Source organism: Stenotrophomonas sp. CASM106 (genome assembly GCF_049384825.1).
In the GTDB taxonomy this organism is placed as follows: Bacteria; Pseudomonadota; Gammaproteobacteria; order Xanthomonadales; family Xanthomonadaceae; genus Stenotrophomonas; species Stenotrophomonas muris.
In genome coordinates this window covers 57672-114508 of sequence record NZ_JBMRFS010000003.1, presented here as the reverse complement: position 1 = coordinate 114508, position 56837 = coordinate 57672, and the positions used below count along the sequence as shown (strand labels likewise).

The window sequence follows — 56837 nt, the reverse complement described above, 5'->3', positions numbered from 1 at the left end:
TGGAACAGCACCATGCGCCCGTCCTGCATCAAGGCGTAGCCATGGCCGAACACCGGGTTCTGCAGCACGCGCTGGATGGTGTTGTAGACGAACAGCGCCGAGCGCCCGCCTTCGCGCTCGTAGAAGATGTACAGCACGTCCTCGCCGTTGGGCGAACGGATGCTGCGCTTGAACTGCATGCCGGCCATCGAGGCGTCGAACGCCTTGTGCTCGCCGCCCTGCAGGTAATAGCCACCCGGGAAGATCACGCCGTGGTCTTCGGGCAGCTGCACGCAGGCCTGCACGATCGCATCGTTGCGCACGATGCCGCCGGTCAGCGTGTTGTAGATCAGCCCGCGCCACTCCGTCTCGCGGTACGGCAGCACCTTCAGCAGCACCAGCGAGCCGACCCGGGCAAATTCGAACTGGGCGTCGTCCAGCGACTGCGTGCTGTCCTCCACCGGTTCGCTGTAGATGCCCTGCCCGGTCTCGGTGTTGTTCTCGACCTTGATCGTGAGGTCGCCGCCGGTGGTCTCCACGAACAGGGTATCGAGGATGTTCAGGTGCGAATGGCGGCCATTGACCGCCAGGTCGCGGGTCGCCCGGGTCCATTCGAAGTCGAACGGCGGCGGCAGTGCGATATCGCGCTCACCGCGCGCATCCAGATAGGTCAGTTCGCCATCGCGCGACAGCGCCCAGCGGAACACGCGCACGTCGCTGCTGCGCTCACCGATCTGGAACGACGCCAGCAGCTTGTCCCCCACCACGATCAGCTGCAGCAGGCGCGCGTGCTTGTAGTAGGCGTACAGTTCGTTGAAGTCGTGCACGAAGCCGGGCTGGTCGAGGAAGCTGCCCTTCAGCTCCAGCGCCGCCACGTCGTAGCCGTCGCTGCCCTGCACCAGCCGGTACAGGCCGAACACGTCCTCGATGCGGGTCTGGGTCTTCAGCCCGATGAACACGTTGTAGCCGAACAGCAGGCGGTCCGGCCCGACCTGCACGATGTCACGGCCGACGCAGTTGTTTTCGCTGCGGATGCGGAAGCGCCCGACTACCTCCAGGCGGCTGTCGCCGAACTCGGCCAGGCGCTGGCGGTTGAGCGTTTCGGCCAGGCCCTGCAGGCGCTGGCCCTGCTCGGCCAGGCGGCGGCGCAGGACTTCATAGGCACCGCCCTGGGCAACGGCCTGGTCGACGGTAGTGCCGCCGGCCTCCGGTGCAGTGGATTCGGTGGACGGATGGGTATCAGACATCAGCAGGCTTCCGGCTCACGGGCGGACGGCCGCGGTTGCGGCCGGCGCGGGCGGGCGATGGCCGCAGCAGCCATCGCCCGATGCATCAACGGGCGCTGTCGACCACGGTGGCCGACACGGTCGGCACCGCTTCGGCATCCTCGGCGATCTGGCGCGGCGCCGGTTCGGCCACGGCCACGCCCAGGTAGCGCTGCATCAGCTCCTGCACGATCGGGCTCTTGCCGGCAAAGCCTTCGATCGACTTGCCCAGCGACACCGCCTTGACCAGGTTCTCGAACATGCCGCCGTCGCCACCGACCAGATCGATATCGGCGTTGCGCAGCGCGCTGGCGATGACGTTGGCGTTCTCGCGCGAGACTTCCTTGCCGGCTTCGATCGAGGCCAGCGCCTGCTTCAGGCTGTTGTCCAGCATCATGCGGAACTCTTCGTGGCCACGTGCCTGGTCGCTCAGCGAAGCGATCGCTTCGAACTTGCGCACCAGGCCTTCGGCTTCGGCCAGCAGCTTCTTCTGCACCACGCCGGCTTCGGCGTTGCCCAGCGATTCGGTGGCGGTGGCACGGGCCAGGCCCATCTTCTCCTCACCCTGCGCCTGCGCCTGCAGGGTCTCGGCCAGCACGCGGGCTTCGTTGCTGCCCTGCTTCAGGCTGGCTTCGGCCTTGGCTTCGATCACGCGGGCCTCGGCGATGCCGACCTTCTCGATGGCCAGTGCCGAAGCTTCACGCACCTGCGCTTCGGCCAGGCCCGGTGCGGCCTGCTCGGCGCGCAGCGCGTCGGCCAGCAGGCGCTTGGCTTCGGCCTGCTTGCCGGCTGCTTCGTGTTCGGCCTGGGCCAGCGTGGTCAGTTCCACTGCGCGGTGCTTGGAAGCGGTCTCGCGTGCCTGCGCTTCCTTTACCTCGCGCACCAGCGATTCCTGTGCCTTGGCCTCGGCTTCCAGGATCAGCACCTGCTTCTGGCGGTCGGCCTCGGAGACCTCGCGCACTTCCTTGATGCGCTCTTCCTCCTGCGCCACGGTCTTGTCGATGGAGATGCGTTCGCGGGTGATGTTGGCCACGTCCATCTTGCCCTGCTCGACCACCTTGTCGCGCTCCACGCCCTGCAGCTGCACTTCGCGGTCGGTGGTGACCTGCTCAAGCTGGCGTGCGCGCTCCACGCGCTCGGCCTCGATGGCCACGGCGCGCTGGCGGTTCTGCTCGGCCACTTCCACTTCGCGCAGGCGGTTCTGGTCGCGGATCTCGATCAGCTGCTGTGCTTCGATGCGGGCGTTCTCGGACAGCTGGCGCTGCTCTTCCTGCACCTTGGCGGTCTCGGCCTCCTCGCGCGCGCGGATGGTCTCGATCTCGCGCTTCTGGCGTGCTTCGGCTTCGGCCTGCTGGCGTTCCAGCGCCAGCAGCGCTTCACGCGCTTCCACGTTCTTCTTGGTGATGGCGAGCTTCTCGTTCTGCTCCAGCTCGTTGGTCACCACGTTCTGCGCGGCGGTCAGCTCGGTGATCTTGCGGATGCCCTGCGCGTCAAGGATGTTGAACTGGTCCAGCAGCGCCTTCGGGGTCTGCTCCAGGTAATCGATCGCCACGTCTTCCAGCACATAGCCGTTGAGGTCGTTGCCGATCACCGCGATGATCTCGTCGCGGAACTCCTGGCGCTTCTCGAACAGTTCGGTGAAGTCGAACTTCTTGCCGACCGTCTTCAACGCTTCGGAGAACTTGGCGTTGAACAGCTCATCGACGGCATGCTTGTCCGACGCACGGTCGGCACCGATGGCCTTGGCCACGCGCAGCACGTCGGCCTGGGTCTCGTTCACCCGCAGGTAGAAGGCCACAGCGATGTCGGCACGCATGTTGTCGCGGCAGATCAGGCCTTCCTTGCCACGGCGGTCGATCTGCAGGGTGATCAGGCTGATCCGCATCAGCTCGGCGCGGTACAGCACCGGGATGATCAGCGCACCGGTGAAGTGCACCTTGGGCGTGGAGCTCATGTCGTTGACGATCAGGGCCACGCCCTGGTCGACCTTGCGGTAGAAGGCCTTGAACAGCCCGGCCACGCCCAGCAGCAGGACGAGCAGGCCGCCGGCGACGGCCAGGAACGGTAAGAGGGATGCCAACGTCATTGATGAGTCTCCTTGTTGCCCGGAAGCAGGTTGTCCTGGAAATCGAGGGCGATCGCATCGGCGCGGACCACCCGGTAATAGTGTTGTTCGGCCATGTGCTCGACCAGCACGATGCGCTCGCCACGCTGCAGTTCGATGTCGCTGCGGATCTGCAGCACCAGCCCGGCGCCGCCATCATCGACCGTGGCATGACCGCTGCGTGCGTCCACTTTCGGCGATGCGACCACGCCGGCCCGGCCGAGCAGCGATGCCTGCGGCACCGGCCGCAGGCGCAGCAGGAAGCGCCGGACCGGGCGCAGGATCAGCGCGATGAGCGGTACCGCTGGCAGCGGTGCCAGCACCGCCACGAGCGTACCCAGGCCCCAGCGCAGCAGGTCCGGCAGCGGCAGCAGTACGAACAGATGGATGAAATAGGTGATGAGCCAGCCGAACAGGCTCAGCAGGGTGACCACCACCATGATCGGGACGCCACCCAGGCCCCAGCGCGCCAGCATGGCCGACAGGCCACTGAGGTCGGTCCCCGCCTCGAGCGCGCCATCGGCGCCGAGATTGCCAAAACCGTCATCGACCAGGCCGAACGCCGCAACCGCCCAATACATCACCGACACCAACAGCAGAATGCTGTACGGCAGCGTCGGGTAACCGAGTACGACGGTGAGAAACTCCTGCATCGCTTGCCTTCCTGGGCTGTGGGCGGCGGCCGCCCGTTCGGGGCGCGCCGCGCGCGTCCCGTCGATCCCCGCGCCAGCCCTCATGGCAGGCGCGCTTGGGACCATCCTATGTGAAGAATGCGTGCAGGCTCAAATCCAGGTCCAAATCACGGCAAATAATGACGCCAATCACTCGAGAACCGTGCAATCGGCGCGGCGCACTTCCTCGACGAAGGTGCGCATCTTGTAGCCGTCCTTGATGCCCGGCTCCAGTTCGATGCCACTGGAGACATCCACGCCCCACGGCAGGGTACCCAGCACCGCGTCGTAGACGTTTTCCGGGTTCAGGCCGCCGGCCAGCAGGAACGGGCGATGCAGGCCGGTCGGGATCCGGCCCCAGTCAAAGGCCACGCCGGTGCCGCCACCGCCGCCCGGCGCGTGGCTGTCGAACAGGAAGCCGGCGGCGCTGGGATAGCGCAGCTGCAGGGTGCGGGCGTTGATCTCTTCACGGCCGCCCATGGCGATCGCCTTCAGGTACGGCATGTTGAAGCTGCGGCAGAAGCTCTCGTCTTCCTCGCCGTGGAACTGCAGCAGGGTCGGTCGTACCGTGCGCAGCACCTCGCGCACTTCTTCCTTGCTGTTGTTGCGGAACAGCGCCACCACGTCGACCATGGGCGCGATCGCCTGGCGCATCGCGCGTGCCTCGGCCGGAGCGACCCGGCGGCTGCTTTCACGGGCGAAGATGAAACCCACCGCGTCCACGCCCAGCTCACCGGCCAGGCGGACGTCGCCGGCCCGGGTCATGCCACAGAACTTGATGCGCGTGCGGTAGTAGGAGCGGCTCATAGCGTGACCTCGGCGGGCAGATGCCAGTTGTCGGGGTACAGGGGCCCAAGGAACACCAGGCCCTGCGGCGGTGCGGTGGGACCGGCTACGGTGCGATCGCGCCCGGCCAGCAGTTCGGCGATCCATTCCACCGGCTTCTCGCCACTGCCCACCAGGATCAGCGATCCGACGATATTGCGGACCATGTGATGAAGGAATGCATTGCCCTGCACGGCGACCTCGATCACCTCGCCCTGGCGGCTGACCTGCAGCGACTGCAGTTCACGCCGTGCATGCAGCGCCTGGCACTGCACCGAGCGGAACGCGCTGAAGTCGTTCTCGCCGAGCAGGGCCTGGCCGGCGGCATGCATCAGGCCCGCGTCCAGCGCACGGCGCTCCCAGCTGAGGGTCTGCCGCTGCAGCGCCGGCCGCACTTCGCGGTTGAGCAGGCGGTAACGGTAACGGCGTGCCCGCGCCGAGAAGCGGGCGTGGAAATCATCGGCCACGGGCACGCACCAGCGCACCGCGATCGAGCGCGGCAGGCGGGTGGTGGTGCCCAGCATCCAGGCGCGCGGATCGCGCACCACGTCGGTGTCGAAATGCACGACCTGGCACTGGCCGTGCACGCCGGCATCGGTGCGACCGGCACAGACCACCTGCAGCGGCGCATCGGCCACCGACGACAGGGCCTGCTCAAGGCTGGCCTGCACGCTGGGACCACCCTCGCCCAGGTTCTGCCAGCCCCTGAAATCGCTGCCGTCGTACTCGACGCCAAGCGCGTAACGCATGTGCTACCTCGATGTTGCGGGAGGGGCGGCGCTCAGGCCGGATCGCGTTCGGACCAGACCGCCAGTTCGTTGCCACCGGGCTCGACGAACTGGAAGCGGCTGCCACCGGGGAAAGAAAACACCGGCCGTACGATCTCACCGCCAGCGTCGCGCACCGCCGCCTCGATGGGCGCCAGCTGGTCGGCATACAGCACCAGCAGCGGCGCGCCGCTGTCACTGGCCCGTTGCGGCTGGCCGCGGAAGAAGCCGCCCTGCAGGCGGCCATCGTCGAAGGCGGTGTAGTCGCTGCCATAGTCGACGAACGACCACCCGAACACCTTTTCGAAGAAGGCGCGGCTGTCGGCCGGGTCACTGGAGGCGAATTCAACGTAGTCGATACGGCGCTCGCGGCTCATGGCACGGTCCTTGTCGGCGGGTTCGGTCACGGCAGGCGGGCCAGCAGTTCGCGAGCCTGGGCCTGGCAGTGCAGGTCGCCGCCCTCGGCCACTTCCAGCAGCAACGTCCGTGCGGTCTGCGCATCGCCCAGGTCGAGGTAGGCGATGGCCAGTTCCAGGCGTTCCTGCCCGGCGCGCGGCGCCCAGCCGGCATCGCTGGCCGGCGCGGCAGTACCGTCTTCATGCGCGGCCGCGGCCAGCGCGTCGTGCGGCGCCGCGCTCGAATCCCCGCCGTCATGATGCTCGGCCGGCAGGTCGAACACGCCGCGGAACTGCGGCTGCTGTTCGGCGTGCAGCGCGTAGTCCGGCACTGCGATCTCGTCAGGGACCGCCTGCGCGGGCGGCTCATCCTGCACGGGGGTGTCCTGCATGGCCACCGGCTCGTCCCAGCGCGGCAGGTCGGTCACGGCCCCGGGCAGCTCCACCACTTCGTCATCGCGCAGCGTCTGCGCCTGCCAGTCAGTCTGGGCGGCGACGTCGGCGACCGCTTCGGCAGCCACGTCATCCTGCACCTCGGCTTCGGTCGCCCAGGCAGGCATCGCCGGTTCCTGGCGGCCACTGTCGGACACCGCCGTCGACCACGAAGACTGCTCGGCCAGCGTATCCAGCGCCGCGCCGGCCGGTACCGCAGCGGCCAGGCCGGCGGCGTCGCCTTCCTCGCGCAGCGGCGGCAGTGGCGACGGCTTGCGACGACGCAGCAGCCAGGCCGCGCCGGCCGCCAGCAACAGCACCGGAAGACCCAGCCAGTACCACGGCGTTGCCGCATCGCGGGCATCCGGTGCCTGCGCCAGGCGCTGCTGCGCCGCGGCCAGGTCGTTGTCCTTCATCGCGATCAGCGACTGCTGCTGTTCCTTGAGTTTTTCCAGGTCGGCCACCCGCTGCTTCAGCTCGCCGATCTCGGCATCGCGGGTCGCGATGTCCTCGCGTGCCTGGCGCAGTTGTTCGTTGCCCAGCATGTCACCCTCGCTGCCGGCTGCAGTGCCGGTGGTTGTGCCCGCGTGCGCGGCGTCGGAGGCCAGCGCCGGAGCGATTTCAAGTCGTGCCCCAGTGGCCGCAGCCGGGGAAGAGGCGTTCGTGGTTCCCGCCGTGGCGACCGGGGCGACAGTACCCGCCGGTTGCGGCACGGTGCGCGCCTGACGCCACTGTGCGGCATGCTCGCGCACCAGCGCGGCGGCCTCGGCGGCATCGACCGCCGCCAGTGCATCGCTGCCGGGCATGCGCAGCACGGCGCCCTGCTTGAGCAGGTTGACGTTGCCACGGATGAAGGCCTCCGGGTTGGCCCGCAGCAGCGCAATCATTGCGCGGTCGCGGCTGACCTGGTTGCCGCGGGCCACCACGCTGGCGATCTGCGACAAGGTCTGCCCACGCTGGACGGTAACGCTGCCATCGGCTGCCGGTGCGGCAGCGGGTGCAGCCACTGCACGCGGGCGAGCCGGTGCGGGTGCCGGCGTGGTGGCGGTGGACGGCGCAGGCGCGCTCACGCTCTCCGCGGCGGCGGGCGCCGGGGCGGCCTCACGGGCGATGGTGTTGGAGAGCGTACCTGCGGGTGCAATGATTTCCGGCTCGGCCACGGCCAGTGCGCTGGACGGTGCATCGACCAGCGCCGAGTACTCGCGCACCAGGCGGCCCTGGCCCCAGTCCGCCTCGATCAGGAAGCTCAGCGACGGGGTCTCGACCGGCGTCTGCGAGGTCACACGCACCACTGCCCTGCCCTGCGCATTGCGGGTCAGTTCGAACTGCAGTTCGCCCACCAGCCCGGTCGGCCGCTGCAGGCCGACGCGCTCGAAGGTGACCGGTGAGGCCAACGCGACACGCAGGTTCTCCAGCTCGGACGGATCGGCCGAGACCACCGGGATTTCGGCCAGCAGGGGCTGGCCCGGCTTGGACAGGACACGGATGTCGCCCAAGCCCAGGGCAAGCGCCGAACTGCTGGCCAGGGCCAGCAGCGCGGTGGAAAGATAGAGGAGGGGGCGCTTTGCGCCCCTGGCCCGTTTATTCATGGCGACACTATAAAGCGTGCGGACCGCGGTCCGCACCCACCGATGGGGACCTTCGGTAGTGCCGGCCGCTGGCCGGCAGACACGCACGTGCCATCACGGCAATGCCGGCCAGCGGCCGGCACTACCGGTGAGGCAACCGCTGTGATCAGCGCTGCTCGGCGGCGACCAGCTCGGCCAGCTGCACGGCATTCAGGGCGGCGCCCTTGCGCACGTTGTCCGATACGATCCACAGGTTCAGGCCGCGCGGGTGCGACAGGTCCTCACGGATGCGGCCGACGTACACCGCGTCGGTGCCCGAGGCGTGGGTGACCGGGGTCGGGTAGCCACCGGCCTCGTGACGGTCCACCACTTCGATGCCCGGCGACTGCTCCAGCAGCGCACGTGCTTCGGCCACGGTGACCTTGTCGCGGGTTTCGATCGCCACCGACTCGGAATGGCCGTAGAACACCGGCACGCGCACTGCAGTCGGGTTCACCAGGATGCTGTCGTCGCCGAGGATCTTGCGGGTCTCCCAGATCAGCTTCATTTCTTCCTTGGTGAAGCCGTTGTCCTGGAAGTCGTCGATGTGCGGGATCAGGTTGAAGGCGATCTGCACCGGGAAGCGCTGCGGATCGATCTCCTGGAAGCTCAGCAGCTGGCCGGTCTGCTTGCCCAGCTCCTCGGTGGCCGAACGACCACCGCCGGACACCGACTGGTAGGTGGAGACGTTGATGCGCTCGATGCCGTACTTGCGGTGCAGCGGCGCCAGCGCCACCAGCATCTGCATGGTCGAGCAGTTCGGATTGGCGATGATGCCGCGCGGACGGTTGGCGACCTGTTCCGGGTTGACTTCGGACACCACCAGCGGCACGTCATCGTCGTAACGGAAGGCCGAGGAGTTGTCGATCACCACCGCACCTGCGGCGGCGAACTTCGGTGCGTATTCCTTGGACACACTGCCACCGGCCGAGAACAGCGCGATCTCGACGCCGGCCGGATCGAAGGTGGCCAGGTCCTGGACCGTGACCTTCTGGCCGTTGAACTCGATCTCGCCACCGGCCGAACGCTCGGAGGCCAGGACGCTCAGGGTACCGACCGGGAAATCACGCTCGGCCAGGATCGACAACATGGTCTCGCCGACGGCGCCGGTGGCACCGACGACGGCGACGTGGAAACTGCGCTGTGCATTGCTCATGGGGGAACTCTCACGAAAACGGGAATGGGGAAAAACACGCACGACAGCTGGGTTCGGGGAACCTCCTCAAGCGGGGCGCGCGGAGGTTCCCTATCGTTTCCCGGTTTTTTTGCCCAGCGTCACGCGCGCGGCCATCGCCGCGTCAGCGTTGATCGCGCTCGGCATCCGCGACGGGCCGCCGTCCAGGCCGAGCCCGGCAAGCAGATTATCCACCGCCAGCTGTACCATCGCCGTGCGCGTGGCCAGCGAGGCGCTGCCGATATGCGGAGTGAGCACGACGTTGCGCAGCGCCAGCAGTTCCGGGCGTACCGTTGGCTCGCCTTCGTACACATCCAGACCCGCCGCAGCCAGGCGACCGTTGGCCAGCGCATCGGCCAGCGCGATCTCATCGACCAGGCCACCGCGGGCGATATTCACCAGCGTCGCCGACGGCTTCATCTTCGCCAGTGCGGCGGCATCGATCAGATGATGCGAGGCCGGCGTGTACGGCAGCACCAGCAGCAGGTGGTCGGACTGTGCCAGCAGCGTATCCAGGTCCACATAGGTCGCGCCCACTTCCACCTCGGTCGCCGCCGGCAGCTGCGACCGGTTGTGGTACAGCACCTTCATGCCGAAACCGTGCGCGCCGCGACGGGCGATGCCCTGGCCGATGCGGCCCATGCCAAGGATGCCCAGCGTGCTGCCGTGGATATCGGCACCGAGCATGGTCTGGAACGACCACTGCTGCCACTGCCCTTCGCGCAGCCAGCGCTCGGACTCGGTGATGCGGCGCGCGGTGGCCATCAGCAGGGCGAAACCGAGATCGGCGGTGGTTTCGGTCAGTACGTCCGGTGTGTTGCTGGCCAGGATGCCGGCCGCGCTGAGCGCGTCGACGTCCAGGTTGTTGTAGCCCACCCCGACATTGGCGATCACCTGCAGCTGCGCGGCGCCGGCCACCTGGGCCGCGCCGATGCGCTCGTTGAGCGTGATGATCGCGCCGTCGGCGCTGGCCAGTTGTCCGGCGATCTGGTCCGGCGCCCAGGCGGTGACGGTGTCGGTGCAGCGCAGCTGCACGCGATCGCGCAGCGGCGCGATGGCCGCGTCGATCAGCGGCTGGCTCACCCACACGGTCGGCCGCGTGTCAGCCATCGATCTGCCCGGGAATGCGCGGGGTGATCGTGCCGACATCGCCGCACTGCGCGCGGTGGCGCAGCGCCTGGTCCATCAGCACCATCGCTACCATCGCCTCGGCGATCGGGGTGGCGCGGATGCCGACGCAGGGGTCGTGGCGGCCGGTGGTGACCACCTCGACCACGTTGCCGGACGTATCCAGCGACGGGCCCGGCAGGCGCAGGCTGGAGGTCGGCTTCAACGCGATCGAGGCGACCACCGGCTGGCCGGTGGAAATGCCACCGAGGATGCCACCCGCGTGATTGCTGGCGAAGCCCTGCGGGGTCAGCAGGTCGCGGTGTTCGGTGCCCTTCTGCGCGGCGCTGGCGAAACCGTCGCCGATCTCCACGCCCTTCACCGCGTTGATGCTCATCAGCGCGGCAGCCAGTTCACCGTCGAGTTTGCCGTAGATCGGCTCACCCCAGCCCGGCGGCACATTGTCGGCGACCACGTCCACGCGCGCGCCGACCGAATCTCCGGACTTGCGCAGCGCGTCCATGTACGCCTCCAGTTCGGGCACCTGTGCAGCGTGCGGCCAGAAGAACGGGTTGTCTTCCACCGCCGACCAGTCGAAACCGGCCGGGGTGATGTCGCCCAGCTGCGACAGGTAGCCACGCACGGTGACGCCGAAGCGCTCGGCCAGCCACTTCTTGGCGACCACGCCAGCGGCCACGCGCATGGTGGTCTCGCGTGCCGAGGAACGGCCGCCACCGCGCGGGTCGCGGATGCCGTACTTGTGCCAGTAGCTGTAGTCGGCATGGCCCGGCCGGAACTGCTGGCCGATGTTGGCGTAATCCTTGCTGCGCTGGTCGGTGTTGCGGATCAGCAGCGCGATCGGGGTGCCGGTGGTCAGGCCCTCGTACACGCCGGACAGGATCTCGACCTCGTCGGCCTCGCGCCGCGCCGAAGTATGCCGGCTCTTGCCGGTGGCGCGGCGCTGCAGGTCGTGGGCGAATTCGGCCGCGTCCAGCGCCAGCCCCGGCGGGCAGCCATCGATCACGCAGCCGATGGCCGGCCCGTGCGACTCGCCGAACGTGGTGACGGTGAACAGCTTGCCGAACGAATTGGAGCTCACGGGCGCTGCGCCGCCAGTTCGGTGATGCGTGCGCTGTGGGCGATCAGCTCGCGGCATTCAACCGCGAAGATACCCATCTGGCCGACCTTGAATTCGATCCAGGCGAAATCGACTTCCGGCAGCAGCTTGACCAGATGCTGCTCGGACTCGCCCACTTCACAGATCAGCAGGCCGTCCTCGCTCAGGTGCAGCGGGGCATCGCGCAGGATCTTCAGCACCAGGTCCAGGCCGTCGTCGCCGGCACGCAGGCCCATCTCCGGCTCGTAGGAGTATTCCTGCGGCAGGGCATCGGTCTCGTCGTTGGTGACGTATGGCGGATTGGTGACGATCAGGTCGTAGTGGCGGCCGGACAGGCCGTTGAACAGGTCCGACTTGATCAGGGTGACGTTGTGCGCCTGCAGGCGCTCCTTGTTTTCTTCGGCCAGCGACAGTGCATCGTCGCTCAGGTCGACGCCGTCCACCTGCCAGTTCGGGTAGTAGTGGCCCATGGCGATGGCGATGCAGCCCGAACCGGTGCACAGATCCAGTGCACGGTACACGTCGCGGCCGGCCAGCCACGGCTCGAAGCCGCATTCGATCAGTTCGGCGATCGGCGAGCGCGGTACCAGGGCGCGCTTGTCGCTCTTGAAGCTCAATCCTGCAAACCAGGCCTCACCGGTCAGGTAGGCGGCCGGGATGCGTTCATCGATGCGGCGCTGGAACAGCTCCAGCACGCGCAGCTTTTCGGCCTGCAGCAGGCGCGCCTGGCCGTAGGCCGGGCCGAGGTCGTGCGGCAGGTGCAGGCTGTGCAGCACCAGCTGGGTGGCCTCGTCCAGCGCGTTGTCGTAGCTGTGCCCGAAGGTCAGCCCGGCTTCGTTGAAACGGCTGGTGCCGTAGCGGATCAGATCGATGATCGTGTGGAGTTCGGCGGCCGTTTCAGCGGTCATGGCGGTACTGCGGGCAAAGTGGCCCCCGATTATAGGGGCTGGCGCCCGTGGCGGCATCCGTTGCGGCGGAAACGATTCGGGCCACAGCCGGTATGATGGGGCCCACTTCGCGCGGGAGCCCCCATGTTCAATCGCAACGCCGGCATCATCCTGCTGATCGCCCTGGCGGCGGGTCTCGGCCTGCTGGCCGCCCAGCAGGTGTTCGCGCCGAAGCCGCCGGCCAATGCCCCGGCCACCGAAGCGATCACGCTGTACCCACAGCCGCGCGAACTGCCCGACTTCAACCTGGCCCAGTCCGACGGCACCCGCCTGATCCCGGGCGAACTGAAGGGCCACTGGACCCTGGTGTTCCTGGGCTTCACCTTCTGCCCGGACGTCTGCCCGACCACGCTGGCCGCGCTGGCCGGCGCGCAGAACCAGTGGGAAGCCCTGCCCGACAGCCTGCGCCCACGCGTGCTGTTCATCTCGGTCGACCCCGACCGCGACAGCGCCACCCGCCTGGGCGAGTACGTGCACGGCTTCCACAAGGACACCCTGGCCGCCACCGCTGACGTTCCCTCGCTGGAGCGCTTCGCCACCTCATTGGGCTTCGTGTTCCAGAAGGTGCCGGGCAAGCATTTCGACGAGAACCCCGAGGATTACACCGTCGAGCATTCGGCCAGCCTGGCCGTGCTCGACCCGCAGGGCCGCCTCGCCGGCCTGGTACGCCCCCCGTTCAACGCGCCGGCGATCGCCCGCGACCTGCAGAAGCTGACCGAGAAAACCGCCCCATGAGCCTCACCACCGCCCTGACGTATGCCCTGCCCCACCGCCTGCTGTCCTCGATGGCGCGTTCGCTGGCGTACTCGGACGATCCGCGCGTGTCGCGCTGGCTGATCGACACGGTCACCCGCAAGTTCAACGTCAACCTGGACGAAGCGGCCAACCCGGACCCGCGCAGCTATTCGACCTTCAACCAGTTCTTCACCCGTGCGCTGAAGCCGGGCGCACGCGTGGCCGATGCCGATCCGCGCAGCCTGGTGATGCCGGCCGACGGCCGCATCAGCCAGCTCGGCAGGATCGAGGCCGGCCGCATTTTCCAGGCCAAGGGCCAGTCATTCACCGCTGCCGAACTGCTGGGCAGTGACGAGGACGCCAAGCCATACAACGATGGCCTCTACGCCACGGTGTACCTGTCGCCGCGCGATTACCACCGCGTGCACATGCCCTGGACCGGCACCCTGCGTGAGACCGTGCACGTGCCGGGGCGCCTGTTCAGCGTTGGTCCGGCGGCAGTGAACGGCGTACCGCGCCTGTTCGCCCGCAACGAGCGCCTGGTCTGCCACTTCGACACCAGCTTCGGCCCGATGGTCAGCGTGATGGTCGGTGCACTGCTGGTGTCCGGCGTGGAAACCGTGTGGAGCGGCGAGGAGATTCCGCACTACGGCGACCGCATCACCCGCAAGGACTACCGCGGCCAGGGCATCAAGCTGGAGCGTTTCGCCGAGATGGCACGCTTCAACTATGGCTCGACCGTGATCGTGCTGCTGCCGCCGGGCGTGGCCGAATTCGCCCCGCAGCTGGGCGCCGAAAGCCCGGTACAGCTGGGCCAGGCCCTGGCGAAGCTGCGCTGATAAAAAGGGGACGGAGGGGATTAAGTCGTTTATGCATAAACGACTTAATCCCCTCCGTCCCCTTTTTCCACAACGGGATGCCGGCCAGCGGCCGGCACTACCGGTACGCGCGTTACTGCAGGGCCGGGGCCGGGCCGACGTCCATGCCGTCGTAGTCTTCCACGCCCTTCTCCGCGGCCAGCGCTGCGAATTCCTGGTTGCGACGGTCCAGCGAGGCTTCGTCGTGGATCTCCACGCGCTCCACATGCAGCACGTGGAACGGCGCGTCACCCTCTTCCGGATCTTGTTCGAACAGTTCCACGAAGGTGTAGCCCTGCGCCTGCAGGTGCTCTGCCAGTGCCTGCAACGGCTCAGCAGTGGAGTGCACGAAGAAGTACCCCCACAGCAACGGGCCGTTGATGTCCCAGTCGGTGTTTTCGCGGAGGTTGGCGAACAGGTTGCGGGTGTCTTCGAGATCCATGCGGGTTCCAGGGGTCGGGGGAATTACTTGTCGCAGCCCTGCAGCTTCAGCGTCTGGCCGTGGCGCAGGCTGTAGGCCGGGGCCTTCAGGCCGTTGGCGCGGGCCAGGGTCGGCACGTCGCACTGGAACTTCGCCGCGATGGCGCCCAGGGTCTCGCCCTTGCCCACCTTGTGGCTGCGCACCGGCTTCGGGCGCGGGGCCGGCGCCGGGCGAGGCGTCGCCACCGCCGCCACCGGCGTGGTCGGCACACTGGTGGAGGCCGCAGCGTCGGCCACCGGCACCACGCCGCCCACGGCGACGCTGCCGGTGTAGCTGGCCACGGTCGGGCGCTTGATCGCCGCGTTCAGATCGGCGGTGATCAGGGTGCGGGCCAGGTCGGCACGCGGGCCACTGACGCAGTTGCGCTGGTACAGCCCGGCGATGCGGGTGGTGGCGTTGATCAGGGTGCCGGCCGGAATCCAGCCATCGGCTTCATAGCGCGGGTTGAGGTTGCGCAGCGCGCGCATGTAGCCATCACGGGTGCCGTGGCTGCCCAGGCAGATGGTCAGTTCATAGATGGTGGTGGACTTGGCCAGGCGCAGCGTGGCCGGCTGCGCGCTGATCTTCGGGAACTCCACGCCATACTGCTGCGGGTGCAGGAAGATCCAGGCCGCGGCAATCACCATCGGCACATAGTCCTTGGTCTCGCCCGGGAACTGGTTGTAGACACTGTCGGTCCAGAAGCTCTGGCCGGCGCTCTGCTTGAACACGCGTGCGGCACGGCCTTCGCCACCGTTGTAGGCGGCCACCGACATTTCCACGTTGTTGTTCAGTTCGCGCAGGCGTTCGTTGAGGTAGCTGGCGCTGGCCTCGGCGGCGCTGCGCGCATCGAAGCGCGTGTCGAAGCCGGTGCCATCCGGGCCGAGGCCGAAGCGACGGCCAGTGGCCGGCATGAACTGCATCAGGCCGGCGGCGCCGGCACGCGAGGAGGCGTGCACGCGGCCGTTGGATTCCTTGGCCATGATGCCGAACAGCAGCGCCTCGGGCAGGCCACGCTTCTCCCACTCCGGCCACATCACCGCGCGCAGGTTCTGGTAGTTCTCGTAGCTGGTCAGCAGCGCCGGACGCATGTCGGTCAGCCAGCGACGGATGCCGGCCTGCACCGCCGGGTTGTACTCGACCATGCTGTCGAAGGCGTGCCGCTTGTCGTTCAGCAGCGCGGCAGCGCGCGCGGCCTCGGGCACGTCCGCGGTCAGCGGGCCGATGTGATCCGGGTCGGCTTCCAGGCGGTCACCCCCCTCGTCGGCCACGTCATCGCTGGCAGCGGCATCGGCGTCGTGCTTGAGCAGGCGCTTGTAGCTGGCCAGCAGGGTGCCCATCTGGCAGCCCTTCTGCTTCACGCAGTCGTTGAGGACATCTTCCATGTCCTCCAGCGCGGCGTCGGCCTCGTTGCTGCCCTTGGGGTCGGCATTGGCGACCAGCAGCAGGGCGTCGCTGTAGCGCTTTTCGGCGGCGGTCATGCGCTGCTGCAGCGCATCCACCTTCACCTTGTCCCGGGCCGAAACCCGCTGCGCATGGGCGTCGGGCGCCAGGGAAACCAGGCCGGCCAGGGCCAGCAGCGGCCAACCGCGGGAAATCAGGACAGGAACGGGCATTGATGGCACTGTGTGCGAAACAGGCAGGCAGAGTAGCGGCGCCGCCAAGGTCCGGGCAAGCCGACCTTCGGACCGTCACTGCCGGCGGTTAACATTGGGCTATTCATCACAAGGGCTGGACCATGGATCCGATTCTGCTCGGCAAAGGCATTACCGACGATATTGCCGTCACCCTGCTGCCGAAACTCGGCAACCGCCACGGCCTGGTGGCCGGCGCCACCGGTACCGGCAAGACCGTGACCCTGATGACGCTGGCCGAGGGCTTCTCGCGACTGGGCGTGCCGGTGTTCCTGGCCGATGTGAAGGGCGATGTCTCCGGCCTGGCCGTGCCCGGCAGCGGTGCCGAGAACCTGCTCCAGCGTGCCGCCGAGATCGGCGTGGCCGACTATGCGCCGGCCGCCAGCCCCACCCTCTTCTGGGACCTGTACGGCAAGCTGGGCCACCCGGTGCGCACCACCGTCAGCGAAATGGGCCCGACCCTGCTGGCGCGCATCCTCGAGTTGAACGACACCCAGTCCGGCGTGCTCGACATCGTGTTCAAGCTGGCCGACGACCGCGGCCTGCTGCTGCTGGACATGGACGACCTGCGCGCCCTGCTCGGCCTCGTCGCCGAGGAGCGCAAGGACATCTCCACCGAGTACGGCCTGGTCAGCGCGCAGTCGATCGCCGCGATCCAGCGTTCGGTGCTGCGCCTGGCGCAGGACGGTGGCGAGCACTTCTTCGGCGAACCTGCGCTGGAGCTGGCCGACATCATGCGGGTCAACCACGACGGCCGCGGCATGATCGGCATCCTCGCCGCCGACCAGCTGGTACTCAAGCCCAAGCTGTACTCCACCTTCCTGCTGTGGCTGCTGTCGGAGCTGTTCGAGCAGCTGCCGGAAGTGGGCGACCTGGACAAGCCGAAGCTGGTCTTCATCTTCGACGAGGCACACCTGCTGTTCGACGATGCGCCGCCATCGCTGGTGCAGCGCATCGAGCAGGTGGTGCGCCTGATCCGCTCCAAGGGTGTGGGCGTGTATTTCTGCTCGCAGTTCCCCGACGACGTGCCAGGCAACATCCTCGGCCAGCTCGGCAACCGCGTGCAGCACGCACTGCGCGCGTTCACCCCGCGCGACCAGAAGGCGGTGAAGACCGCGGCCGAAACCTTCGTGCCGAACCCGAAGCTGGACGTGGCCAAGGTACTGAGCCAGCTCGGCACTGGTGAGGCCCTGGTCTCCACGCTGCAGGACAAGGGCATCCCGATGCCGGTGCAGCAGACCATGATCGCGCCGCCACGCTGCCGGATGGGGCCGATCACCGAAGCCGAGCGCGCCCAGGTGCGTGCCGGCAGCCCGGTCGGCAGTCGCTACGACACCGCGATCAACCGCGAATCGGCCGCCGAACTGCTGGCCCAGCGTGCACAGAAGACTGTCGAACAGGCGCAGGCGCCGGCCGCGCGCAGCCGCGAACAGGACGAAGCGCAGGAAGGCGGTTTCGGCCAGGCGATCAAGGATGCGATCTTCGGCACCAAGCGCCGCCAGGGCATGATCGAGACGATGGCCAAGCAGACCACGCGCACCGTCGGCACCAAGCTGGGCAACCAGATCGTGCGCGGCATCCTGGGTGGCATCTTCGGCGGAAAGCGTTGATCTGCCACGGCCGGGGTCAGAGCCCTTTCCGCTGGAAAGGGATCTGACCCCAGGGTCGACCCCCCGCCAGGGAGGGCTCCGACCCCGCTCCCCATTCGTCATCCGGAAAAGAAGTCGTATTGCATGTCGCGTTGGCGTCCCCCCGCAGAAAAAAGCACGGCCCTGATCACCGCCTCCGGGCATGCCCGGCTGAAGGCCGAACTGGATGAGCTGTGGCGTGTGCGCCGCCCGGAGGTGGTGAAGGCACTGGCCGCGGCCGCCGCGGAAGGTGACCGCTCCGAGAACGCCGAATACACCTATCGCAAGAAGCAGCTGGGCGAGATCGATCGTCGCGTGCGCTACCTGACCAAGCGGCTGGAATCACTGCGCGTGGTCGACACCACGCCGACCGACCCGCTGGCGGTGTTCTTCGGCGCATGGGTGGAACTGGAGAATGTGGACAGTGGCGAGACCAGCCGCTATCGCATTGTCGGGCCGGATGAGACCGATGCCGGGCTGGGCTGGATCAGCATCGATTCGCCGTTGGCGCGGGCGCTGCTGAAGAAGCGACTGGATGATGAATTCTCGGTGGAGCTGCCCGGCGGGCAATTTACCTTTACGGTGATCGGGGTGGAGTACGCGCCGTTGTAGAGTCGAGTCATGCCCGACCTCGCTGCCGTTGTAGAGCCGAGCCCATGCTCGGCTGATGGGCAAACGCAGCCGAGCATGGGCTCGGCTCTACAACGGCGGCGGGTATGTGCGCCCTGCACGCAACGGGCGGAAATACTCGGCATTGCGATAGAAGGCGGAATCCTGCACGCCATGCCAGCCAGGAACACCGGCCAACGGCAGGGGCCGCAGCTGCAGCGGATCGGTCACTGCCCTGCCTTCGGCAATGGCCGCAGTCACCGCGTCGACGCAGGCAGCATCGGCATCACCCTGCACCACCACGCACTTGCCCACCAGCAATCGCCCCGGCAGCAGTGCCTGTTCCATCAACGCGTGCCCGAATACCGTGGCAATGGCGATGTCACCGCTCTGCCAGCGCGTTGGCTCGAACAACGCAGGCCAGTCATGCCCATCCCACGCGCGCAGCAACGTGACATCACCCACACGCACGATCACGCCGGTTTCGTCGAACTGGGTCAAGGCGGCCTGCGCGCGGTTGCGCTGGCCGGGTGGCATGGCTTCGATATGCCGGCACTGCTGCACGTTGAGTGCCCGCTTGAGCTTTGGGTGGGAGGCCCACACCAGCGCGTTGAACAGGTCGTGCCAGTTGTCGGCACGGGTGGCGATGCGCCCCTGCGCGATGCGGGCCTCGTAGTGCAGGCCATCGGCCAGCAACGCGGCATCCTGTTCGACCAGCTGCCAACCCGGCAGGGACAGGCGTGCGTCAAGCGCCGCGATGGACGGCCAGTGGGGGCCATCCAGCAGATCACGGAAATCCTGCAGCCCGGCAAACAGCGGCTGCGCGAACACCTGCGGATCGATCGCCGCACGTGGCGGCGGTACGAAGCGCCGGACGCCGCCCCCGTCACTGGCGGCGGTCGTCGCTGCGGTCACAGCATCTTGAGGTCGAATGCCGGGCGGGTAGCGGCGGGCAGCGCGTCACCGTACAGGTCGTGCTCGTCGCTCTCGGTGATTTCCACGTCGACGAATTCGCCCACGCGCAGCGGCACCTGGTCGGCGTTCTGGATGTGCACCAGTCCGTCGATCTCCGGCGCATCGGCCCTGGAACGGGCCACGGCGATATCGCCTTCGATGGCGTCGACCAGGCACTGCTGCACGGTGCCGATCTTGGCCTCCAGTCGTGCGGCGGAGATCTGCGCCTGCTTCTCCATGAAGCGGGCCAGACGCTCCTGCTTCACTTCCTCCGGCACAGCATCGGGCAGATCGTTGGCGGTGGCCCCCTCGACCGGCGAATAGGCGAACGCACCCACGCGATCCAGCTGCGCTTCGTCGAGGAACGACAGCAGTTCTTCGAACTCGGACTCGGTCTCGCCCGGGAAGCCGACGATGAAGGTCGAACGCACGGTGATGTCCGGCGCGATACGGCGCCAGTTCTGCACGCGCTCCAGGGTCTTCTCGACCGCACCGGGGCGCTTCATCAGGCGCAGGATGCGCGGACTCGCATGCTGGAACGGGATGTCCAGGTACGGCAGAATGCGGTTCTCGGCCATCAGCGGCACCACTTCGTCCACGTGCGGATACGGGTAGACGTAGTGCATGCGCACCCACGCATCCAGCTCGGACAGGCCTTCGCACAGCGCCTTCAGGCGGGTCTGGTAGGCCTTGTCGCGCCACATCTTTTCGGCGTACTTCACGTCCACGCCGTAGGCCGAGGTGTCCTGCGAAACCACCAGCAGCTCACGCACGCCACCACGCACCAGGCGCTCGGCTTCGCGCAGCACCTCATCCACCGGGCGCGAGACCAGCTTGCCGCGCATCGACGGAATGATGCAGAAGCTGCACTTGTGGTTGCAGCCTTCGGAAATCTTCAGGTAGGCGTAATGGCGCGGGGTCAGCTTGATGCCGTAGTCGGGCACCAGATCCACGAACGGATCGTGCTTGGGCGGCAGTGCTTCATGCACCGCTTCCATCACGCTCTGGTAATCCTGCGGGCCGGACACCGCCAGCACGTTGGGGTACGCCTCGCGGATCTGCTCAGGGCGCTTGCCCAGGCAGCCGGTGACGATGACCTTGCCGTTCTGGTTCATCGCCTCGCCAATGGCATCCAGCGACTCGGTCACCGCCGAATCGATGAAGCCACAGGTGTTGACCACCACCACGTCGGCCGAATCGTAGGACGGGACGATGTCGTAGCCTTCCGAGCGGAGCTGGGTGAGGATGCGCTCGGAATCGACGAGGGCCTTCGGGCAGCCAAGGCTGACGAAGCCGACTTTGGGGTTCAGCTGGGACATGGAATCGCGGGACTCTGGGGGCCTGGGCCCCTGCCGGCATGGCAGGGGTTCCTGGGGGCCGGGGCCTGAAAGGGCGCCAGTATACCGGGGTTGGCAGCCGCCCTCTGAACGCCCAGCCGCCCGATCGCGCACAGCCGCTGACACCGCGCTAACCCGCGCAGCAACGACAATGCAGCCCTGTCCCCTGCAACGAGAGTAGATGACGATGGCCGAGTGGATCACCCTGGATACGCATCACGGCCCGGTACGGGCCTGGCAGGCCCTGCCGGACGGCACCGCGCGCGGCGGCCTGGTGGTGGTGCAGGAAATCTTCGGCGCCAACCCGCACATCCGCAGCGTGGCCGAGCGCTTCGCAGCCGAAGGCTATGCGGTGCTGGCGCCCTCGTTCTTCGACCTGGTCGACGGCCCCGACGCCGACCCGGATGCGCTGCCCTACGACGCCGAGGGCGTGAAGCAGGGCCTGGAACGGGTCGGCGCGCTGGGCATGGAACGGGCGCTGGAGGTCGTGCGCGCGGCGGCCACCCGGCTGGCGCCCTACGGCAAGGTCGGCACCGTCGGCTACTGCTGGGGCGGCACGGTGGCGATGCTGTCCGCACTGCGCCTGGGGCTGCCGTCGGTCAGCTACTACGGTGCGCGCAACGTGCAGTTCCTCGACGAGGCGCCCAAGGCCCCGGTGATCTTCCACTTCGGCGCCCAGGACCGCAGCATCCCGCCGGAAGCGGTCCAGGCCCACCGCGAGAAGCTGCCGCAGATGGCCACCTACGTCTATCCGGCCGATCACGCCTTCAACCGGGAGGTCGGACATGCGTATGATCCAGACAGCGCCGCCCTGGCGCTGCAACGCACCCTGGACTTCTTCTCGGAGCATCTTGGATGAGCGAATTCGAACTCGATTCACGCCTGGCCACCGATAGCGTGCTGGTGGCGGAAGGACCGTTGTCGCAAGTGCGGCTGATGAACGACGAACGATTCCCCTGGCTGGTGCTGGTACCGCGCCTGGCCGGGGTGACCGAGTGGATCGAGCTGGACGGCGAGCAGCAGGACAAGCTGCGCACCGAGCTCAACCGCGCCTGCAAGGCCCTGAAGGGCGCAGACGGGGTGGAGAAGATCAACATCGGGGCGCTGGGCAACATCGTGCGCCAGCTGCACTTCCATGTCATCGGCCGCCATGACGGTGATCCGGCCTGGCCGGGCCCGGTCTGGGGCAGTGGCCCGGCGCACCGCTACGAGCCGGCGGCGCTGGACCAGCATGTCGCCTACTGGAAGGAACGGCTAGGATATCCGGCCCAGTCCTGAGCCTTCGCCGACCCGATGCGATTCAACCTCGTTGCCGCCGTCCTGCTGATCCTGATCGGCCTGTTCATGCTCGCCAGCAATCTCGGCTGGACGCACCTGAACCTGTCCAAGCTGCTGTTGACCTGGTGGCCGGTGGCCCTGGTTGGTGTCGGCATCGCGATGCTGTTCGGTCGCGGCAAATAAGGAAGGCGGCGCATTGCGCCGCCTTCCCTCATGTAGAGCCGAGCCATGCTCGGCTTCAATGCAGGGCAGCCGAGCATGGCTCGGCTCTACAAATCGCCTGCAATCGTCAGGTCCGCGGCAGGGTCACGCCGGTCTGGCCCTGGTACTTGCCGCCACGGTCGCGGTAGGACGTCTCGCAGACGTCATCGGCGGCCGCCTGGAAGAACAGCATCTGTGCCACGCCTTCGTTGGCGTAGATGCGCGCCGGCAGCGGCGTGGTGTTGCTGAATTCCAGGGTGACGTGGCCTTCCCATTCCGGCTCCAGCGGCGTCACGTTGACGATGATGCCGCAGCGCGCGTAGGTGCTCTTGCCCAGGCACACCACCAGGGTATCGCGCGGGATGCGGAAGTACTCGACGGTACGCGCCAGCGCGAAGCTGTTCGGCGGGATGATGCATTCGTCGGCGGTGATGTCGACGAAGCTGCCCGAGTCGAAGTGCTTGGGATCGACGATCGTCGAGTTGATGTTGGTGAACACCTTGAACTCGCGCGAGCAGCGCACGTCGTAGCCATAGCTGGACGTGCCATAGCTGACGATGCGCTGGCCGTTGGCCTGCTTCACCTGCCCGGCCTCGAACGGCTCGATCATGCCGTGCTGCTCGGACATGCGGCGGATCCAACGGTCACTCTTGATGCTCATGCTTTGTCCTGGGGGTACGAGGGGGCGCGAGGATTCTAGCAGGGGCCCGGCCTCGGCCGGCGGCCCCTGCCCCGGCCCTTACAGCAGCGACGACAGGATCGGGATCGAAGCCCGCGGGCGCCTGCCCACTTCCTCGATCAGGCGCTGTGCGGCATGGCGGTAGGCCTGGGCCGGCGCCGAATCCGGCTGGGCGACGGTGATCGGGGTGCCTGCATCGCCCTGTTCACGGATGCCGATCTGCAGGGGCAGAGAGCCCAGCAGCGGCACGCCGTACTGCGCGGCCATGCGCTCGCCGCCGCCCTCGCCGAACAGGTGCTCGATGTGCCCGCAACTGCTGCAGGTGTGCACCGCCATGTTCTCGACGATGCCCAGCACCGGCACCTCGACCTTCTCGAACATCTTCAGCGCTTTCTTTGCGTCCAGCGTGGCGATGTCCTGCGGCGTGGTGACGATCACCGCACCGGCCAGCGGAATCTTCTGGGTCAGGGTCAGCTGGATGTCACCGGTGCCCGGCGGCAGGTCGATCAGCAGGAAATCCAGGTCGTCCCACAGGGTGTCGTTGAACAGCTGGGTCATCGCCGAGGTGGCCATCGGGCCCCGCCAGATCATCGGCGTGTCCTCTTCGATCAGGTAGCCGATCGACATGGTGTCCACGCCAAAGGCACGCAACGGCTCGATGCTCTTGTTGTCCGGGCTTTCCGGGCGACCGGACAGGCCCAGCATGGCCGGCACGCTCGGCCCGTAGATGTCCGCATCGAGCACGCCCACGCGCGCGCCGACCTGCTGCAGCGCCACGGCCAGGTTCACCGAGGTGGTGGACTTGCCGACGCCGCCCTTGCCCGAACCGACCGCGATCACGTTGCGGATGCGGGCATGCGGCGTAAGTCCCTTCTGGACCTGGCTGACATGGGGACGGCGGGGAGAACTGTTCACAACGGGCACCGGCGGGGTCAGGGGGATAACCCGACATCATACAAGCTGGATGCAAGCTGACTGAAATTCAGGAATGCGACAGATTCGTGCACAGATTGTTAAGTTCATGTTACGTTCGATGAGCACTGTTTTGAGCTGCGGAGCCGGATATTCCAGCCCGCGCGATGGCGCATGCGCAGTGCCGTTTTTGTTTTTGCTCTCCAATGGAATTACATGAAACACGTCAGCAATACCGCACGTCGCAACACGCTCGCCGTCGCCCTGATGTCCGCTCTGATGGCCGCCGCCCCGGCAATGGCCCAGGACAAGGCGACCAACCTGGACAAGATCACCGTCACCGGTTCGCTGATCCCGCAGACCCAGGTCGAAACCCAGACCCCGGTGATGTCCATCACCGCCGAAGACATCCAGACCCGCGGCTTCAGCAGCGTTGCTGAAGTTCTGCAGCAGTCGTCGCTGACCACCGGCGGCCTGCAGGGTGGACAGACCTCGGGTGCGTTCACCCAGGGCGCCGAAGCCGCCGGCATGTTCGGCCTGAACCCGGGCTACACCAAGTACCTGATCAACGGCCGCCCGATGCTCTCGTATCCGGCGCTGTACAACGGCAGCGAGTCGTTCAACAACATCAGCGGCATTCCGATCGACATCGTCGAGCGCATCGAGGTCCTGCCGGGCGGCCAGTCGTCGCTGTACGGCTCGGACGCGATCGCCGGCGTGGTCAACATCATCCTGAAGGAACGCATGGACGGCGGCACGATGTCGATCCGTGGTGGCACCTACACCGAAGGTGGTGGCAGCAACATCCGCTTCAGCGCCGCCAAGGGCTTCAATGCATTCGACGACCGCTTCCACGCGCTGGTCAACGTGCAGATCGAAAACGGCAGCCCGATCTGGGGCTACCAGCGTGACATCACCAAGCAGAACAACCCGGTCGGTTACACCGCACAGCTGCCGTCGAACGACTTTGCCGTCATCGGCAACGCCGACAACAAGCTGTACATGATGGACCCGACCCGCTGCGCCAACGTCGCAGGCCTGTACGACGGCACCACCACCGTCGGCAAGCGTGCATCGGGCGAATCGTGCGGCTCGGTGTACAGCGCCGGCTACAAGACCCTGAAGAACGGCAAGAACAGCGGCCAGTTCTACTCGTCGATGACCTTCGACGTGAACGACAACTTCCAGCTGTTCGCCGATGTGCTGTACAGCAAGGAGAAGACCGAGTTCACCTCCGGCTCCAGCGCCCTGTGGTGGGGCACCAAGTCGGTGATGGGCGGCTTCTACGACCAGGGCCTGGGCAAGGTCGTGAACCTGCAGCGCGCCTTCGCACCGGAAGAAATCGGCCCGGGCCACTACAACAACATCCTGAACTCCGATGAGAGCCGTTCCTACCAGGTCACCCTGGGCGGCAAGGGCATGGTCGGCGACTGGGACTACAGCGCCAGCTTCACCCGCGGCGAATACCGCCTGGACCAGAACCGCTTCGCGCGCTGGAAGGACAAGATCGAAGGCTTCTTCGGCGACACTGTGCTGGGCCCGCGCCTGGGTACCACCGCTGATGGCTTCGGCATCTACAACCCGGACTACGCCGCGTTCTACTCGCCGATCACCCCGGACCAGTTCGCCAGCTTCACCGGCTATGGCACCCACCGCAGCAAGACCTGGCAGAACCTGGGTCGCGTGCAGGTGACCAACGGGTCGCTGTTCTCCCTGCCGGGCGGCGACGCCGGCCTGGCCGTGGTGCTGGAAGGTGGCAGCGAAGGTTGGGATTACTCGCCCGACCAGGCCTTCGTCGATGGCAACGCCTGGGGCGCCACCGCCGTGGCCGGTGCCGGCCACCGCAGCAACTACGCGGTGACCAGCGAACTGCGCATGCCGGTGTTCGAGTCGCTGACCATCAGCGCCTCGGGCCGCTACGACGCCTTCAAGATCGCCGACAAGACCGTTGACAAGGCCACCTACAGCATCGGCCTGGAATACCGCCCGGTTGAGAGCCTGCTGCTGCGCGGCAAGTACGGCACCGCATTCCGTGCGCCGACCCTGTCCGATGCCTTCCAGGGCATGAGCGGCTCGTTCGCCTCCGGCCAGAACGACTACTACCGCTGCAGCCAGATGGGCTACGCGCTGCGTGACGAAGCCTGCTCGTTCTACAAGACCACCTCGGTGTACAGCGAAAAGTCCGGCAACCCGGACCTGAAGCCGATCACCGCCGACGTGTGGAGCGCGGGCGTGGTGTGGGCCCCGGTGAGCAACTTCTCGCTGTCGGTCGACTACTACAACTGGAAGATCAAGAACGAGGTCAAGACCCTGAGCACCGACCAGCTGCTGCTGGCCGAGTACCAGTGCCGCAACGGCCTGCCGAACAACACCTCGGCCAGCTGCCAGAACGTGACCGACTGGGTGTCCCGCGACGCCGGTGGCAACCTGGCCCGCGTGTACACCCCGAAGCTCAACGTGGCCAGCCAGAACCTGGAAGCGGTGACCGTCGGCGCCAAGTACCAGCAGGACCTGGGCCGCTTCGGTTCGCTGATGTTCTCGGGCAACTACACCAACATGCTGAAGCGTGAAGTGGTGCCGCTGCCGGGCGCACAGAAGCTGGATCTGCTGAGCGATCCGTACAACATGTGGTACTACGACAACTTCGCCAAGGTGCGCGGCGATGTGTCGGTGGGCTGGGCCATCTCCAAGTTCACCACCACCCTGTACGCCAACTACGTCGGCAGCACCCCGAACTACCTGGCCTACACCGGCCGCAGCTATGACTACGTCCACTCCTCCGGCGCCAAGGCCGGCAAGTGGGGCTCGTACACCACCTACAACATGAGCCTGAACTACCAGGCGCAGGACGATCTGACCCTGTCGCTGATGGTCAACAACGTGTTCAACAAGCTGCCGGAAGGCCAGCGCTACAACTACCCGGGCAACGAATCGACCCCGTTCAACGACGGCTTCTACAGCGTCTACGGCCGTCAGATCTCGGCCCAGGTCAAGTACGACTTCTGATCCCGTCGTATTCCGGACTGCGTGTCTGGACCAGGCCCCGCTTCGGCGGGGCCTTTTTTTGTTTCACGATGACTCCAGCCCGGTACTTCGCTGGACTGCGCCCAAACCCGCTACAGCAGGTTTATCAAGGACTTAGGCGCGTCCATCATATGCCGGTGCTTTCCGAAACTTGACCCGGCTTCCGGTCGCGTGGCTCCCATGTGGCTCTTGGAAACCGCGGTTTCCGAGGAGTCATCATGGCAAGAATCAAACTCACCAAGTCCGCCGTCGATGCCGCCAAGCCCCAGGCGCAGGCCTTCGAACTCCGGGACACCGTGGTGCCCGGCTTCCTGTGCAAGATCACCCCGGCAGGCCGCAAGGTGTTCATGCTCCAGTACCGCACGAACGCCGGCGAGCGCCGCAAGCCCGCCCTGGGCCAGTACGGGGAACTAACCGTCGAGCAGGCCCGCGTCATGGCGCAGGAGTGGCTGGCCGAGGTTCGCCGGGGCGGCGACCCTAGCGCGGCCAAGAATGCCGCCCGCAAGGCACCGACCATGAAGGAGTATTGCACCACCTTCATGGAGGACTACTCCAAGCAGCGCAACAAGCCCAGCACGCAGCGCGGCTATCAGGGGGTCATCGACCGCTGCATCATCCCGATCTTGGGCCGGATGAAGGTGCAGGACGTCAAGCGCCCGGACGTGGCCGCGCTGATGAAGAAACTGGCTTACAAGCCGGCCGAGGCGAACCGCGCCTTTGGCGTGCTGCGCAAGATGTTTAACCTGGCCGAAGTGTGGGGGCTGCGCCCGGACGGCACCAATCCGTGCCGTCACGTCCCGATGTTTCCGCCCGGCAAGGAAACCCGGCTCATCGTGGACGATGAGCTGGTGCGGATCTTCCGCCACCTGGAACACTTGGAGGCGGAAGGGTTGGAGAACTACGTCATCCCGCTGGCGATCCGCCTGCAATTCGAGTTCGCCGCCCGCCGCTCCGAAATCTGCCCGCTCGAATGGGGCTGGGTTGACCTGGAGAAGCGCCGCGTCGTCTGGCGCGACAGCAAGACCGGCGGTATCTCCAAGCCCATGAGCGAGGAAGCCTATCGGCTGCTTTCGACGGCGCCGCGCCGGGAGGGCTGCCCCTACGTCCTGCCGTCGCCCAACGACCCGGCCCGGCATTTGACGCATGGAGAACACTACGGCGGTTGGAAGCGCGTGCTCAAGGCTGCCGGCGTGCCGCACGTCGGCACGCACGGCATCCGCCATCGAGCGACGACCGACATTGCCAACTCAGGCGTGCCAACCAAAGTGGGCATGAAGCTCACAGGTCACAAGACCGTGGCGATGTTTATGCACTACGTACATACCGAGGACAAGCCGGTGCGAGATGCCGCCGAACTGGTGGCGAATCGGCGGCTGGCGATTACCGGGGCGTCCCGTTCTATGGAGGTGACAGCATGACAAGGAAGACGCCCGCAGCAGTAGGGAATCCGCCGCCTTACCGGGGCTGGCTATGCTGGCATCCAGGGCGGCATCGTGGAACTGCTGGATGCCGCGCGCCAAGCAGCGGCGGGCAGTGTCAATGCGCTGATGACGACCAGCTATTGGGAGATTGGCCGCCGGATCGTGGAAGCCGAGCAGAAAGGCAGGCGGCGGGCCGGTTACGGCGAGCAGTTGATGGCGCGGTTGTCCGCCGGTCTGACGGCGCGCTTTGGGCGCGGGTTCAGCCCGGTCAACCTGGAAAATATGCGGCGCTTCTTTGCCGCTTACCCCCTTGAGGCAATTTCCGAGACGCTGTCTCGGAAATTTGACCTCTCCGAACTGGCCCTGGTCTTCACGTTGCTGTGGTCGGCCTATGTCCGGCTGCTGGCGGTCAAGGATGACCATACCCGTCGGTTTTACGAGGCCGAGGCGCTGCGCGGTGCGCCAGCTCGAATGGCAGATCGGCAGCCACTTCTATGAGCGCACCGCCAAAGCCTGACGATGCAATCAAGAGCTCGTATGAGTTGGAGTCACTGAACCTCAAGGACGAATACTCGGAATCTGATCTTCAACAGCAGTCGACCAGCGGATGGTGGATTTCTCCCGGAGCTTGGCAAAGGCTGCACCTTTGCCGACGACAGCGTCGATTGCGTATCGGCCAGACATGGTGCCGGGTGGGTCTCTACCGGCACCACTCGATCAAACCCTTCTTTACCCAGAAGTGACAGGAACATGCCCGATGCTGGTGGATGGAGGGGGACATGGTTGGTCGCCCCCAGAAGTCTGTTTCGACAGACCACCGGGGTCGTCGATCCGGGTTAAGGGAAAGTGATATCTGCACGCCACAACCGCCGGGGCAGCTCATGCAAGCCCACTTCTTGACGCCAGTGTCGATGACCAGCCACAGCTCTCCCGGCGGCACGGCATTATTGCCCGGATGCTGCGCGACCGGGTAAACGAGCAGGTTGTACTGCAGCCACCCGAGCCGGCGCAGCGCTCGCGCGATAAGTCGCTTCATGGTCATCCGATAACGCCAAGAAATGGGTTGACATCGCCGCGTCCCCAGCTCGCCTGGCTGGCACAAACCGGGCAAGACGCCAAGGGTCGGCAGGTCATGGTGCGATCCTCTACGCGGTCAAAGCGGCGAATCCTGTTGTGCGACATGCCCGCAGGACCGCGAAAACCGGTCAGTCCCTGAATGAGTTCATCGACGGCCGCGCAGGCGATGGCCGTGGTGAACGTGACCACCGCAGGCGCCGGGTCGCCGCCGCCGTCCACATAGGCTTCCGCCTTACGCCGCTCGAACTCGGCCGGGTCGCTGCGCCGGAGTCCTTCGGCCGCAGCGCGGCGCGGATCGGCTACTCCCAGACACATGAGACAAGGTTTGCCGGGCCCAATCGTCGACACGCGCCCCGTCATGTCGAAGTCCGCGCCGCTGCGTGCCGCGCGCATGCGCAGGCCCACATCGATCAGCGGGATGCCGTAGTAGTGCGCCAGGCGGTTGAGCGTCAGCCGCCCCTGATGGTCGTCGGTACAGCCGAAAAGCACGTCGCAGGAGCGCAGCAGATCGCGCAGATCAGGATGGCCGACCCACTCCTCTTTGGTGACGACCTGGGTGCCGAGACCCGCGGCGCGAATCTCGCGCGCGAGGATGTCCACCTTGGCCAAGCCGGCGTCCACATCTGCGGTGCGCGAGCCATGCACGCGGTTGAGATTGGTGACATCAATGGTGTCTTTGTCCATCAGCCCCAGAAAGCCGACGCCCAGCCGCGCCAATAGCATCGCGACAGCACTGCCCGTGCCGCCGCCCCCTACGACACCCACCCGCAGCCCGCGCACGACTGGATTGAACCCTTGGCCGAAGAGCGCGGCCTGCCGCGCCAGGAATTGATCTTCGTCAGCCGCAGCCACCTTGCGCGCGATCTTGATCTGGCTTCCTACCAGCGAGATCGAGGATGCCATGACCGTCTTGCCGGGGGCAGTCCAGAGCCTGCCCGCGATGGCGTCATCGCGGCCGAACACCATGCTGGCTAGGCCGGAAACGCCCTTGTTGAACGTCGTCCGGGCCAGCTCCGACTCGTTTCGGTCATCCTGGTCGGAGAAGAACGCTGCCGCGTTCGGATGCGTGTGTACCAGGCCCGCAACCAAGCCCCGTTCTTTCGCGATGCCGAGAATGCGCATGAAGCCTCGGGTGGACCATGTGACATGGACAGGCGATGCGGAGACCATTTCATCGGCCGCGACGGGGATGACTTCGTGCGAGATCAATCTGGTGCGAGGCACTCCCGACCAGGGGTCTGCCGAGATGTCAGCCTTGCCGAACAGCACGTAGGCGGACGCCTCGGCACCGTTTTCCCTTTGCAGCAGCAAGCGCAGGGCCGCCTCGTGCGGCTCCAGCAGGACGATGTCCAGAGCGGCCGGCGACATCACTTCGCCTCCGCCAAGGCGTGCTCGATGCGCTTGAGCATAGTGTGCAGGCCGTCGATGCCCGGGCGCCACGCTGTGTTGTGGCGCGACCAGCGCTGCCAGCTGCGGCCCTGGAACGCGTGGGCCTGGTCAGCGCAGGTCGGGTAGCGCCCAACGCTTTGCAGCGTCAGCCACGGGTCGCAATAGAACATGTCCGGCGCAACATCGGGATAGCCCGGCGGCAGGAGAACGAGCACATCGGCCGTGGCGTGGTTGAGCTTTCCGGAGGGCAGCGGCAACTGCTTGAAGATGACGCCCGTGTGCGCACCGTCGCTCACCATCTCGAAAGCCACGCCATGGCTGCTCAGATAGCGCTGGTCCGCTTCGGGCAGCGTGAGCAGCCCCTCAGTGGTGTCACGGATTAGCGTGATGAAGCGCTCGATGCCCGGCTTACCCAGATCGATCAGGTCGCCGTCGCGGATCAGAATGTCCTGGCCCCCGCCACGCACTTCGAGATAGACGTCGTAGGTCTCTGGCGGGACACCGGCCAGCGCCTTGAGCACGCGGCCGCTGATGCTGGGCTTGCCCCACTCCAGTTGCCGGTCATCGATCGTGAACTTGAACGCGCGATCAGTCTGGAAGATGACGAAACGTTCCGCACCGCGGCCGCGCAGATCGTAGGTTTCGTCCAGACGCAGGTCCTCGAACTCGCCAGAGGTCAAAATCGCATAAACGCTGTACTCATCGGCCGGGCGCGATCCGGCGGCCTGAAGGATCTGGCGCCCGGTCGGCACCGGATCGGAGAGATCGACGTGACGTTCGTGGAGCTGGTCGTCCAGGACGACGATCCGGTAGAGCGCCGCTGGCCGCAGGCTGCGGCCTTCGCGGATCGCCGCAGCAACATCTTCGACATCGAAGCGGTCATCACCGCTGGTGGTTTGGGTTTGCATTTGATTGCCTCATAGGGAGCCTTCATCTGCGGGATTGCAGGTTTTCTAGCCCCTTACTTGGTCAATCGCAGCCCAGCGTCAGACCGGAAAGGTCGATCAAAGTTTTTCTTGTACCCACCCCCCTCCGGGCAACTCGCCGCAGAGGAAGAAGTGCGGGCAGCGCGGACAGCTACGAGCCTCGGGCTTGGAGGGGAACTGCCCGGCCTGCATTGCCTGAAGGAAGGTCTGCAGCTTCTCGCGCCTGGATTCCAGCTTGCGCGACGTGATTTCCATCGGCTGGATGGTTTCGCTGGTGAGGTAGGTCACCTCGACCTGCGCATGTGGTCCATAAGCCTGGGCGGCGGCGAGTTGGAGAATTGTGTACTCAATATCATCGAAGGCGTTCGAGCGCTGCTTGCCCGTCATGACGCGCCGCAGCGTGACCCGGCCACCGGCTCCGTGAGCTACACCATCCGGGGTTACGAGGATCTCGCCCTCGGCCCAACCCAGCGAGATCGGTGGCGCCGGCGCGGCCACGGCACGATTCCGGCTCTCGATGAGGAAATCGACGAGCCGCTTGCCGATGCGGCGGTAGTCCTCCGCATATCCATGCTCTGTCGCACCCTTGGAGCACCAGGCCTCCTCGAAGCGTGCCGCCAGCTCGTCGACCGTGGGACTTGTCGTCTCGTGCTCCCGTTTCAACCAATCGAACACGTCGCTCACGACGTTGTGCATCTTCATGAATGCGGTTTCAGTTCGCCGACCTCCAAGCCTCAGCACGTGCGTGTACAAGAAGCGGCGCGGGCACCGCTCGAAGAGGTTGACCTGGATGTCGGTCCATTGGGGACGCCCTTGCCATGTGATGGCGAGCGGCGTGCCCGTCGATGTCGAGCCGGCTTGCAACGGCACCGGTACCGGACGAACAAGGAGTCGGTCGATCGGGGCGATAAACTTGGAGGCGCTACGCGTACGACCATCTGCCTGCCTGGCGTAGGCATACAGCTGCAGCCTATCGCGCGCTCGCGAAAGCGCTACGAAGAACAAGCACTCTTCTTCCTCGTCGTGGCCGGCCTTCACCGCCTCGATGCCGGTCAGTCCCTCCGAACCATGGATCAGACCGTCCGGCGGAAGACAACGCGGCGGCACGTTGTTGCGCGGTAGGCCGGACGTTACCATGCCAGGTAAATGAACGACATCGAACTCCAGCCCCTTGCTTCCGTGGATGGTCATCAGGCGCACTGCTTCGATGTTCTCGGCACTGCGGGGCAACTGGCTCAATCCACGATCCTCAGAGAGCAGAACTAACCGCCTGACGCGATCAAGCAGGCGAACCACTGGCATGCCTTGGCCTCTTGGCTGCCGGCGACAGAAGTTCAAGAACTGCCAGACAGCCAGACATTGCATGCGACTCTGCGGATCACCAGCCAAATAAAGCGTCTTCGCGAGTCCGAGACCATCGATCGTCCATCCAGCAAGTAAGAGCCAGGGGTCGGTCGATGCGTTCACACCTGCAAAGAGCGCGGACAGGCGAGAGAGCGCTTCTCGACTGCCGTCTGCCAGGCCATCCACTCCGGCGTGTATTGCCAACCAATCCAGCGAAGCTGGATTCGTCGTCCGCAGCCGCTCAATGACCCGCATGACATCCTTCAAGGGCATTTGGTGCCGAGCCATGGTTGCCACGCGCACCATCGCGGCCGCCCGCGGGTCGGTCACCAGCGAGAGCAACGCCAGCAGATCCTTGATTTCCGGCCTCTCAAACAGGCTACCCAAGTGCAGCGCGGGAATGCCCCTGGCCTCAAGGCCTTCGGCAATGGCGTTCAGGCGCGCGTTGGATGCGCACAGCACCGCTTGGTCACCATAGGCAATACCCTGCTCGTGCAGGGCCGTGATAGACGCTGCAATCGCGGAGACTTCATCGCCAGGCGATCCGGCAACGCGAAGCTCAACCCCTGCTCCTGTAGAGCCACGTTCGGCCTGCAGGTTCAGCGGCAACGCACCGGCGGATGCTTGCATGCCGCGCGCGAACTCGGTGAACACATTGACGATCCGCTCGTCGGAGCGATAGTTAATGCCAAGCTGCGCGGCCTGCGCGCCGGGGAAATCAATCGCAAAGCGTGCGATGTTTGTCGCGGAGGCGCCGCGGAAGCGGTAGATGGACTGGCGTGCATCGCCGACAACCCACAGGTTGCGGCCGCCGTCGACGATGGCCTTCAGGAGCCGGACCGAGGCGCGGTTGACATCTTGGTATTCATCTACCAGCACATGCTCATGGCGAGCACGTAGTGCGTCCCTGACCTCGGCGCTACCCTCGACAAGACGCACCGGCAGCGCTATCAGGTCACCGAAGTCCAGTAGATGGCGCGCGGTCAGCAGCCGTTCGTACGCCTCGAAGAGCATGGCGACCTCCTGGCACTTCTGCGCGCGGACCGCGGCGTCCTGGTCGGCCCCCGCCTGGATCGCCATAGACTGCGCGAGGGCGCGATAACCCGCAGCATCGATGACCTCATCCTTGGCGCGTGAGATCGCGCTCAGCATGTCGCTCAAATCCAGAGCTGGGTCCCAGAGATTGCGATAGTGCTTCAGGTCGAGCCGCGGAAACTCGTCCTCCAGGAGTTCAATGGCCTCCGTCCGGTCGATCAGACGCGGGGCTGCGGGCAGTCCGAGTCGGTCATGGAAACGGCGAACGATGTCCAGGCCGAATGCGTGGAATGTGCCAATCCACATCGCTGCCGCCGCAACAGGGTTTCTCGCAGCAATCCTCTCGCACAGTTCATTGGCCGCCTTGTTGGAGAAAGTGAGTACCAGGATCGTGGTGGGATCGACGCCATCCGCAAGCAACACTTCGATGCGGCGAACAAGCGTCCGCGTCTTGCCGGTGCCCGGCCCTGCCTGCAGCTGGAATGCCAAGCCCCTATGTGCGGCCGCCTGAGCCTGCGTGTGGTCTGGGGTGAGCGGACCTGCCGCCGCGCGGACGCCCGCGGGGTGCGGCTCCCCGACGGGTGGCAGCAGCAGTGCATCCAGGAGCTGCTGCTGCACCACAGCGAGCGGTGCGCCGAAGCGCGTCGCGATCGCGTCGGATCCCAGCCCGTCGTAGATATGCAAGTCGCGCAACACGGAGCGCGGCAGCAGGAACTCGCGCGCGAAGAGGTCCATCTTCACTTCACGTCGCTCGCGCGCCCCGTAGTCAAGGACACGATCGACGCCCACCGGCGCGTCCTCCAGCGATCGGTCGGGCTCGACATACACCGTCACCAGGTCGAGTGTGCCACCTTCCAGCACGACATGGCCGAGTTCGTGTGCAATCAAAAACGCACGCTCGAAGTCCGATCCACGATCCTCGTAGAGGATGCCTCCAGCCTGACAGTCGAACGTGGCTTTGCCTCCCTTAAGCTGTGGGTCTCCTTCTCGCAGCGCGTACACATCCAAGCCGCGATTTGAGGCTTCCTGAAGCGCAAACACTAAAGGCCGGGTCGGATCTCCGCCGGCCGCGACGTTCGCACGGTGCAGGCGTTCTGCTTCCAGTCGCGCGGCCTCGGTGGCGTCCATCGTTCAGTCCGACAATGCCTTTAGCGTCGCCTGCTGTTCCGGCGTGAGTTGTGAAGTCGCGACAGCTTGGTCGAACGTGATCTGCTCGCCCACACTCGGCTTCACATTTGACCGAAAAGCGTGTCCGGAAACCATGCCCGGTGGCCCCTGCAGGTATGTGTTCACAGCTTGAACGGTGACACCCAGTTCTGACGCAAGCTTCTCGACGAATCGGGCAGGAATGGTGGCAGTACGAATGGCCCGATCGCGCACCCGCATGAGGAAGAGATTACTGACGTCCAGGCTGCGTGCGAGCGACTTGAAGCTGCTCGTATTGAGCTTGGTGAACGGATTCGCAACCTCCGCATCGGGCTGCTGGACAGCCCGCTCGAATCGCTGCCAGGCCTTATCAATCGCGCTGTCCGGCACTTCGGTCGCCGGAACATCGCTTTCTGGCGCCTCATAAATCAGATCGATCGAACAGTCGATCAGCGCGGTCGCATGCTGCGGGTACTCCCTAATGTAGCGTTCAAGCGTTTCCCGGCCATGGTTGGGCTCCATGGAGAACGCCATCAGCACAGATTCCTCGTCTGCAGCGAAAGGCTTTGACGTACTCATGCGTCCTCCTGCAGAACAGACCTGAGGGTCTTGTAGGCACGGTCGCGGCGATTGCGCACGGTTCTCTCATCGCACTGGAGCATCTTCGCGATAGTCATGATGTTCGGGTCCTTCGAGTCGATCTGGAAGCCTTGCCGTAGCAAGCCAACGACCCGTCTCTGATCGTCTGGTAATGCGTCAATCGCAGCGTCCAACTCCAACCGGAAAGCCGGGTCGTCAATTTTTTGAGGGTCGCCTCCGAGGAAGTCGGCCGCTGCTGCCTCGACCTCCGGTGAAATGTCCTGACCCTCATCGTCATCCGTGGACAGCGGCACTGTAAGGACCGAGGCCGGACCAATCTGCCTCAGCACGGTCTTGCGGAACCGGGCGAATGCTAGGTCGAACCGCACTTCAAAGAAATCCAGCATAGCGAAGCGGCCGCTGCAGTCCTTGGCGATTCGCTCAGCGAATCGGCTCATGACCTCTTCTCGGATGTCTTGTGCCCCGGCCATACGAGAGTCCGGGATCGATGCAAACAGAGACTGCCCGACGCGCTTCATGAGCAGTCCGAAAAGCTGCTTGAACTCGTCCTTTGCGCCCGTCGCATGGGCGCGCCGCAGGAAATATGTCAGTGCTTCCGACGGCACATAGCCGTCGCTCTTCCTCGACGCGACGGTGAAGGCCTGCAGGCGTGTCGCGGCATCGATCGACTCCAGCCTCTGCAAACAGGCGTCGATCTCCGGTGGTCGCGCGAACGGCTCCCCGTTTTTGTCCTTGCTTCTCAAGGGTTTCGGCATCGATCTTCTCCTTGCCCGTCAGCCCGCTCTATACATGCGCTCTCTTTTCCACCGTCACCGAACACGAATCGGCAAGGACACCTGCGGCTGGATCGGCACGAGGGTTTTGGCATAGGCACGCAAGATGTCGTTGTAGAGATCAGCATGCTTCGGGGCCTCGACCGAGAGGATCAGTGCATAGCGGATCTTCTCGGCACCAGTGGTGGCCCGGCCGCCGCCGTCGCGGGCGTTGTAGTGGATGTCGAAAACGGGGTTCTTGAGGCTGGAGCCACGGAAGGTCTTGGCCCCGTGCAGCACAGTTTCCCATTTGCCCTGATCCGAACGCCGCTCCTGCTCGGTGGCGAACTTCTTCAAGTCGAAGAAGCCCTTGGTATCCGCGTTGCTCTTGCCGTCCTTGATCTTCTCGTCGTTGGGCCGGAAGACCACTTCGAGGCCGGCCTTGGTGTAGGCCGCGGCATCCTGCGGATCGGTGGGTGAGGCATAGCAGAACGTCGCCTTCAGACGCACATTGCCGAGCAGTCCTTCCTTGGGCAGCGGCAGGCTGGCACGCAAGTACTTACTGGGCTTGAGCTCGCCCTGGTAGACCACGCGGGCCACACCATCCGGGCAGGTGATAATGTCGAGGGTGTCCTCAGGAATCTTGCCCCAACCCACTTCGACCGGATCATGCTCGCCAGGATCGGCCGCGTGAACAAGAAGGGCCTTGATGGCGAGTGGCGTCAGATCTCCGCCCAGGATCGCGCGTACGCCGACCGCGCTACGCAGCAGGTACGGAGCCGCGAAGCTGGTACCCAACTGCGGCGTCAGAACCGGCTTCACGTTCGGCGCCAACACATGAAAGTATTTGGCTGCTGGGTTGCCACCGAACGCCATCAGGTCTGGCTTGATAACGCCAGGGCTGCGGCCCGGCCCGATCGCGCTGTAGGGCGCGCGTGCCCAACCAGCATCGGTGTCGTCGGCCGCGCCGACCGCGAGCGCATTCACGCAATCGGATGGAACCTGCACGCGGTTGTAGCCGAGCTCGCGGTCCCGGTCTCCGTTATTGCCAACGGCCACCGTCATGAGCGTGTCGCCGTCGCTGAGCAACTCGTCGATAACGGACGTCCAAGCGTGGACTTCCCGGTCCTCCACTTCGAGATCGGGGCCCAGGCTCAGGTTGATGAACTCGTAGGACCTCGACAGCAGAACCTGCTCGATGAGACCGAGTGTGCGATACAACTCCAATGGATCTTCGCCGCCCGCTTCCTGGTCCAGCACGCGCAGATGGTCCACCGGGGCGAACGGCCTGCCGGCCGTACCGTTGGGCTGGATCGGACCGAACAGCACGGCCGAGGTCACGCCCAAGCCATGCTCCGGACCGTCCGGATCATCGTCGGCGTCTTCGTCGAGCTTGCGGTACGAGCGCAGCCAGGGGCCGATCGGATGGTGCTTGGGCAGGCCACCGTCCAGGATGGCGACGCGAGGTTCGGATGAAAGGGCCTGTTCGGTGGGGAGGCTGCATCCCACTGAGGGCCCACCGCTGCGTTGCAAGGGACGGATACCACGCAGCTTTGGCACGGGACGGATCACCCGCACGAAGGCGAAGCTGGCCAACCGCTCAATGTCGCGCGGCTTGCCCTCGACCGGCACGAACCACAGATTGCCGGCGATGAAATCGACTTCACTATGGACCTTCACGCCTTCCCGCTGCGCGAACTTCACGAAAGCCTTCTGGATTAGGCCCGGGTCTTCATCCGGTAGCAGATGTAGGCCTACTTCGAAAAAGCGATCCTTCGGGCCGCCGAGGCCCACGATTCGCTCTGCTGGCGCAAAGGCGGCAAACTGCTCGATGTGGGCAAGATCTTCGCCCTCGTCGGATTCCGCCTCAATGGTTTCCGTCCATCGGGAGAGGTTGCGGAAAGCCTGGCGCTTGCCGGCGACAAACAGTTCGGTCGTTGTGGTTTCATGCGGCTGCCCCTTGCGGGTCCAGGCCTGCGGCTTGACCTTGACGGTACGGCTCCCGATGGACTCCAGTCCCGTACTACGCAGCAGTCCTGTCGGAAAATACGAGCGCGCGATGAAGCTGGGATTCATCATCAGCCGGGCTACCGCGAAGTCGCCCGGGCAAGCGTCAGCAGATAGCTCGTCCAGCGCCTTGCTTGCACTGCGGAACTGAGGAACCATTCGCTCCCGCGCCTGCGCGAACGTGTAGACCTCGGCCTTGCCTGGCATGCGCTTCGGGCCGACGATGTCATGGGTCAGTAGCTCGCCACGACCGATCAGGAAATTGGTTTGGCTCATGCGTCAGCCTTTCTCCGTTGTGCGGCCTTTCGTACCGCAGACGTCTCATTGGTGTACTTTCGGATCGTGTCCCGGCTCACCCCGGTGATGTCGGAAACAGTGTGCTGGGACAGGCGGGTCTGCTTGGCCAGCATCACTGCCAGGTCGATGCGGCCCTGCCTATCGAGCGCCAAAGCACGCGCCTTCATGAAGTCTTCGACCAGATCAGCGTCGGTGGTCGTGCCCAGCGCCACGGCACGCCGGAAGCGCTGCACGTCGCGCTCGATGTCGCTGAACGAATGGCCGGCGAATGCAAACACCAGGATGTCGATCCAACGGGCAAAAAGGGCGTAGTCCGGCCCAAGGAATCGCTTGATGGCTTCCTTGACCGCCTGTTCATCGGGCGTCTTGAACTGGACCACCAGGTCGAAGCGTCGCCACAGCGCCGGATCGATCAGTTCCGGGTGGTTGGTGGCCGCCAGCAATACACTGCTGGCAGGCCATTCGTCGACTTCTTGCAGGATCACCGTGACCAGGCGCTTGAGTTCGCCTACGTCGCTGTCATCGCTGCGTCGCTTGGCGATAGCGTCGATTTCGTCCAGCAGCAGCACGCAAGGCTCGCGTTTGGCGAAATCGATGGCCGCCCGCAGGTTGGTGCCGCTCTTGCCCAGCAGGCTGCTCATCACGGCTGTCAGGTCGAGCACGTACAGCGGCACCTTCAATTGCGCGGCCAGCCAGCGGGCCGTGAGTGTCTTGCCGACCCCGGGCGGCCCCACAAAAATGGCCGAGCGGGTCGGCGTCAGCCCCATGGCCTGAAGTCGATCGCTCTGCCGGCGCTCGGCGATGAGTTGCCCCAGTGAATCCTCGACATCGCTGGACAGCAGCGGCGCATCTCTCGTCGGTTCGTCCTTGAACACCTTCAGGAGAGAAAGACGGGATTCGTCGTCAACCGGCAAGGCGTGGGCCGTTGGCGGCTGAGGCGACAGCTTGCGCATGGGAGAGACACTGCGTACTGGCTTCGACTTCAGGAACAGTTCGAGCTGCTCGGCCAAGTCGGGCGCCGTCCCTCGGTACTTGCGGACCAGCCGCGCCGTGAACAGGCGCACATCCTCACTCTGCTCGGCCAAAGCCAGGCGGACCATCTGGGCTAAATCTGACTGCTCTTCTCTCATTTCGCCCGCAACCTTGATAACTCATTGATTTATATTGAAAAATAAAAATTCTTCAATGGACTAAAGTAATTATCTCATAAAGCGAGGTCAAGTAGTAAGAGAGGCTGCGGCAGTGGCGGTCACAGCGCGGTCGTCGACTGGCAGGTTTGCCGTCTAGCGTGATCTGCAATTCCACGCTGAGAAGCGCCTGATCGCCTATGCGCGCGAGGCGCGCATGGTCGGGCGGGGTGTCGTATGACCGGCCATCAGGGCTTGAGCAAGTCCGGCGGGCAGTCGGCGAACGCCGGCTGGGCCTTGCTCATCGGAATGGTGATGGCTTCATCGCCGGTGAGGATGGCCATCATCATGGCGATCATGGTCCTCAGGCCGTTCGAGTTGCGCAGCACCTCCAGGCCAGATGCACGGGGAAGTCATCGGCATTGCGTCTCAGGGGATGGATGCCGCCGTGCATAAACGAGTTCATGGTGTTCCAGGAGATGCCCTTGAAGTGGACCTGCGTCTGATGGGCTGCTGCCGGCGCATCCTGTCCGACGCGCTTGCCGATCTGATCGATCATGCCCTTTGCGCTGGGCAAATTCTTGGCGGCCTGTTCGGCTTCCCGTGTGAGCAGGGCCGACAGTTTCTCGATCGCTGTCTCGGGGCTGCATAGATGAGCCACATCGCGCGGGTCAGCGCTTTGAACTGCAGCCGCATCAGGCTGACGGCTGATGTCGGCATGCCTAGCGCCATCAATAGCATGCAAGGCTGTTGCGTGTTCGTTGACGACTAGGCACATGCCCAGAGCTGTCGCGCCGCGTGGAGAGCCGTCGAACTCGGGGTCGTCAAGCAGTTCGTTGAACCGTTCGTGCAAGGCCTCCGAGCGCTGGAGCATGTGTTCCAGGGGATCGTTGGAATCGGCGTGTTCTGTCTCGGGCATGGCGTCATCGTAAAGGCCACTTTGCGTTCGGGCGTCCCCGGCCATCTGAGCGATGGCCGGTCGCGCTGTCGTGCGCGTAGCGCATCGAGCCTCGCTGCGCGAGTCTCGCCCCTGTCGGGCTTCCATCGTTCCCTCGCTCCGCTCGGCTGACGCCTCCGGCCCGGCTTCCAGCTTCGGGCCTGCGCGCTTTGCTTGCCGTGCGGTCGGCACATAGGGATGGCCGTTGCCTTGTCCAGCCGTCTCCCCTGACTTCATCACCTTGTCCGCGACTGTAACCCGCGCCCGTGTGCCGTCAAGGCGCGCAGGGCCGTGTCCTCGGCTGCGCCTGCGGGCCGCATCAACCCTGCGCTTGTTTCCTTGACGGCCCCCGTCCGCGCGCTCCTGACCGTCGCGGGCGATGAACTCAGGAAAGACGGTGGCAACAGGGCCAACCGGGTTCCTCGTGCCGACCGCACCAAACAGCCGAATGGCTGGGCTCCGAATCTAGGAATCCGGTGTGCGGTTTGAACAGCAAACCTTTTTCGTCAGGAGAAATGCCATGCAACTCGCATCCCGATTCGCTTCCCGTTCCCCGTCGCTGCGCAGCGATTACCCGCTGTCCGACGATCAAATCCGCAGGGTCGCGCCGTCCATCTTCGCGGACGCCCCGCACGAAAGTCGTTCCGAACGGTACGCCTATATCCCGACCGCCGCCGTGCTGGCGGAGCTTCGCAAAGAAGGGTTCCAGCCCTTCATGGCGTGCCAGACCCGCGTGCGCGACGAAGGCAAGCGCGAACACACCAAACACATGCTTCGCCTGCGCCATGCAAGCCAGATCAACGGCGCGGAAGCCAATGAAATCGTGCTGCTCAATTCCCACGACGGCACGAGTTCTTACCAAATGCTCGCGGGCATGTTTCGGTTCGTGTGCAGCAATGGCCTTGTCTGCGGCGACACCGTGGCCGATGTGCGCGTTCCCCACAAAGGCGACGTGGCCGGTTCCGTCATCGAAGGCGCTTACGAAGTCTTGCGCGGCTTCGACCGCGTGCAGGAATCCCGCGATGCCATGCGCGCCATCACCTTGAACGATGGTGAATCCGAAGTGTTTGCCCGCGCCGCGCTGGCCCTCAAGTACGACGACCCCGACAAGCCCGCGCCCATCACGGAATCGCAAATCCTGATGCCGCGCCGCTTTGATGACCGCCGCCCGGACTTGTGGAGCGTGTTCAACCGCACGCAAGAGAACCTGACCCAAGGCGGCCTGCGCGGGCGCAGCGCCAACGGACGCCGCCAGCAAACCCGCCCGGTGCACGGCATCGACCAAAACATCCGCCTCAACCGTGCGCTTTGGCTGCTGGCCGATGGCATGCGCCAGTTGAAAGCCTGAATTCCCATGCGGCAGGGGCACGCAGCAGCCCTTGCCGCTTCTCTCGCTGCTGCATCCCTAACCGCAAGGAGTCATCACCATGAACGCCGTTACCCAAATCGAACGAGCCATCGAAACCGCCGCGCCGCTGGAAGTGGCCGACCCGACCAAGAACCTGATTCTGGTTCCGCTCTCGCAGTTGCTGCCGCGCCGATCCAAGCGCAACGCACGCAAGACCCCGCGCCTGTCCATTCCCGAACTGGCCGCGAGCATCGCCCGCATCGGTCTGCTGCAAAACCTCGTCGTCATCCTGTCCGCCGATGGAGAGCAATACGAAGTGGTGGCGGGCGACCGCCGCCTGACCGCGTTGAAGCTGCTGGCGAAGAAGAAGCGCATCGCCGCCGACTTTGAGGTGCCTTGCCTGCTGGTGCCCGACGCTTCGGCCCGTACCGTCAGCCTCGCGGAAAACCTGCTGCGTGAGCAGATGCACCCGGCCGACCAGTTCGAGGCGTTCGCCGCGCTGGTCAAGGAAGGCCGGCCCATCGAGGACATTGCCGCCGACTTCGGCGTGTCCCCGCTGGTGGTGCAGCGCCGCTTGAAGCTGGCCAACGTCTCGCCGCGCCTGCTGGCCGACTACCGGGCCGCAGCCGTCACGCTGGAACAGTTGATGGCCCTGACCATCACCGACGACCACGCCGCGCAGGAAGCCGCGTTCTACGATGCGCCCGAATGGCAGCGTGGTGCGTCCGCGCTGCGCGAACGCCTGACCGAGCGCGAAATCGACGCCACGCATCCGCTGGTGCGCTTCGCCGGGCTGGACGCCTACACGGCGGCGGGCGGCGGCATCCGCCGCGACCTGTTCGCGGAAGGCGATGCCGGAACCTATCTGACCGACGCCGCGCTGCTGGAAACGCTGGTGCGCGACAAGCTGGATGCGCTGGCCGGGGACGTGCGCACCGAGGGTTGGGCGTGGGTCGAAGCCGTGCCGCACATGAGCTATGCAGAGCGGCAGGCGTTCCAGAACGCACCGCGCCAGCGCCGCGAACCGAGCGCCCGCGAAGCCCGCCGCATCGCATCGCTGCAAACCCGCCTCGACAAGATCGACGCCGAACTGGAAGAAGCCTACGACGCCGAGGACGAGGACAAGACCGAAGCGCTGGAACCGCGCCGCGAACAGGTCGCCGGGGAACTGCAAGCCGTGGAGGAAGCCTTGCAGGGCTACGCCCCGGACGTGCGCGCCGTGGCCGGTGCAATCGTCACCCTCGACCGCAGCGGCGAAGCCTTGATTCATCGCGGGCTGCTGCGCGAAGCCGAAGCCAAGGCGCTGCGCACGCTGGAACGCTTGCGGCAGGGTTTCGGTAGCGCGGAAGGCGAAGCCGGGAACGACGACGAAGGCGAGGACGCCGAGCAACTCAAGGCCGCGAGCCTGTCCGACCGGCTGGCGCAGCGTTTGAGCGCGCATCGCACCGCCGCGCTGCAAATCGAAGTGGCCCGGCATCCGCAAGTCGCGCTGGCCGCGCTGGCGCATGGCATGGTGCAAACCGTCTTGCAGGGCAGCCACTACGGCCACGACTTGCCGCTGGGCGTCAGCCTGAAAGTGCAAGACCGGCTGGAAGGCATGGCCCCCGACTGGCCCGAGTCGCCCGCCGCCGTGGCCCTGCGCGAGTTGCAGCAGGTCGAAGGTGAAGCGCTGCCGCAGGACAGCGCCGAACTGTTCGCCGCGCTGCTGGCGATGGAGCAAAGCGAGCTGGTGCGGCTGCTGGCGGTATGCGTGGCGGCGACCGTGGACGTGGTGACGCCTCGCGCCACGGCGCACCAGCCGGGCGCGGAACTGGCGCAGGCCGTGGGGCTGGACATTGCCGCATGGTGGCAGCCCACCGCTGACGGGTATTTCCAGCATGTGCCGAAGGCCGCGATTCTGGAAGCCGTGGGCGAGTTCGCACCGTCGCACGCTGCCCGACTGGCGAAGTTGAAGAAGGCCGACATTGCCAGCGAAGCCGAACGGCTGGCCGATAGTACGGGCTGGATGCCCGCCGTGTTCAAGAGCGGACACGACACGGAGCCGCAGGACGGCGCGGAGGACTTGGAAGATGCTGCCGACGTAGTGGAAGCCCACGCGCTCGCCGCCTGATATAGCAGCATAACCCCGGCGCACAGCGCCGGGGTTTCAACGATGCCATCGGATAACGCTGAAAGCCAACGTAGGGTTAGCCAAGTCCTGGCAACGCCGGCGGCACCGCATGAATCCAGCATCCAGGGCTTTCACTATCAAAGAAGTCCACATGGACAGGCCCTAAATCATCCTGAATGACTTGGTAGGCATAGTTGCAATAGACCTGATTGCCACCAAAAACGGAGACCGCCACCCGTTGGATGCCGGTTCCGCGCATCCGTCGCAATAAATGCCGATCGTGCTCCCCGAGTCCCCAGCCGAATAACGTCAATGTGAACCGCTGTGACGTAAGTACCTCCCGGTACACCGTAGAAAGGTAATAACTATTCTGAATAGAGGAAACTTTCTGCAGCATCGTCCCTTCGCTGACAAACAGCGGCACAACGCGCTCACTGCGCCACTCCGCAAGGATGGCCTCCAGCAAACCTTCCCCAGCGTTGTGAATCTTGAACTCCTGCTCCACTGCAGTTCGGCACAGAGCCAGACTTCCATGCGGATAAAACACCAAGGTGTTAGTCCGTTCCCTATAGGGGGCTCGAAATCTCTGCCAAGCATCATCGAACATGCCATTCCCCAGGAAGCAATCCTTGAATAGATGTCCGTCCTGAATGTCGAGTCCATAGGTCATCGTCCAATAGACCAGCAAGTCATAGTTCAAGGAAATTACCGTATCGAACCCTCTGAGGAACTGGTACATGCTTGGCAAATGACCACTCACTAGATCATATGCAGGATGCACGTCGCGAACGGCTTGAATCAAACACTCTCTGACATTCAGGTAGGCTTGATGCGTGCGATTGTCTGGTATCTGTAGTGACCTATTGACGTTTGACGCTTGCCAGACCAGTCGAAGGATCAACTCGAAATCGGATGTTCGGAAAAAGCCAAAGAGTTGCTGTACATCAGCTCCGAGTAAGCCTGCTCGCTGGGCATGATCCAGCAACGAGCCATAGCCAAAACTCGGTGAAACAGCAATGCTCGCCCCATTGCCCAGCAGAATCGTACCTCGATGGTAATTGGGTGCAACGTGCTCCCACGGCACAACGGGATATGGCATATATGGTTCTCCCTGTTCCTTTGATGACTCGTTGTCGAATAATAGCTGTGACGAGTCATTCTCCGTTGTCACTCTACCTGGGTGTTAAGGCTGTATGGACGTGTCGGCACGATGTGCCGCCGGATCTTCGGGCTGCGCCCCGTGCTACTTTTGCCGTCACGGCTATTCGGCTTCAATCCCTCACGCCTTCGAGCCGACGCTTTCTTCCGGGGGGGGGCGGCGCACGGCCCAACCCCGCCACGCGTAGCTTGGCACCTCTCGAACACTGCCGAACTGGCACTGCCGGTTTAGCCAGGTTAGCGCCCCGGCGTACTGTGCGGGGCTTGTGGGGCTACGCCCCGGCTTGCTGCGGCAGGTTGTGCCAAAGCGTGCCGTCCTCGACGCTGGCGGTTCGCGCCTTTACGTCACGAAGGACGGTTCACCGACACGCCACCCGGCCTCGCTATGGAGCATCCACGCCACGCCTCAAGCCCGTCGCCGCAATCTGCGGCAAGGAGCGTTCTCGCTTGTCGTTGGGAACCAGCTTGGCCTTGCCAGTGCCAGGGTGCAAGCCGGTGAAGCCGTCACGCGGGGATGCCGAGTCGGCCACGTCTCCATTCGGGAGCGGGCGGCCTGTGCGTCCTTGGCTTGTCGCGAATCCTGGCGAGGGAACGGCTACGCCTTGGGCTTAATGGCCGCAACCTTCCAGCGAAAACAATTTCCCCTGCGCTGCGCGCATTTCTCGCGGGACAAATTCTTTTCGCTTCCAGGCTCTCCACGGTGTTGCGACCGCTGCGCGGTGCGGCTAGCCCATCCCCCGCCGGCCGGATCACAACAAGGACGCACTGGCGCGACCTTGTTCACCCCGAAAGGAGAAAAATCATGGCTAACATCGGCACCTTCACCGCAGAGAAAGACGGCTTCACCGGCACGCTTCGCACCCTGACGCTCAACGTCAAGGTCAAGCTGGTTCCCAACGACAAGGGCGACAGCGAGAACGCCCCCGACTTCCACCTTCAGGCGGCCGGCCACGAGATCGGCGCGGCGTGGAAGAAGACCAGTGAGGCCGGGCGGGATTACCTGTCCGTGAGCATCGACGACCCTTCGTTCCCGGCGACGGTCTATGCCCGCCTGATCGAGAACGAGGACGGCACGCACGACCTGATTTGGTCGCGCAGCAAGCCCAAGGCAGCCTGACAGCCGCCCACCGCGCCCCGCCCATTGCGGCGGGGTGCCTTTCGCTGACAGCCTACGTCTCGGACACTGACGCGAGCTGGCTTTCCGTCGCGGCCATCAGCACGGCGGTACTGCAACTAAGCGCGCTGGCGATCTTGAAGATGATTGCCAGCGTGGGCATGTGCTCGCCACGCTCGACCTTGCCCATATGGGAACGCTCGATACCAGCCAGGTTGGCCAGCGATTCCTGCGCAATCCCGCGTTCCATCCGCAGCGCACGCACCGCCGCGCCGAAGGCTTGCGCCAACTCGGCATCGAAGGTGGTGGCACCGGCCGGTCGGCCAGGTTGTACGGATCGCTTCTGCATAGACAGAAGCGTCCAGTCGCGGGACAATTAAAACCACGTTATCTTTAACTCATGAAAGTAATTTAGTCCGCTTCCGTGCTTTTACTGAAATCCGCAACTGCGGATTTCACCAGACCCGGGGAGCCGCATCCGTGTCTTTCCTGACCTGCGTAATTCCGCTCCTGCGTTTCCGTGCATGTACGGATTCGATGGCTTGCGCCTTCGTGCTTTCCCGCCAAAGCACGCATCCGCTTCGGTGGTTCCGCGCTTCGGTGGAAAATCGTATCCGTGCATCCTCGAATGCGTGGGGATTCGGGCCATGACCCAGCCGCTCGTCACCGGTGAACAGCAAGCGCAACTGCTTGCCGTCGGCGCGGCACGCGCCGCTGGCCGAAGCATCGACCCGATGCCGGCGGTGCGACTGTTCACCCCTGACGCGCACGCCACCTGGCTGCTGGCCGCGCTCGACCCGGCCGATGGCGATACGGCATGGGGGCTGATCGACCTGGGAATAGGCATGCCCGGCCTGGGCCATGTGAAGCTGTCCGATCTGGCGTCCATCGTCGGGCCGCGCAAGCAGCCGGTGATGCGCGATCGCTACTTCCAGCCCGTGCGGCTGCTGTCGGAGTACCTGCGACTGGCCGAGGAAAACGGCTCGATCACCGACTGAGCAGTCCCAGCCAACGACGGCGCATTCTGACTATTTCAGTCTTACCCAAGACCTGCGCGGTCTGAATCCGCACTCTTGCACCGAAGCGGTGCGCTTCTGTTGCAAACAGTCATGATCTTTGGCGCGGGCTGCTGCACGGTGCTCCATGCTGCGCACCATTTTTGTGGCGGCGCAGCCGTCGCATTCAGATGATTTCCGCAATGCCTTGGAGCGAATCAGTCTTGACACCAGCAGTTACAGCCTACCCCGATTTTGATGACGACTTGATGGCGACTCGATAGCTCTCGCACGGCGGAATCCGTGGCGACGTTCCTGCTGAATGACAGGAGGCCGCGTCATGGCTGACCCGAGCGCCGAACACTGGTATCCGACCGCCGCGTATCTCTACACGCTGCATCTCGACGGCCCCGCGCTGGCGTGGGAATACCTGCGCCGTCACCCCGACTACCGCCGCGACTGGCTGCGCCGGCGCCGCCGGCCAGAGGCCGCCGCGCGCTGGGGATTGCGCCTGCTGGAAGATCCCGCCCTGGATGCGCGCGACGCGCATCCGGCCTGGTTCCCCGATCACGATGCGGTGGTGCAGCTCTACCCGGATGCCGACCCGCCGCCCGACGCGGTGGCCTTCGCGTTCTGGCGCCTCCCCGGCCAGAAGCACCTGATCCACGATGGCAGGCGCCTGGTGCTGCTGACACGCTGGCCGGGCTGCTGCCTGCGGCTGGTGATCGCTCCCGGCCTGGAGGATGGCATGGCCTACGCCTATGCCATCCGCGCCTGTGCCGCATCCTGCGGACGCTATCAGGCGCTGGCGGCCGAACTGGACAAGCTGGCCGCCGCTGGCGATGCAGCGCCAGCGGGAACGGCGCGGTCGCGGCCGGCACCCGCTGCGTTGCTGGAGTTGAACACGCTCCAGGCGCTCGACGGCACCCTCGCGGGCGCGTCTCTGCGCGACGTGGCCGAAGGGCTGTTCGGCGTCGATGCCGTCGCCGACGACTGGTACGCCGACAGCGCCTTGCGCGCCCGCGTTCGCCGGCTGGTACGGCGGGGCGATGCACTGATGCGCGGCGGCTATCGTCGCCTTGCACAACTTCCGCCGCTCAGGGAGGGACGTTCTGTATCCCCTGCAAAACGTCCCTGAGCAGGAAGCCTTGCTTTCTTGAAAGTGCCTCTATCCGGCCGCGTGGTGTGGCCGGGCTTGATGGAGGTACATCCCATGCGACCCGCTCCCTTGCGGCCTGCCGCCGCTGCTGTCGCTGCGCCCGTGCAGCCCCAACGCTACCTGACCAACGACGAAGCCGCCGAATACCTGCGCCTGTCGCCGCGCACGCTGGAGAAACAGCGCGTGATCGGCGGCGGGCCAAAGTTTCGCAAGTTCGGCCGCCGCGTCATGTACGCGGTGGCCGACCTCGATGCCTGGGCCGACCAGCGCAGCTACGAGGCCACGTCTGACCCGGAATACGCCGAGCGCCATGCAGGCGACTATCGCGATGGCCGCTGATCGTCGGCTCGCCGGTGGCCATCGTCATGTCCAGCCCATCGCTGCCATCGGGGCAGCGATCGCAGCAGCGGGAACAGCTCGACCTGTTCCGCGCGCTGCCGGGCGACGGCATGGCGCCGCGCGACAGCCAGGACTTGATGGCCTTTCCGTTCTTCTCGCTGGCGAAGTCGCGGCGCACGGCGCCGATCGACTTCCGCAGCGGGAACATCACCATCCGCGTGGAAGGCACGGCCGAGCATGGCATCGCCACGATATGGGACGCCGACGTTTTGATTTGGGCGGCCTCGCAGATCGTGGAAGCGCGCGACGCAGGCATTCGCCCGTCGCGCTTGATACACGCCACCCCATACGAAATCCTGCGCTTCATCGGGCGCGGCACGTCCCTCAACGACTACCAGCGCCTGAAAGCCGCGCTCGACCGGCTGCAATCGACCAGCGTGGCGACTTCAATCCGCGAAACCACCGGGCGACGCCTGCACCGCTTTTCGTGGGTGAACGAATGGCGCGAGCTGGCCGACGCCAGCGGCATGCCGCTGGGCATCGAGCTGATCCTGCCGGACTGGTTCTATGCCGGCGTGCTCGATGCCGCCCTGGTGCTGACCATCGACCCGGCCTATTTCCGCTTGAAGGGCGGCATCGAACGCTGGCTGTACCGCCTGGTGCGCAAGCACGGCGGGCGGCAGGAACACGGCTGGCAATTCGACTTCCGGCACCTGCACCGCAAGTCCGGCAGCGCGGCGCGCTTCTCGGACTTCGCCTACGACCTGCGCGTGCTGGTCGCGCGTCAGTCGCTGCCCGGCTACGTCCTGGGCATCGAGCCGATGCCGGGCGAAAGGCTGGAACTGCTGACCTTCCGGCCCGTGCCGTCCACGGCACGGGGATAACTGCGGGAAAAGGTGTGGACGGCCTCGTGCTATCAGGAGTACGGGGTATCGTGCTATCGGGAGTACGCCTATCGTGCTATCAGGAGTACGAAAACGCCGCAAAGCCAGTAACGGCGCGGGTTTGCGTCCCCTCTAACTTACCTAACGAGGTTGTAAAAAAACTAACTTTAGAGGCGCCGGCGCTGTGGGCTTCTGTATCGCGTGCCGCGAAGGGGCGGTCTGAATTCCGTGCAGCTACCGACGCGCTCGATGATTCCAGAAGAGCCCCGAGGGGCACGCAAACGGCCTGTTATGGCCCCTCATGCCCGCCATCCACTGCCTGCCAGCTTCTCGATGTTGTGCACCATGCAGTACAGATGCCATTGCGTGTTGACCTTGTGGCGTCCACGCAGGTTGAAGCGCGCCAGCCGCTTGTTGTGCCGCAGGTTGCCGAACACTGGCTCCACGGTGCCAATGCGTCTTCCATAGCGCCTGCGACCTTCCGGCGAATCGATGGCCGTGCGCATACGCGTGATCGCATCGTCGCGCTCGACTACGTTCTTCGGCTCCACCCAGTCAGGGCTGCGTGCGCTGAACAAGTAGACCTTGCGTGCGGGCGTCCGGTCCGGATGACGCAAGCACTTGGCCCGCAATTCGCACGGCCCGCAGTCATCCGCGCTCGCCTTGTAGTCCTGGCGGTGCAGCCCCTTGTCCACCAGGTAGGTGCTGCCGTTGCTCACCAGCGTCTTGCCCGCGGGGCAGAGGCAGGTGCCGTCATCGCGGAAGTCGAAATCATGCGGACGGAAGCGTTCCTTGCCGCTGGGTTTGCGCGTCTTCAGTGTCTTGTCGTAGAGCACGTCGTGCTTGGGCTTGAACCGAGCCTGGTTGGCAAGCCGTTCATCGCGCTTACGCATCTGCTTGTCAGCGATCAACGCAGGGATGCCGCGTGCTTCCAACTGCTCGACATTGTCCTTGGTGTGGTAGCCCGAATCGGCCAGCACCAGCGTATGGTCCTGGCGATAGGCTACGGCCTGCTCGACCATCGGCAGCAGCATGCCGTGCTCGGCGACCGAACCGACGACATCGGCGGCCACGATGATCTGGTGATCACCATCGACGGCCGCCTGTGCGGCGTAGCCCTGGATCACGCCCTTGCCGGTGGCCATCTTGCCGCTCTCCGGATCGGTGACGTTGGTCTTGATCTCCTGGCCCTGGCCATTGAGGCGCTTGGGTGCCTGGGACAGGAACTCGCGTGTGCGGGCTGCTTCGCGCCGCAACGCTTCTACACGCTTGCGACGGCGCTCATCAAAGTCACCGTCGTTGCCAATGCGATCCTGTCCCTGGTGCATCGACACGATCCGCTCGGCTGCGCGCTCCAGTCGCACGGCGCGCTGGTGAAGTTCTTCGTGCGTGCCACTGCACTCCTTGCTGGCATTGCTCGGCAGCTTGACCCCGTCGATGGCGAACAACTCGCCACCGATCAGGCCCTGCCCATCGCAGGTGACCAGCACCTGGGCGAACAGCGCCTTGACCTGTTCGCCCAACTGGCTAACGAACTTGGCGATGTGCGCGTGGCTGGGCTGGCTGTTCCCGCTCAGGGCGATGAACTGCACGTTGTGCAGGCAGGCGCGCTCAATGGCGCGGCTGGACAGCAATCCCTGGCTGTAGGCGAACAGCACGATCTTGAGCATCACCCGTGGGTCGTAGGCGCTGGCGCCGGTCTCGCCATTGCGAAACCGAGCATCCAGTTCGCTCAGATCCAACTCGTGATTGACCAGGTAGTCCAGTGCGAAGGCGAAGCTGCCCGGCACGATCTGCTCGGACAGCACCACCGGCAGGAACAGGCCATTGCGTTCTTGCGGCTTGTAGCGGGGCATCGGCAATCCCGGTTGTCTCGACCTGTTGAATTTACCGTGGGAGAACGGACATGGATCAGTTTTTTTACAGCCTCAACTATAAATCTCTAACTTTTAGTAGAAGCGCGCCGTTTCGGTGGACAACCACAAAACGGCACGGCCAGGCCGGCTTTCCAGCAGGGAGGGCCACGCCATGATCGTCGCGTTTCTCAACCAAAAAGGGGGCGTCGGCAAGACCACGCTCGCCACCCACATCGCCGGCGAACTGGCGCTGCGCGGCCAGCACGTCATCCTGCTGGATGCCGACCCGCAGGGTTCCTCGCTGGACTGGACGCAGCGCAGAAGTCAGCAGGGCTTGCCACGGTTGTTCAGCGCCGTGGGCCTCGCCCGCGAAACGCTGCATCAGGAAGCGCCGGAGCTGGCCCGCCGCGCCGATCACGTCATCATCGACGGCCCGCCGCGCATCGCCGCTCTGGCGCGCTCCGCGCTGCTGGCGGCCGAGCGCGTGCTGATTCCCGTGCAGCCCAGCCCGTATGACCTGTGGGCCAGCGCCGAGATGGTGGCGCTGATCCGTGAGGCGCAGGTGTTCCGGCCTGCGCTGCGCGCGGCCTTCGTCATCAACCGGCGCGTCAGTACCACCATCATCGGCAGGGAAGCGCGGCAATCGCTGGCCGAACAGCCGCTTCCGGCGCTGCGCTCGGAAGTGCATCAGCGCATCGTATTCGCCGACAGCGTGGCCGCTGGCCGGCTCGCACGCGAGACGGCACCCGACAGCGCCGCCGCCCGCGAGATCGTCGCGCTGACCGACGAACTGCTGCGGTGGCCGACATGAGCCAGCGCAACGGCAAGCGCATCGCCATCGGCGCGCGTCCGCCTGCGAATCCGCACGCCGAGGCGTGGGTTCGCCAGGGCGAGGCCGGCGGCATCCAGAAAGGCGACCTCTACACCGCGCGCCTGACCCTCGACATCACGCCCGCGATGCGGGCGCGCATCAAGGTGTCGGCATTCACGCAGGGCGTGACCGTCGCGGAACTGCTGCGCGGTTTGCTGGAACGAGAGTTTCCAGAACACCGGATGGAGAACACACCATGACCGCATCCGCTTCGCCTGCCGCTGGCGCGGCCACGGCTGCGCTGTCGCTGCATCCCGCAGCACTCGCCGGCCAAGCCGGCAACGTGCCACTGACCCGCGTATCGCTCGCCTACATCGAGCCGCGCTTCAAGCTCTATCTGCGCTTCGGCGAACCTGCGCGCACGCTGCGGCTCGACCACTGGCGGCGCTGCGCGGTATTCCTGCCGGGCGCGATGTTCTGCCGCATCCGCTGGCAGGCCAACGACTACGGCACCGTGCGCTGGCAGCTCATGGTGATCCAGGCCGGCACGCCGCTGGACGCCGTGCAGCGCATCCCCGGCGTGCGGCCCGGCGCACGCCTGCTGCTGCACGCCGAAGGCGAAAACGCGGTGCGTGCCGTGCTGGAACGCATCGACGGCATCGAGGCGCAGGGCATCGCCGCCATCGACGTGTCGCCCGCGTACTGGCGCACGCTGGGCAACCGTCTGGCGGCCCGCCTGGCGCTGCCCGAATACACCGCCGAGCGGCACGCCGCCTGGCTGGCCGGGAGGGCGCTGCCATGACCGCTGATTCCACCACCGCACGCACACCCGAAATCGCGCCGCGTTCTCGCTCGCGCCTGCGCGCTCGCATCGTGCTGGCGGGCTTCGCCGTCGTCGGCCTCGCTGCGCTGGCCTGGGCGGCTTTTGTGCAGCCGCTGCCGCGCCTGATCTACAACCCGTCCGACAGCGTTCCGGCCGGCTGGTATCGCGTGCAGCCGCTTGACCATCGGGCCGCCTCGCTGCCACGTCGGCTGGAAGTGGGCAGCATCGTCCTGACCCGATTGCCCGCCGACGCTGCCGCGCTCGCTGCGCAGCGCGGCTACCTGCCGGCACACGTTCCACTACTCAAACGTGTGGGCGCGGTCGCGCCGCAACACGTCTGCATCGTCGCCCGTCAGGTTCGCATCGACGGCGTGCCTGCGGCCGCCGCGCTCCTTGTCGATCGACTGGGCCGGCCGCTGCCATCCTGGCAGCATTGCCGCCCGCTGGCCGAGGGCGAGCTGTTCCTCTTGAGCGTGACCAATCCGGCATCGTTCGACAGCCGCTATTTCGGCCCGGTCAGCGCATCCGCCGTGATCGGCGTTGCGCATCCGATCTGGCTGGAGACACGCCCATGATGGCCGCCGATTCGCTGCACGTTGCCGTGCATCTCATCGTGCCATCGGGCATGCCGTTCCGGCTGCTGCCGTGTCGTCACGCGTACAGCGCGGGCGCATTCGCGCAACATCCGGCGCAGCGGTCCAACGTGCAAGCGTCTTGCCTCGAATGCGCCCGGCCTACGGCCGTCGCCGCGTTCGCCGACGCGCTGGCTGCTCACGCAGCAGCGCCGCCGGGCCGCCGGTGCCTGGAGCGTCAGCGGAAGGCAAAGGCGGAAGGCAAGACAAAAGGACGTGGCACCGGGCCGCGTCGAAAGCCAGTCTGCACATGGGGGTGGCGCGGCACGGAGCGGCTTCGCCGCCGTGCCGCGTTCGGCGCGAAGGTCGCGCCAATGCGGGCATGTCCGCGTGCTTCGCACGACCGGACACGCCAGAGCTTGCAGGGAGAACGGCCATGACCGACCGCCGCGACGACGATTTCCGCGTGCGCCCCAGCGCCCCGAAGAACCGGGGTAAGGGCCAGGGGCAGAGCTTCGTTTCCAAGGTGCTCAAGCAGGCCGGAAAAGCCAGCAGCGGCAAGTCGGCGGTGCGCCGTCCTGGGGCGGCTGCCACCGGCCAGCGTCCCGGCTCACGCCTGGGGCGCGGCCATACGGCGGCGCGCTTCGCCGGCGCGAAGCTGACGCCCATGTCGCGGCGCGTGACCATCAAAACCTTGCTGGTCAATCACCAACGGGCCAGCCCACAGTCGCTCGCCAAGCACCTGCGCTACATCGAGCGCGACGGCGCGGGTCGCGATGGCGAACCGGGCCGGGCCTACGGGCCACAGGCCGACGAAGCTGACCTCGATGCCTTCAAGGAACGCTGCGCCGATGACCGCCACCATTTCCGCTTCATCGTCTCGCCGGAGGACGGGGCCGAACTGGACGACCTGCGCACCTACACCCGGCATCTGGTGGATCGCATGGAAGCCGACCTGGGCACGCGGCTGGATTGGGTGGCGGTCGATCACTGGAACACCGACAACCCGCACACCCACCTGATCGTGCGCGGGCGCGACGACACCGGCAAAGACCTCATCATCGCGGGCGACTACATCGCCGATGGCTTCCGCCACCGCGCCGCCGAGCTGGCGACCGAATGGCTGGGGCCGCGCACCGAGCTGGAGATCCAGCAGACCTTGGGGCGCGAGGTGGAACAGGAGCGGTGGACGAGCCTGGATCGCACCTTGAAGCGCGAGGCCAGCGACGATGGCCTGGTGCATGTCGAACGGCTCAACGAACCCCGCTTGCAGCGCCAGCGCCTGCTGCTGATCGGCCGCCTGCAGCGCTTGCAGCGCCTGGGCTTGGCCGACGAGGCGCAGCCGGGCTCCTGGGCCATCCATACCGATGCCGAGAAGACCTTGCGCGCCCTGGGCGAGCGTGGCGACATCATCCGCACGATGCAGCGCGCCATGAGCGGACAGCCGCGCGAGCTGGCGGTGTTCGAGCCGGGCGATGACGGCCGCACCATCTTCGGCCGCGTAGCAGCCAAGGGGCTGGCCGACGAACTGCACGACCGCGGCTATCTGGTCATCGACGGCGTGGACGGCAAGGCCCACTACGTCGCGCTGAACGCCCGCGACGAGCTGGCGAACTATCCGACCGGCGCCGTGGTGGAGGTGAAGGGATCGGCCGACGTGCGCGCCGCCGACAGGAACATCGCCGCGCTGGCGAGCGATGGGCTGTATCGCACCGATCATCACCTGGCGATTGAGCAAGGCCGAGCCAAGCCCGGTCGTGACCCGCAGGAAGTCGTTGCGGCCCATGTCCGCCGACTGGAAGCCCTGCGCCGGGCCGGCATCGTGGAGCGCGTGGCCGACGGGCTATGGAAGGTGCCGGACGACCTGGCCGAGCGTGGCCGCCGCTACGACGCGCAGCGCCTGGGCGGTGTGGCGGTGGAGCTGAAATCGCACCTACCCATCGAGCGGCAGGCCCGCGTCATCGGCGCCACTTGGCTGGATCAGCAGTTGATTAACGGCGGCCGAGGCTTGGGCGACCTGGGCTTTGGTGGCGAGGCCAAGCAGGCGATGCAGCAGCGTGCCGACTTCCTGGCCGAACGGGGGCTGGCCGAGAAGCGCGGCCAGCGCGTGATCCTCACCCGGAATCTGTTGGCTACGCTGCGCAATCGGGAATTGGCGCAAGCCACGAAAGACATTGCCGCCGACACCGGACTGGAGCATAGGCCCATCGCCGACGGTCAGCGCGTGGCCGGCATCTACCGTCGCTCGGTCATGCTCGCCAGCGGTCGCTACGCGATGCTCGATGATGGCATGGGGTTCAGCCTGGTACCGTGGCGGCCGGTGATCGAACAGCGGCTGGGGCAGCAACTCGCCGCGACGGTGCGCGGTGGCGGGGTGTCCTGGGAGTTTGGGCCTCAGCGCTGGCCTGGCATCGGATAGAACTGTTGCTCATAAGCAAAGCCCCACCAACCGCCTTGAAAAGCGCCACCGCATCCTGCGGCCAATGCACCTGTGAGCGCGGTATGCTCGACTTCTCTATCGGCGGGTCTCGTTCGCTCACTATTCCCAATACCTGTCCGCGCTCCTTGCCCTGCCAGACCTTCTGGCGATCGACGGTACTCGCATCAGGTAGGTAATTGGGTCACAGGCTGGCGTAAATAGTGCCGCGGCGTGACCCTGAACCATTGCGCTTCCGTCCTAGCTGCGCCCGGCTTTCGAGTTGAATCTGTCATTGGAGTTATGAAGGGTGGGCGGACAAGCCTGCAGGATGAATTTCATTGATTCATGGGGACGCGAACACGGACGTAAGTGCCTCGGCCCGGCTGGCTGTCCAGATCAACCGAGCCGCCGTGCTTCGACACCGCCGCCTGGACGATGGCCAGCCCGAGCCCGCTGCCCGGTTTCCCGACCGACGTACTGCCGCGGTAGTGGC

General features: G+C 65.5%; 51 protein-coding genes and 1 pseudogene (2 of these 52 cut by a window edge). 22 read left to right on the top strand and 30 right to left on the bottom strand.

The features are described 5' to 3' along the window. From VG556_RS07860 to prmB, 11 genes are all read right to left on the bottom strand, one after another. On the bottom strand, positions 1 to 1226 hold the beginning of the coding sequence (locus VG556_RS07860; RefSeq protein ID WP_100450410.1) for a DNA repair ATPase. Its footprint begins 4162 nt before the window's first position; the window shows 1226 of its 5388 coding nt (coding positions 1-1226); its start codon is at positions 1224 to 1226; the stop codon falls past the left edge of the window. A gap of 85 nt (positions 1227 to 1311) precedes the next feature. Continuing rightward, entirely contained in the window at positions 1312 to 3330 is a 2019-nt protein-coding gene (locus VG556_RS07855) for a hypothetical protein (RefSeq protein ID WP_014647885.1), read from the bottom strand. Beyond that, positions 3327 to 4001 carry a hypothetical protein gene (locus tag VG556_RS07850; protein WP_014647886.1) on the bottom strand — a complete coding sequence of 225 codons (675 nt, stop codon included), beginning with the start codon at positions 3999 to 4001 and terminating at the stop codon, positions 3327 to 3329. The genes VG556_RS07855 and VG556_RS07850 overlap by 4 nt, the downstream gene beginning before the upstream one ends. Positions 4002 to 4169: 168 nt before the next feature. Beyond that, entirely contained in the window at positions 4170 to 4826 is a 657-nt protein-coding gene (locus tag VG556_RS07845) for a phosphoribosylanthranilate isomerase (RefSeq protein ID WP_014647887.1), read from the bottom strand. Continuing rightward, the gene (gene truA / locus VG556_RS07840; protein ID WP_014647888.1) at positions 4823 to 5593 is read right to left on the bottom strand and encodes a tRNA pseudouridine(38-40) synthase TruA; all 771 of its coding nucleotides are present in this window, start codon (positions 5591 to 5593) and stop codon (positions 4823 to 4825) included. The genes VG556_RS07845 and truA overlap by 4 nt, the downstream gene beginning before the upstream one ends. Positions 5594 to 5625: 32 nt before the next feature. Beyond that, entirely contained in the window at positions 5626 to 5988 is a 363-nt protein-coding gene (locus VG556_RS07835) for a VOC family protein (RefSeq protein ID WP_014647889.1), read from the bottom strand. A gap of 26 nt (positions 5989 to 6014) precedes the next feature. Then, entirely contained in the window at positions 6015 to 8027 is a 2013-nt protein-coding gene (locus VG556_RS07830; protein WP_100450411.1) for a FimV/HubP family polar landmark protein, read from the bottom strand. A 145-nt stretch (positions 8028 to 8172) separates the two neighbouring features. Next, positions 8173 to 9201, bottom strand: a complete 1029-nt coding sequence (locus VG556_RS07825) for an aspartate-semialdehyde dehydrogenase (protein WP_014647891.1) — start codon at positions 9199 to 9201, stop codon at positions 8173 to 8175. A 90-nt stretch (positions 9202 to 9291) separates the two neighbouring features. Further along, positions 9292 to 10329: a 2-hydroxyacid dehydrogenase gene (locus VG556_RS07820; RefSeq protein ID WP_100450412.1), complete on the bottom strand. Its 1038-nt coding sequence runs from the start codon at positions 10327 to 10329 to the stop codon at positions 9292 to 9294. Further along, a complete protein-coding gene (gene aroC, locus VG556_RS07815; protein ID WP_014647893.1) occupies positions 10322 to 11425 on the bottom strand; it encodes a chorismate synthase in 1104 nt (367 codons plus the stop codon). Before aroC ends, VG556_RS07820 begins: the two co-directional genes overlap by 8 nt. Continuing rightward, positions 11422 to 12351 carry a 50S ribosomal protein L3 N(5)-glutamine methyltransferase gene (gene prmB / locus VG556_RS07810; protein WP_014647894.1) on the bottom strand — a complete coding sequence of 310 codons (930 nt, stop codon included), beginning with the start codon at positions 12349 to 12351 and terminating at the stop codon, positions 11422 to 11424. The genes aroC and prmB overlap by 4 nt, the downstream gene beginning before the upstream one ends. 123 nt (positions 12352 to 12474) lie before the next feature. On the opposite strand from prmB, the gene VG556_RS07805 reads away from it, so the two are divergent. Both VG556_RS07805 and asd read left to right on the top strand, forming a co-directional pair. After that, the gene (locus VG556_RS07805) at positions 12475 to 13125 is read left to right on the top strand and encodes an SCO family protein (RefSeq protein WP_014647895.1); all 651 of its coding nucleotides are present in this window, start codon (positions 12475 to 12477) and stop codon (positions 13123 to 13125) included. Next, positions 13122 to 13964, top strand: a complete 843-nt coding sequence (asd, locus tag VG556_RS07800) for an archaetidylserine decarboxylase (RefSeq protein WP_053496464.1) — start codon at positions 13122 to 13124, stop codon at positions 13962 to 13964. The genes VG556_RS07805 and asd overlap by 4 nt, the downstream gene beginning before the upstream one ends. Positions 13965 to 14076: 112 nt before the next feature. Here asd and VG556_RS07795 read toward each other — a convergent pair whose 3' ends face one another. Then, a complete protein-coding gene (locus VG556_RS07795; RefSeq protein ID WP_046431838.1) occupies positions 14077 to 14424 on the bottom strand; it encodes a ribonuclease E inhibitor RraB in 348 nt (115 codons plus the stop codon). Positions 14425 to 14447: 23 nt separating this feature from the next. Then, positions 14448 to 16058, bottom strand: a complete 1611-nt coding sequence (locus VG556_RS07790; RefSeq protein WP_100450413.1) for a transglycosylase SLT domain-containing protein — start codon at positions 16056 to 16058, stop codon at positions 14448 to 14450. A gap of 122 nt (positions 16059 to 16180) precedes the next feature. Between VG556_RS07790 and VG556_RS07785 the strand changes: the two genes are divergently transcribed. Both VG556_RS07785 and greB read left to right on the top strand, forming a co-directional pair. Further along, positions 16181 to 17686, top strand: coding sequence for a helicase HerA-like domain-containing protein (locus tag VG556_RS07785; protein WP_046431840.1), 1506 nt, complete (start codon positions 16181 to 16183; stop codon positions 17684 to 17686). Positions 17687 to 17809: 123 nt separating this feature from the next. Continuing rightward, positions 17810 to 18316 (top strand): transcription elongation factor GreB, encoded by a 507-nt coding sequence (gene greB, locus VG556_RS07780; RefSeq protein ID WP_100450414.1) that lies wholly within the window; start codon positions 17810 to 17812, stop codon positions 18314 to 18316. A gap of 87 nt (positions 18317 to 18403) precedes the next feature. Here greB and VG556_RS07775 read toward each other — a convergent pair whose 3' ends face one another. Together VG556_RS07775 and rimO are read right to left on the bottom strand one after the other, a co-directional pair. Continuing rightward, positions 18404 to 19228: a DUF3025 domain-containing protein gene (locus tag VG556_RS07775; protein ID WP_100450415.1), complete on the bottom strand. Its 825-nt coding sequence runs from the start codon at positions 19226 to 19228 to the stop codon at positions 18404 to 18406. After that, positions 19225 to 20586 (bottom strand): 30S ribosomal protein S12 methylthiotransferase RimO, encoded by a 1362-nt coding sequence (gene rimO, locus VG556_RS07770; protein ID WP_049407526.1) that lies wholly within the window; start codon positions 20584 to 20586, stop codon positions 19225 to 19227. Before rimO ends, VG556_RS07775 begins: the two co-directional genes overlap by 4 nt. A 205-nt stretch (positions 20587 to 20791) precedes the next feature. On the opposite strand from rimO, the gene VG556_RS07765 reads away from it, so the two are divergent. From VG556_RS07765 to VG556_RS07755, 3 genes are read left to right on the top strand one after another with little or no spacing between them, the layout of a single operon-like run. Further along, positions 20792 to 21463: a dienelactone hydrolase family protein gene (locus VG556_RS07765; RefSeq protein ID WP_032957503.1), complete on the top strand. Its 672-nt coding sequence runs from the start codon at positions 20792 to 20794 to the stop codon at positions 21461 to 21463. Then, complete coding sequence (locus tag VG556_RS07760; protein ID WP_014647910.1) at positions 21460 to 21882, top strand: HIT domain-containing protein; 423 nt, start codon at positions 21460 to 21462, stop codon at positions 21880 to 21882. Before VG556_RS07765 ends, VG556_RS07760 begins: the two co-directional genes overlap by 4 nt. A 15-nt stretch (positions 21883 to 21897) precedes the next feature. Next, positions 21898 to 22065 carry a LiaI-LiaF-like domain-containing protein gene (locus VG556_RS07755; RefSeq protein WP_005418011.1) on the top strand — a complete coding sequence of 56 codons (168 nt, stop codon included), beginning with the start codon at positions 21898 to 21900 and terminating at the stop codon, positions 22063 to 22065. 106 nt (positions 22066 to 22171) lie between these two features. On the opposite strand, the gene dcd is transcribed toward VG556_RS07755, so the two are convergent. Next, on the bottom strand, positions 22172 to 22744 hold the full coding sequence (gene dcd / locus VG556_RS07750) for a dCTP deaminase (RefSeq protein WP_014037995.1): 573 nt from the start codon (positions 22742 to 22744) through the stop codon (positions 22172 to 22174). Between the two features lie 78 nt (positions 22745 to 22822). Continuing rightward, positions 22823 to 23677 carry an iron-sulfur cluster carrier protein ApbC gene (gene apbC / locus VG556_RS07745; protein ID WP_100450416.1) on the bottom strand — a complete coding sequence of 285 codons (855 nt, stop codon included), beginning with the start codon at positions 23675 to 23677 and terminating at the stop codon, positions 22823 to 22825. Positions 23678 to 23890: 213 nt separating this feature from the next. On the opposite strand from apbC, the gene VG556_RS07740 reads away from it, so the two are divergent. From VG556_RS07740 to VG556_RS07730, 3 genes are all read left to right on the top strand, one after another. Continuing rightward, complete coding sequence (locus VG556_RS07740) at positions 23891 to 26680, top strand: TonB-dependent receptor plug domain-containing protein (RefSeq protein ID WP_014647912.1); 2790 nt, start codon at positions 23891 to 23893, stop codon at positions 26678 to 26680. Between the two features lie 236 nt (positions 26681 to 26916). Next, the gene (locus tag VG556_RS07735; RefSeq protein WP_019183998.1) at positions 26917 to 28116 is read left to right on the top strand and encodes a tyrosine-type recombinase/integrase; all 1200 of its coding nucleotides are present in this window, start codon (positions 26917 to 26919) and stop codon (positions 28114 to 28116) included. Positions 28117 to 28191: 75 nt separating this feature from the next. Beyond that, positions 28192 to 28617: a DUF1016 N-terminal domain-containing protein gene (locus tag VG556_RS07730; protein ID WP_237740308.1), complete on the top strand. Its 426-nt coding sequence runs from the start codon at positions 28192 to 28194 to the stop codon at positions 28615 to 28617. Between the two features lie 202 nt (positions 28618 to 28819). Here VG556_RS07730 and VG556_RS07725 read toward each other — a convergent pair whose 3' ends face one another. From VG556_RS07725 to VG556_RS07685, 9 genes and pseudogenes are all read right to left on the bottom strand, one after another. Then, positions 28820 to 29002, bottom strand: a complete 183-nt coding sequence (locus tag VG556_RS07725) for a DUF6527 family protein (RefSeq protein ID WP_230626872.1) — start codon at positions 29000 to 29002, stop codon at positions 28820 to 28822. 155 nt (positions 29003 to 29157) lie between these two features. After that, positions 29158 to 30564 (bottom strand): ThiF family adenylyltransferase, encoded by a 1407-nt coding sequence (locus VG556_RS07720; RefSeq protein ID WP_019183999.1) that lies wholly within the window; start codon positions 30562 to 30564, stop codon positions 29158 to 29160. Next, on the bottom strand, positions 30564 to 31493 hold the full coding sequence (locus tag VG556_RS07715) for a multiubiquitin domain-containing protein (RefSeq protein WP_019184000.1): 930 nt from the start codon (positions 31491 to 31493) through the stop codon (positions 30564 to 30566). The genes VG556_RS07720 and VG556_RS07715 overlap by 1 nt, the downstream gene beginning before the upstream one ends. 96 nt (positions 31494 to 31589) lie before the next feature. Continuing rightward, entirely contained in the window at positions 31590 to 35018 is a 3429-nt protein-coding gene (locus tag VG556_RS07710) for a UvrD-helicase domain-containing protein (protein ID WP_019184001.1), read from the bottom strand. A 3-nt stretch (positions 35019 to 35021) separates the two neighbouring features. Next, on the bottom strand, positions 35022 to 35615 hold the full coding sequence (locus VG556_RS07705; protein ID WP_019184002.1) for a hypothetical protein: 594 nt from the start codon (positions 35613 to 35615) through the stop codon (positions 35022 to 35024). Further along, the gene (locus VG556_RS07700) at positions 35612 to 36391 is read right to left on the bottom strand and encodes an RNA polymerase subunit sigma-24 (RefSeq protein WP_019184003.1); all 780 of its coding nucleotides are present in this window, start codon (positions 36389 to 36391) and stop codon (positions 35612 to 35614) included. Before VG556_RS07700 ends, VG556_RS07705 begins: the two co-directional genes overlap by 4 nt. A gap of 54 nt (positions 36392 to 36445) precedes the next feature. Then, positions 36446 to 38671 carry a S8 family peptidase gene (locus VG556_RS07695; RefSeq protein WP_019184004.1) on the bottom strand — a complete coding sequence of 742 codons (2226 nt, stop codon included), beginning with the start codon at positions 38669 to 38671 and terminating at the stop codon, positions 36446 to 36448. Further along, positions 38668 to 39822: an AAA family ATPase gene (locus VG556_RS07690; protein WP_026069905.1), complete on the bottom strand. Its 1155-nt coding sequence runs from the start codon at positions 39820 to 39822 to the stop codon at positions 38668 to 38670. Before VG556_RS07690 ends, VG556_RS07695 begins: the two co-directional genes overlap by 4 nt. Before the next feature lie 245 nt (positions 39823 to 40067). Continuing rightward, positions 40068 to 40597, bottom strand: a pseudogene (locus VG556_RS07685) (DUF6988 family protein). Between the two features lie 679 nt (positions 40598 to 41276). Here VG556_RS07685 and VG556_RS07680 point away from each other — a divergent pair. Together VG556_RS07680 and VG556_RS07675 are read left to right on the top strand one after the other, a co-directional pair. Further along, the gene (locus VG556_RS07680; protein WP_019184007.1) at positions 41277 to 42104 is read left to right on the top strand and encodes a DUF932 domain-containing protein; all 828 of its coding nucleotides are present in this window, start codon (positions 41277 to 41279) and stop codon (positions 42102 to 42104) included. Positions 42105 to 42183: 79 nt separating this feature from the next. Further along, on the top strand, positions 42184 to 44214 hold the full coding sequence (locus VG556_RS07675; RefSeq protein ID WP_019184008.1) for a ParB/RepB/Spo0J family partition protein: 2031 nt from the start codon (positions 42184 to 42186) through the stop codon (positions 44212 to 44214). Positions 44215 to 44290: 76 nt separating this feature from the next. On the opposite strand, the gene VG556_RS07670 is transcribed toward VG556_RS07675, so the two are convergent. Continuing rightward, a complete protein-coding gene (locus VG556_RS07670; protein ID WP_026069906.1) occupies positions 44291 to 45313 on the bottom strand; it encodes a DUF4917 family protein in 1023 nt (340 codons plus the stop codon). Positions 45314 to 46174: 861 nt separating this feature from the next. On the opposite strand from VG556_RS07670, the gene VG556_RS07665 reads away from it, so the two are divergent. Next, the gene (locus VG556_RS07665) at positions 46175 to 46489 is read left to right on the top strand and encodes a DUF736 domain-containing protein (protein WP_019184010.1); all 315 of its coding nucleotides are present in this window, start codon (positions 46175 to 46177) and stop codon (positions 46487 to 46489) included. Between the two features lie 52 nt (positions 46490 to 46541). On the opposite strand, the gene VG556_RS07660 is transcribed toward VG556_RS07665, so the two are convergent. Continuing rightward, positions 46542 to 46835 carry a helix-turn-helix domain-containing protein gene (locus VG556_RS07660; protein ID WP_005304583.1) on the bottom strand — a complete coding sequence of 98 codons (294 nt, stop codon included), beginning with the start codon at positions 46833 to 46835 and terminating at the stop codon, positions 46542 to 46544. Positions 46836 to 47133: 298 nt separating this feature from the next. On the opposite strand from VG556_RS07660, the gene VG556_RS07655 reads away from it, so the two are divergent. From VG556_RS07655 to VG556_RS07640, 4 genes are all read left to right on the top strand, one after another. Further along, a complete protein-coding gene (locus VG556_RS07655) occupies positions 47134 to 47484 on the top strand; it encodes a DUF2958 domain-containing protein (protein WP_019184011.1) in 351 nt (116 codons plus the stop codon). Between the two features lie 337 nt (positions 47485 to 47821). Beyond that, positions 47822 to 48619, top strand: a complete 798-nt coding sequence (locus tag VG556_RS07650; RefSeq protein WP_019184012.1) for a DUF2285 domain-containing protein — start codon at positions 47822 to 47824, stop codon at positions 48617 to 48619. Between the two features lie 75 nt (positions 48620 to 48694). Further along, entirely contained in the window at positions 48695 to 48979 is a 285-nt protein-coding gene (locus VG556_RS07645; RefSeq protein WP_026069907.1) for a helix-turn-helix transcriptional regulator, read from the top strand. Between the two features lie 26 nt (positions 48980 to 49005). After that, the gene (locus tag VG556_RS07640) at positions 49006 to 49863 is read left to right on the top strand and encodes a replication initiator protein A (RefSeq protein WP_180875454.1); all 858 of its coding nucleotides are present in this window, start codon (positions 49006 to 49008) and stop codon (positions 49861 to 49863) included. Positions 49864 to 50162: 299 nt separating this feature from the next. Here VG556_RS07640 and VG556_RS07635 read toward each other — a convergent pair whose 3' ends face one another. After that, positions 50163 to 51719 (bottom strand): IS1182 family transposase, encoded by a 1557-nt coding sequence (locus VG556_RS07635; RefSeq protein ID WP_019184015.1) that lies wholly within the window; start codon positions 51717 to 51719, stop codon positions 50163 to 50165. Between the two features lie 172 nt (positions 51720 to 51891). Between VG556_RS07635 and parA the strand changes: the two genes are divergently transcribed. The 5 genes from parA to VG556_RS07610 all read left to right on the top strand — a co-directional run bounded on the left by parA (position 51892) and on the right by VG556_RS07610 (position 56344). Next, positions 51892 to 52530 carry a ParA family partition ATPase gene (gene parA / locus VG556_RS07630; protein ID WP_019184016.1) on the top strand — a complete coding sequence of 213 codons (639 nt, stop codon included), beginning with the start codon at positions 51892 to 51894 and terminating at the stop codon, positions 52528 to 52530. After that, positions 52527 to 52790 (top strand): hypothetical protein, encoded by a 264-nt coding sequence (locus VG556_RS07625; protein ID WP_019184017.1) that lies wholly within the window; start codon positions 52527 to 52529, stop codon positions 52788 to 52790. The genes parA and VG556_RS07625 overlap by 4 nt, the downstream gene beginning before the upstream one ends. Then, on the top strand, positions 52787 to 53332 hold the full coding sequence (locus VG556_RS07620; protein WP_019184018.1) for a DUF2840 domain-containing protein: 546 nt from the start codon (positions 52787 to 52789) through the stop codon (positions 53330 to 53332). The genes VG556_RS07625 and VG556_RS07620 overlap by 4 nt, the downstream gene beginning before the upstream one ends. Further along, on the top strand, positions 53329 to 53928 hold the full coding sequence (locus VG556_RS07615; RefSeq protein ID WP_019184019.1) for a S26 family signal peptidase: 600 nt from the start codon (positions 53329 to 53331) through the stop codon (positions 53926 to 53928). Before VG556_RS07620 ends, VG556_RS07615 begins: the two co-directional genes overlap by 4 nt. Before the next feature lie 433 nt (positions 53929 to 54361). Beyond that, positions 54362 to 56344 (top strand): relaxase/mobilization nuclease and DUF3363 domain-containing protein, encoded by a 1983-nt coding sequence (locus tag VG556_RS07610; RefSeq protein ID WP_014646124.1) that lies wholly within the window; start codon positions 54362 to 54364, stop codon positions 56342 to 56344. 335 nt (positions 56345 to 56679) lie between these two features. On the opposite strand, the gene VG556_RS07605 is transcribed toward VG556_RS07610, so the two are convergent. Next, positions 56680 to 56837: the final stretch of a sensor histidine kinase gene (locus VG556_RS07605; protein ID WP_014646125.1), read on the bottom strand. Its footprint extends 730 nt past the window's final position; the window shows 158 of its 888 coding nt (coding positions 731-888); its start codon lies beyond the right edge, outside the window — the gene reads right to left on this strand; the stop codon is at positions 56680 to 56682.

Excerpts from the sequence above, each read along its gene's own strand:
- VG556_RS07710 (WP_019184001.1), bottom strand. The coding sequence starts at position 35,018 with ATGGACGCCACCGAGGCCGCGCGACTGGAAGCAGAACGCCTGCACCGT.
- VG556_RS07760 (WP_014647910.1), top strand. The coding sequence starts at position 21,460 with ATGAGCGAATTCGAACTCGATTCACGCCTGGCCACCGATAGCGTGCTG.
- VG556_RS07850 (WP_014647886.1), bottom strand. The coding sequence starts at position 4,001 with ATGCAGGAGTTTCTCACCGTCGTACTCGGTTACCCGACGCTGCCGTAC.
- VG556_RS07825 (WP_014647891.1), bottom strand. The coding sequence starts at position 9,201 with ATGAGCAATGCACAGCGCAGTTTCCACGTCGCCGTCGTCGGTGCCACC.
- VG556_RS07625 (WP_019184017.1), top strand. The coding sequence starts at position 52,527 with ATGAGCCAGCGCAACGGCAAGCGCATCGCCATCGGCGCGCGTCCGCCT.
- VG556_RS07700 (WP_019184003.1), bottom strand. The coding sequence starts at position 36,391 with ATGCCGAAACCCTTGAGAAGCAAGGACAAAAACGGGGAGCCGTTCGCG.
- VG556_RS07680 (WP_019184007.1), top strand. The coding sequence starts at position 41,277 with ATGCAACTCGCATCCCGATTCGCTTCCCGTTCCCCGTCGCTGCGCAGC.
- VG556_RS07765 (WP_032957503.1), top strand. The coding sequence starts at position 20,792 with ATGGCCGAGTGGATCACCCTGGATACGCATCACGGCCCGGTACGGGCC.
- dcd (WP_014037995.1), bottom strand. The coding sequence starts at position 22,744 with ATGAGCATCAAGAGTGACCGTTGGATCCGCCGCATGTCCGAGCAGCAC.
- rimO (WP_049407526.1), bottom strand. The coding sequence starts at position 20,586 with ATGTCCCAGCTGAACCCCAAAGTCGGCTTCGTCAGCCTTGGCTGCCCG.
- VG556_RS07855 (WP_014647885.1), bottom strand. The coding sequence starts at position 3,330 with ATGACGTTGGCATCCCTCTTACCGTTCCTGGCCGTCGCCGGCGGCCTG.
- VG556_RS07665 (WP_019184010.1), top strand. The coding sequence starts at position 46,175 with ATGGCTAACATCGGCACCTTCACCGCAGAGAAAGACGGCTTCACCGGC.
- VG556_RS07705 (WP_019184002.1), bottom strand. The coding sequence starts at position 35,615 with ATGAGTACGTCAAAGCCTTTCGCTGCAGACGAGGAATCTGTGCTGATG.
- VG556_RS07830 (WP_100450411.1), bottom strand. The coding sequence starts at position 8,027 with ATGAATAAACGGGCCAGGGGCGCAAAGCGCCCCCTCCTCTATCTTTCC.
- asd (WP_053496464.1), top strand. The coding sequence starts at position 13,122 with ATGAGCCTCACCACCGCCCTGACGTATGCCCTGCCCCACCGCCTGCTG.
- VG556_RS07655 (WP_019184011.1), top strand. The coding sequence starts at position 47,134 with ATGACCCAGCCGCTCGTCACCGGTGAACAGCAAGCGCAACTGCTTGCC.
- VG556_RS07690 (WP_026069905.1), bottom strand. The coding sequence starts at position 39,822 with ATGAGAGAAGAGCAGTCAGATTTAGCCCAGATGGTCCGCCTGGCTTTG.
- VG556_RS07845 (WP_014647887.1), bottom strand. The coding sequence starts at position 4,826 with ATGAGCCGCTCCTACTACCGCACGCGCATCAAGTTCTGTGGCATGACC.
- VG556_RS07740 (WP_014647912.1), top strand. The coding sequence starts at position 23,891 with ATGAAACACGTCAGCAATACCGCACGTCGCAACACGCTCGCCGTCGCC.
- VG556_RS07695 (WP_019184004.1), bottom strand. The coding sequence starts at position 38,671 with ATGAGCCAAACCAATTTCCTGATCGGTCGTGGCGAGCTACTGACCCAT.
- VG556_RS07675 (WP_019184008.1), top strand. The coding sequence starts at position 42,184 with ATGAACGCCGTTACCCAAATCGAACGAGCCATCGAAACCGCCGCGCCG.
- VG556_RS07790 (WP_100450413.1), bottom strand. The coding sequence starts at position 16,058 with ATGCCCGTTCCTGTCCTGATTTCCCGCGGTTGGCCGCTGCTGGCCCTG.
- VG556_RS07670 (WP_026069906.1), bottom strand. The coding sequence starts at position 45,313 with ATGCCATATCCCGTTGTGCCGTGGGAGCACGTTGCACCCAATTACCAT.
- VG556_RS07635 (WP_019184015.1), bottom strand. The coding sequence starts at position 51,719 with ATGCCCCGCTACAAGCCGCAAGAACGCAATGGCCTGTTCCTGCCGGTG.
- greB (WP_100450414.1), top strand. The coding sequence starts at position 17,810 with ATGTCGCGTTGGCGTCCCCCCGCAGAAAAAAGCACGGCCCTGATCACC.
- VG556_RS07820 (WP_100450412.1), bottom strand. The coding sequence starts at position 10,329 with ATGGCTGACACGCGGCCGACCGTGTGGGTGAGCCAGCCGCTGATCGAC.
- VG556_RS07660 (WP_005304583.1), bottom strand. The coding sequence starts at position 46,835 with ATGCAGAAGCGATCCGTACAACCTGGCCGACCGGCCGGTGCCACCACC.
- VG556_RS07795 (WP_046431838.1), bottom strand. The coding sequence starts at position 14,424 with ATGGATCTCGAAGACACCCGCAACCTGTTCGCCAACCTCCGCGAAAAC.
- VG556_RS07615 (WP_019184019.1), top strand. The coding sequence starts at position 53,329 with ATGACCGCTGATTCCACCACCGCACGCACACCCGAAATCGCGCCGCGT.
- VG556_RS07835 (WP_014647889.1), bottom strand. The coding sequence starts at position 5,988 with ATGAGCCGCGAGCGCCGTATCGACTACGTTGAATTCGCCTCCAGTGAC.
- VG556_RS07725 (WP_230626872.1), bottom strand. The coding sequence starts at position 29,002 with ATGAGCTGCCCCGGCGGTTGTGGCGTGCAGATATCACTTTCCCTTAAC.
- VG556_RS07785 (WP_046431840.1), top strand. The coding sequence starts at position 16,181 with ATGGATCCGATTCTGCTCGGCAAAGGCATTACCGACGATATTGCCGTC.
- VG556_RS07720 (WP_019183999.1), bottom strand. The coding sequence starts at position 30,564 with ATGTCGCCGGCCGCTCTGGACATCGTCCTGCTGGAGCCGCACGAGGCG.
- VG556_RS07715 (WP_019184000.1), bottom strand. The coding sequence starts at position 31,493 with ATGCAAACCCAAACCACCAGCGGTGATGACCGCTTCGATGTCGAAGAT.
- parA (WP_019184016.1), top strand. The coding sequence starts at position 51,892 with ATGATCGTCGCGTTTCTCAACCAAAAAGGGGGCGTCGGCAAGACCACG.
- VG556_RS07620 (WP_019184018.1), top strand. The coding sequence starts at position 52,787 with ATGACCGCATCCGCTTCGCCTGCCGCTGGCGCGGCCACGGCTGCGCTG.
- VG556_RS07640 (WP_180875454.1), top strand. The coding sequence starts at position 49,006 with ATGTCCAGCCCATCGCTGCCATCGGGGCAGCGATCGCAGCAGCGGGAA.
- VG556_RS07610 (WP_014646124.1), top strand. The coding sequence starts at position 54,362 with ATGACCGACCGCCGCGACGACGATTTCCGCGTGCGCCCCAGCGCCCCG.
- VG556_RS07650 (WP_019184012.1), top strand. The coding sequence starts at position 47,822 with ATGGCTGACCCGAGCGCCGAACACTGGTATCCGACCGCCGCGTATCTC.
- VG556_RS07645 (WP_026069907.1), top strand. The coding sequence starts at position 48,695 with ATGCGACCCGCTCCCTTGCGGCCTGCCGCCGCTGCTGTCGCTGCGCCC.
- prmB (WP_014647894.1), bottom strand. The coding sequence starts at position 12,351 with ATGACCGCTGAAACGGCCGCCGAACTCCACACGATCATCGATCTGATC.
- VG556_RS07755 (WP_005418011.1), top strand. The coding sequence starts at position 21,898 with ATGCGATTCAACCTCGTTGCCGCCGTCCTGCTGATCCTGATCGGCCTG.
- VG556_RS07805 (WP_014647895.1), top strand. The coding sequence starts at position 12,475 with ATGTTCAATCGCAACGCCGGCATCATCCTGCTGATCGCCCTGGCGGCG.
- truA (WP_014647888.1), bottom strand. The coding sequence starts at position 5,593 with ATGCGTTACGCGCTTGGCGTCGAGTACGACGGCAGCGATTTCAGGGGC.
- VG556_RS07735 (WP_019183998.1), top strand. The coding sequence starts at position 26,917 with ATGGCAAGAATCAAACTCACCAAGTCCGCCGTCGATGCCGCCAAGCCC.